This is a genomic window from Ruegeria sp. BHSB056 (assembly GCF_059613305.1).
Genome location: NZ_JBXWSG010000011.1, coordinates 1 through 53505 on the forward strand (window position 1 = coordinate 1; position 53505 = coordinate 53505).

The 53505-nt window shown below is 56.9% G+C and carries 68 protein-coding genes and 1 tRNA gene; 32 read left to right on the forward strand and 37 right to left on the reverse strand.

What is annotated here, in order from left to right; genetic code table 11:
* Positions 1-75 (forward strand): EF-Tu C-terminal domain-related protein (locus AC2FND_RS04560; protein WP_211198660.1); only part of this gene is annotated, 75 nt, incomplete at its 5' end.
* A gap of 85 nt (positions 76-160) precedes the next feature.
* On the opposite strand, the gene AC2FND_RS04565 is transcribed toward AC2FND_RS04560, so the two are convergent.
* The gene (locus tag AC2FND_RS04565) at positions 161-613 is read right to left on the reverse strand and encodes a hypothetical protein (protein WP_496768194.1); all 453 of its coding nucleotides are present in this window, start codon (positions 611-613) and stop codon (positions 161-163) included.
* 228 nt (positions 614-841) lie between these two features.
* Here AC2FND_RS04565 and rpsJ point away from each other — a divergent pair, with 228 nt between their 5' ends.
* From rpsJ to AC2FND_RS04585, 4 genes are read left to right on the forward strand one after another with little or no spacing between them, the layout of a single operon-like run.
* A complete protein-coding gene (rpsJ, locus tag AC2FND_RS04570) occupies positions 842-1156 on the forward strand; it encodes a 30S ribosomal protein S10 (protein WP_008756422.1) in 315 nt (104 codons plus the stop codon).
* An 18-nt stretch (positions 1157-1174) separates the two neighbouring features.
* Positions 1175-1900: a 50S ribosomal protein L3 gene (gene rplC / locus AC2FND_RS04575; RefSeq protein ID WP_171638102.1), complete on the forward strand. Its 726-nt coding sequence runs from the start codon at positions 1175-1177 to the stop codon at positions 1898-1900.
* Positions 1897-2514 carry a 50S ribosomal protein L4 gene (rplD, locus tag AC2FND_RS04580; protein WP_171638100.1) on the forward strand — a complete coding sequence of 206 codons (618 nt, stop codon included), beginning with the start codon at positions 1897-1899 and terminating at the stop codon, positions 2512-2514. The genes rplC and rplD overlap by 4 nt, the downstream gene beginning before the upstream one ends.
* On the forward strand, positions 2511-2807 hold the full coding sequence (locus AC2FND_RS04585; RefSeq protein ID WP_170609990.1) for a 50S ribosomal protein L23: 297 nt from the start codon (positions 2511-2513) through the stop codon (positions 2805-2807). Before rplD ends, AC2FND_RS04585 begins: the two co-directional genes overlap by 4 nt.
* 282 nt (positions 2808-3089) lie before the next feature.
* On the opposite strand, the gene AC2FND_RS04590 is transcribed toward AC2FND_RS04585, so the two are convergent.
* The 23 genes from AC2FND_RS04590 to AC2FND_RS04700 all read right to left on the reverse strand — a co-directional run bounded on the left by AC2FND_RS04590 (position 3090) and on the right by AC2FND_RS04700 (position 16110).
* On the reverse strand, positions 3090-3302 hold the full coding sequence (locus AC2FND_RS04590; RefSeq protein WP_496768196.1) for a DUF1127 domain-containing protein: 213 nt from the start codon (positions 3300-3302) through the stop codon (positions 3090-3092).
* Positions 3303-3549: 247 nt separating this feature from the next.
* On the reverse strand, positions 3550-4377 hold the full coding sequence (locus AC2FND_RS04595) for a VOC family protein (RefSeq protein WP_496768197.1): 828 nt from the start codon (positions 4375-4377) through the stop codon (positions 3550-3552).
* Positions 4378-4511: 134 nt separating this feature from the next.
* Positions 4512-4700 carry a 50S ribosomal protein L30 gene (gene rpmD / locus AC2FND_RS04600; RefSeq protein WP_170613764.1) on the reverse strand — a complete coding sequence of 63 codons (189 nt, stop codon included), beginning with the start codon at positions 4698-4700 and terminating at the stop codon, positions 4512-4514.
* Between the two features lie 12 nt (positions 4701-4712).
* Positions 4713-5282, reverse strand: coding sequence for a 30S ribosomal protein S5 (rpsE, locus tag AC2FND_RS04605; RefSeq protein ID WP_209505839.1), 570 nt, complete (start codon positions 5280-5282; stop codon positions 4713-4715).
* 186 nt (positions 5283-5468) lie between these two features.
* Positions 5469-5828 carry a 50S ribosomal protein L18 gene (gene rplR, locus AC2FND_RS04610; RefSeq protein WP_010437103.1) on the reverse strand — a complete coding sequence of 120 codons (360 nt, stop codon included), beginning with the start codon at positions 5826-5828 and terminating at the stop codon, positions 5469-5471.
* Positions 5829-5839: 11 nt separating this feature from the next.
* Entirely contained in the window at positions 5840-6373 is a 534-nt protein-coding gene (rplF, locus tag AC2FND_RS04615; protein WP_039523384.1) for a 50S ribosomal protein L6, read from the reverse strand.
* 11 nt (positions 6374-6384) lie between these two features.
* On the reverse strand, positions 6385-6777 hold the full coding sequence (gene rpsH / locus AC2FND_RS04620) for a 30S ribosomal protein S8 (RefSeq protein WP_209505841.1): 393 nt from the start codon (positions 6775-6777) through the stop codon (positions 6385-6387).
* Between the two features lie 13 nt (positions 6778-6790).
* Complete coding sequence (gene rpsN, locus AC2FND_RS04625) at positions 6791-7096, reverse strand: 30S ribosomal protein S14 (RefSeq protein WP_010437098.1); 306 nt, start codon at positions 7094-7096, stop codon at positions 6791-6793.
* A 19-nt stretch (positions 7097-7115) separates the two neighbouring features.
* Entirely contained in the window at positions 7116-7676 is a 561-nt protein-coding gene (rplE, locus tag AC2FND_RS04630) for a 50S ribosomal protein L5 (protein ID WP_209505843.1), read from the reverse strand.
* The gene (rplX, locus tag AC2FND_RS04635) at positions 7669-7980 is read right to left on the reverse strand and encodes a 50S ribosomal protein L24 (protein ID WP_010437096.1); all 312 of its coding nucleotides are present in this window, start codon (positions 7978-7980) and stop codon (positions 7669-7671) included. The genes rplE and rplX overlap by 8 nt, the downstream gene beginning before the upstream one ends.
* A 2-nt stretch (positions 7981-7982) precedes the next feature.
* Entirely contained in the window at positions 7983-8351 is a 369-nt protein-coding gene (rplN, locus tag AC2FND_RS04640) for a 50S ribosomal protein L14 (protein WP_011567679.1), read from the reverse strand.
* Between the two features lie 75 nt (positions 8352-8426).
* Positions 8427-8657 (reverse strand): 30S ribosomal protein S17, encoded by a 231-nt coding sequence (gene rpsQ, locus AC2FND_RS04645; RefSeq protein ID WP_209505845.1) that lies wholly within the window; start codon positions 8655-8657, stop codon positions 8427-8429.
* A 4-nt stretch (positions 8658-8661) separates the two neighbouring features.
* Positions 8662-8868: a 50S ribosomal protein L29 gene (rpmC, locus tag AC2FND_RS04650; protein ID WP_496768200.1), complete on the reverse strand. Its 207-nt coding sequence runs from the start codon at positions 8866-8868 to the stop codon at positions 8662-8664.
* 186 nt (positions 8869-9054) lie between these two features.
* Positions 9055-9438 carry a type II toxin-antitoxin system death-on-curing family toxin gene (locus AC2FND_RS04655; RefSeq protein ID WP_496768264.1) on the reverse strand — a complete coding sequence of 128 codons (384 nt, stop codon included), beginning with the start codon at positions 9436-9438 and terminating at the stop codon, positions 9055-9057.
* Positions 9431-9616 (reverse strand): hypothetical protein, encoded by a 186-nt coding sequence (locus tag AC2FND_RS04660; protein WP_496768201.1) that lies wholly within the window; start codon positions 9614-9616, stop codon positions 9431-9433. The genes AC2FND_RS04655 and AC2FND_RS04660 overlap by 8 nt, the downstream gene beginning before the upstream one ends.
* Positions 9617-9742: 126 nt before the next feature.
* Positions 9743-10363, reverse strand: coding sequence for a 2OG-Fe(II) oxygenase family protein (locus AC2FND_RS04665; protein ID WP_496768203.1), 621 nt, complete (start codon positions 10361-10363; stop codon positions 9743-9745).
* Positions 10364-10599: 236 nt separating this feature from the next.
* Complete coding sequence (gene rplP / locus AC2FND_RS04670) at positions 10600-11013, reverse strand: 50S ribosomal protein L16 (RefSeq protein ID WP_170615802.1); 414 nt, start codon at positions 11011-11013, stop codon at positions 10600-10602.
* 12 nt (positions 11014-11025) lie between these two features.
* The gene (gene rpsC, locus AC2FND_RS04675) at positions 11026-11736 is read right to left on the reverse strand and encodes a 30S ribosomal protein S3 (protein WP_209505853.1); all 711 of its coding nucleotides are present in this window, start codon (positions 11734-11736) and stop codon (positions 11026-11028) included.
* Positions 11736-12116, reverse strand: a complete 381-nt coding sequence (rplV, locus tag AC2FND_RS04680; protein ID WP_209505855.1) for a 50S ribosomal protein L22 — start codon at positions 12114-12116, stop codon at positions 11736-11738. The genes rpsC and rplV overlap by 1 nt, the downstream gene beginning before the upstream one ends.
* 3 nt (positions 12117-12119) lie before the next feature.
* A complete protein-coding gene (gene rpsS / locus AC2FND_RS04685; protein WP_005980699.1) occupies positions 12120-12398 on the reverse strand; it encodes a 30S ribosomal protein S19 in 279 nt (92 codons plus the stop codon).
* A gap of 3 nt (positions 12399-12401) precedes the next feature.
* Positions 12402-13244, reverse strand: coding sequence for a 50S ribosomal protein L2 (gene rplB / locus AC2FND_RS04690; RefSeq protein ID WP_170531634.1), 843 nt, complete (start codon positions 13242-13244; stop codon positions 12402-12404).
* A 216-nt stretch (positions 13245-13460) separates the two neighbouring features.
* Positions 13461-14762 (reverse strand): hypothetical protein, encoded by a 1302-nt coding sequence (locus AC2FND_RS04695; RefSeq protein ID WP_496768206.1) that lies wholly within the window; start codon positions 14760-14762, stop codon positions 13461-13463.
* A gap of 313 nt (positions 14763-15075) precedes the next feature.
* The gene (locus AC2FND_RS04700; RefSeq protein ID WP_496768208.1) at positions 15076-16110 is read right to left on the reverse strand and encodes a fatty acid desaturase; all 1035 of its coding nucleotides are present in this window, start codon (positions 16108-16110) and stop codon (positions 15076-15078) included.
* 320 nt (positions 16111-16430) lie between these two features.
* Here AC2FND_RS04700 and rplO point away from each other — a divergent pair, with 320 nt between their 5' ends.
* The 8 genes from rplO (at position 16431) to rplQ (ending at position 22106) form a co-directional block, all read left to right on the forward strand.
* Entirely contained in the window at positions 16431-16904 is a 474-nt protein-coding gene (gene rplO, locus AC2FND_RS04705) for a 50S ribosomal protein L15 (RefSeq protein WP_480508519.1), read from the forward strand.
* A 110-nt stretch (positions 16905-17014) separates the two neighbouring features.
* Positions 17015-18379, forward strand: a complete 1365-nt coding sequence (gene secY, locus AC2FND_RS04710; protein ID WP_209505860.1) for a preprotein translocase subunit SecY — start codon at positions 17015-17017, stop codon at positions 18377-18379.
* Positions 18376-19020, forward strand: a complete 645-nt coding sequence (locus AC2FND_RS04715) for an adenylate kinase (RefSeq protein WP_267363761.1) — start codon at positions 18376-18378, stop codon at positions 19018-19020. Before secY ends, AC2FND_RS04715 begins: the two co-directional genes overlap by 4 nt.
* Positions 19021-19036: 16 nt before the next feature.
* A complete protein-coding gene (locus tag AC2FND_RS04720; protein WP_480508515.1) occupies positions 19037-19396 on the forward strand; it encodes a hypothetical protein in 360 nt (119 codons plus the stop codon).
* Positions 19397-19660: 264 nt separating this feature from the next.
* Positions 19661-20029 carry a 30S ribosomal protein S13 gene (gene rpsM / locus AC2FND_RS04725; RefSeq protein ID WP_209505862.1) on the forward strand — a complete coding sequence of 123 codons (369 nt, stop codon included), beginning with the start codon at positions 19661-19663 and terminating at the stop codon, positions 20027-20029.
* Between the two features lie 15 nt (positions 20030-20044).
* Positions 20045-20434 (forward strand): 30S ribosomal protein S11, encoded by a 390-nt coding sequence (gene rpsK, locus AC2FND_RS04730; RefSeq protein ID WP_170462414.1) that lies wholly within the window; start codon positions 20045-20047, stop codon positions 20432-20434.
* 114 nt (positions 20435-20548) lie between these two features.
* Entirely contained in the window at positions 20549-21565 is a 1017-nt protein-coding gene (locus AC2FND_RS04735) for a DNA-directed RNA polymerase subunit alpha (RefSeq protein ID WP_480484769.1), read from the forward strand.
* A 118-nt stretch (positions 21566-21683) separates the two neighbouring features.
* Positions 21684-22106, forward strand: coding sequence for a 50S ribosomal protein L17 (rplQ, locus tag AC2FND_RS04740; RefSeq protein ID WP_170687292.1), 423 nt, complete (start codon positions 21684-21686; stop codon positions 22104-22106).
* 80 nt (positions 22107-22186) lie between these two features.
* On the opposite strand, the gene AC2FND_RS04745 is transcribed toward rplQ, so the two are convergent.
* Entirely contained in the window at positions 22187-23131 is a 945-nt protein-coding gene (locus AC2FND_RS04745; protein WP_496768211.1) for a TAXI family TRAP transporter solute-binding subunit, read from the reverse strand.
* A gap of 174 nt (positions 23132-23305) precedes the next feature.
* Between AC2FND_RS04745 and AC2FND_RS04750 the strand changes: the two genes are divergently transcribed.
* From AC2FND_RS04750 to AC2FND_RS04790, 9 genes are all read left to right on the forward strand, one after another.
* Positions 23306-24694 carry a trypsin-like peptidase domain-containing protein gene (locus tag AC2FND_RS04750; RefSeq protein ID WP_496768213.1) on the forward strand — a complete coding sequence of 463 codons (1389 nt, stop codon included), beginning with the start codon at positions 23306-23308 and terminating at the stop codon, positions 24692-24694.
* A 3-nt stretch (positions 24695-24697) separates the two neighbouring features.
* The gene (locus AC2FND_RS04755; RefSeq protein WP_496768215.1) at positions 24698-26008 is read left to right on the forward strand and encodes a replication-associated recombination protein A; all 1311 of its coding nucleotides are present in this window, start codon (positions 24698-24700) and stop codon (positions 26006-26008) included.
* Between the two features lie 186 nt (positions 26009-26194).
* Positions 26195-27238, forward strand: coding sequence for an RluA family pseudouridine synthase (locus AC2FND_RS04760; protein WP_209505873.1), 1044 nt, complete (start codon positions 26195-26197; stop codon positions 27236-27238).
* Positions 27235-27906 (forward strand): HAD-IA family hydrolase, encoded by a 672-nt coding sequence (locus AC2FND_RS04765; protein WP_209505876.1) that lies wholly within the window; start codon positions 27235-27237, stop codon positions 27904-27906. Before AC2FND_RS04760 ends, AC2FND_RS04765 begins: the two co-directional genes overlap by 4 nt.
* A gap of 3 nt (positions 27907-27909) precedes the next feature.
* On the forward strand, positions 27910-28617 hold the full coding sequence (locus AC2FND_RS04770) for an ATP12 family chaperone protein (RefSeq protein WP_496768217.1): 708 nt from the start codon (positions 27910-27912) through the stop codon (positions 28615-28617).
* Positions 28618-28822: 205 nt separating this feature from the next.
* Positions 28823-29839 (forward strand): amino acid ABC transporter substrate-binding protein, encoded by a 1017-nt coding sequence (locus AC2FND_RS04775; RefSeq protein ID WP_209598866.1) that lies wholly within the window; start codon positions 28823-28825, stop codon positions 29837-29839.
* 128 nt (positions 29840-29967) lie between these two features.
* Positions 29968-31236 (forward strand): amino acid ABC transporter permease, encoded by a 1269-nt coding sequence (locus AC2FND_RS04780; RefSeq protein ID WP_209505881.1) that lies wholly within the window; start codon positions 29968-29970, stop codon positions 31234-31236.
* A gap of 1 nt (position 31237) precedes the next feature.
* Positions 31238-32542 carry an amino acid ABC transporter permease gene (locus AC2FND_RS04785; RefSeq protein ID WP_496768219.1) on the forward strand — a complete coding sequence of 435 codons (1305 nt, stop codon included), beginning with the start codon at positions 31238-31240 and terminating at the stop codon, positions 32540-32542.
* 12 nt (positions 32543-32554) lie between these two features.
* Positions 32555-33346 carry an amino acid ABC transporter ATP-binding protein gene (locus tag AC2FND_RS04790; protein ID WP_280922443.1) on the forward strand — a complete coding sequence of 264 codons (792 nt, stop codon included), beginning with the start codon at positions 32555-32557 and terminating at the stop codon, positions 33344-33346.
* Positions 33347-33351: 5 nt separating this feature from the next.
* Here AC2FND_RS04790 and AC2FND_RS04795 read toward each other — a convergent pair whose 3' ends face one another.
* The 8 genes from AC2FND_RS04795 to ttcA form a co-directional block, all read right to left on the reverse strand.
* Positions 33352-33888: a SixA phosphatase family protein gene (locus AC2FND_RS04795; protein WP_496768222.1), complete on the reverse strand. Its 537-nt coding sequence runs from the start codon at positions 33886-33888 to the stop codon at positions 33352-33354.
* Positions 33885-34571 (reverse strand): ferredoxin, encoded by a 687-nt coding sequence (locus tag AC2FND_RS04800; protein ID WP_496768224.1) that lies wholly within the window; start codon positions 34569-34571, stop codon positions 33885-33887. Before AC2FND_RS04800 ends, AC2FND_RS04795 begins: the two co-directional genes overlap by 4 nt.
* A gap of 22 nt (positions 34572-34593) precedes the next feature.
* Positions 34594-35457, reverse strand: a complete 864-nt coding sequence (gene argB, locus AC2FND_RS04805; protein WP_496768226.1) for an acetylglutamate kinase — start codon at positions 35455-35457, stop codon at positions 34594-34596.
* 60 nt (positions 35458-35517) lie between these two features.
* Positions 35518-36171, reverse strand: coding sequence for a ribosome biogenesis GTP-binding protein YihA/YsxC (gene yihA, locus AC2FND_RS04810; protein ID WP_480547311.1), 654 nt, complete (start codon positions 36169-36171; stop codon positions 35518-35520).
* Positions 36168-36905, reverse strand: coding sequence for an MOSC domain-containing protein (locus AC2FND_RS04815; protein WP_496768227.1), 738 nt, complete (start codon positions 36903-36905; stop codon positions 36168-36170). The genes yihA and AC2FND_RS04815 overlap by 4 nt, the downstream gene beginning before the upstream one ends.
* Complete coding sequence (gene yidC, locus AC2FND_RS04820) at positions 36902-38731, reverse strand: membrane protein insertase YidC (RefSeq protein ID WP_496768229.1); 1830 nt, start codon at positions 38729-38731, stop codon at positions 36902-36904. The genes AC2FND_RS04815 and yidC overlap by 4 nt, the downstream gene beginning before the upstream one ends.
* 126 nt (positions 38732-38857) lie before the next feature.
* Positions 38858-40414: a putative bifunctional diguanylate cyclase/phosphodiesterase gene (locus AC2FND_RS04825; protein WP_496768231.1), complete on the reverse strand. Its 1557-nt coding sequence runs from the start codon at positions 40412-40414 to the stop codon at positions 38858-38860.
* A gap of 44 nt (positions 40415-40458) precedes the next feature.
* Positions 40459-41352: a tRNA 2-thiocytidine(32) synthetase TtcA gene (ttcA, locus tag AC2FND_RS04830; RefSeq protein ID WP_496768232.1), complete on the reverse strand. Its 894-nt coding sequence runs from the start codon at positions 41350-41352 to the stop codon at positions 40459-40461.
* A 114-nt stretch (positions 41353-41466) separates the two neighbouring features.
* Here ttcA and AC2FND_RS04835 point away from each other — a divergent pair, with 114 nt between their 5' ends.
* A complete protein-coding gene (locus tag AC2FND_RS04835) occupies positions 41467-42402 on the forward strand; it encodes an alpha/beta fold hydrolase (protein WP_496768234.1) in 936 nt (311 codons plus the stop codon).
* Here the strand turns inward: AC2FND_RS04835 and yidD are convergent.
* The 3 genes from yidD to rpmH are packed head-to-tail and all read right to left on the reverse strand — an operon-like array spanning position 42399 to position 43215.
* Positions 42399-42632, reverse strand: a complete 234-nt coding sequence (gene yidD, locus AC2FND_RS04840; RefSeq protein ID WP_209598859.1) for a membrane protein insertion efficiency factor YidD — start codon at positions 42630-42632, stop codon at positions 42399-42401. The two genes, AC2FND_RS04835 and yidD, sit on opposite strands and share 4 nt — an antisense overlap.
* The gene (gene rnpA, locus AC2FND_RS04845) at positions 42629-43054 is read right to left on the reverse strand and encodes a ribonuclease P protein component (protein ID WP_209598858.1); all 426 of its coding nucleotides are present in this window, start codon (positions 43052-43054) and stop codon (positions 42629-42631) included. Before rnpA ends, yidD begins: the two co-directional genes overlap by 4 nt.
* A 26-nt stretch (positions 43055-43080) precedes the next feature.
* A complete protein-coding gene (gene rpmH / locus AC2FND_RS04850) occupies positions 43081-43215 on the reverse strand; it encodes a 50S ribosomal protein L34 (RefSeq protein ID WP_005980833.1) in 135 nt (44 codons plus the stop codon).
* Between the two features lie 296 nt (positions 43216-43511).
* On the opposite strand from rpmH, the gene AC2FND_RS04855 reads away from it, so the two are divergent.
* From AC2FND_RS04855 to AC2FND_RS04875, 5 genes are all read left to right on the forward strand, one after another.
* Positions 43512-44243, forward strand: coding sequence for a TVP38/TMEM64 family protein (locus tag AC2FND_RS04855; protein WP_496768236.1), 732 nt, complete (start codon positions 43512-43514; stop codon positions 44241-44243).
* Positions 44244-44246: 3 nt separating this feature from the next.
* A complete protein-coding gene (locus tag AC2FND_RS04860; RefSeq protein WP_496768237.1) occupies positions 44247-45665 on the forward strand; it encodes a dihydrolipoyl dehydrogenase family protein in 1419 nt (472 codons plus the stop codon).
* A gap of 18 nt (positions 45666-45683) precedes the next feature.
* Positions 45684-47066: an ATP-binding protein gene (locus AC2FND_RS04865; protein ID WP_245222668.1), complete on the forward strand. Its 1383-nt coding sequence runs from the start codon at positions 45684-45686 to the stop codon at positions 47064-47066.
* Between the two features lie 65 nt (positions 47067-47131).
* Positions 47132-47208, forward strand: a tRNA-Arg gene (locus AC2FND_RS04870).
* A gap of 643 nt (positions 47209-47851) precedes the next feature.
* Complete coding sequence (locus tag AC2FND_RS04875) at positions 47852-48208, forward strand: hypothetical protein (protein ID WP_496768239.1); 357 nt, start codon at positions 47852-47854, stop codon at positions 48206-48208.
* A 387-nt stretch (positions 48209-48595) separates the two neighbouring features.
* Here the strand turns inward: AC2FND_RS04875 and uxuA are convergent, their stop codons facing one another.
* On the reverse strand, positions 48596-49792 hold the full coding sequence (gene uxuA / locus AC2FND_RS04880; protein WP_496768241.1) for a mannonate dehydratase: 1197 nt from the start codon (positions 49790-49792) through the stop codon (positions 48596-48598).
* Between the two features lie 128 nt (positions 49793-49920).
* Here uxuA and AC2FND_RS04885 point away from each other — a divergent pair, with 128 nt between their 5' ends.
* The 4 genes from AC2FND_RS04885 to AC2FND_RS04900 all read left to right on the forward strand — a co-directional run bounded on the left by AC2FND_RS04885 (position 49921) and on the right by AC2FND_RS04900 (position 53496).
* The gene (locus AC2FND_RS04885; RefSeq protein ID WP_424944974.1) at positions 49921-50622 is read left to right on the forward strand and encodes a GntR family transcriptional regulator; all 702 of its coding nucleotides are present in this window, start codon (positions 49921-49923) and stop codon (positions 50620-50622) included.
* A 39-nt stretch (positions 50623-50661) separates the two neighbouring features.
* Positions 50662-51639, forward strand: coding sequence for a TRAP transporter substrate-binding protein (locus AC2FND_RS04890; protein WP_424944973.1), 978 nt, complete (start codon positions 50662-50664; stop codon positions 51637-51639).
* Positions 51640-51773: 134 nt separating this feature from the next.
* The gene (locus AC2FND_RS04895) at positions 51774-52217 is read left to right on the forward strand and encodes a TRAP transporter small permease (RefSeq protein WP_496768244.1); all 444 of its coding nucleotides are present in this window, start codon (positions 51774-51776) and stop codon (positions 52215-52217) included.
* 1 nt (position 52218) lies between these two features.
* Complete coding sequence (locus tag AC2FND_RS04900) at positions 52219-53496, forward strand: TRAP transporter large permease (protein ID WP_496768246.1); 1278 nt, start codon at positions 52219-52221, stop codon at positions 53494-53496.
* Positions 53497-53505: the final 9 nt, after the last annotated feature.

The following is a 53505-nucleotide window of genomic DNA, read 5'->3' on the forward strand; positions in this document are numbered from 1 at the left end:
AACGGCCTGCGCTTCGCCATCCGCGAAGGCGGCCGCACCGTCGGCGCCGGCGTCGTGTCGAAAATCGTAGAATAATCCGTAGGCCGGGCTTCAGCCCGGCACATCGGTGAAACAAAGAAGGCCGCTCCATAAGGGGCGGCCTTTTGCTTATTGTAGTTCTTCAACTGAGATTTCGCCAAAAAACAATTAAACTGATAGTACTTGGAAACATGACCCAGAATATAACCGCTGCCGCCAAGGCTGGCGCAAAAAGGAAAATTATGATCATCCAACCGGGTGCTTGCATTAGGCCAAACCATGCTCCTGACAGCGCAAAGAACAGGAAGGTCAAAACCAATACAGCTCCTCCAATTTTCTTTGCACAGTTAAAAACTTCTTGGGTGCCTGCCTTTGCTTCGTATCGTTTGAAATAGAATTTTGCTGCCAAAGCCGCTCCGATCGCAAAAGGTAGCAACAACAGTGAAATCTGGGCAGTGGACCCGATAATACCAAAGCGTCCGAAAGGCACTCCACGGGGTATACCCATTAAATCATGGGAAAAAATGGAAATGAGATGAGATACCGCGATGCTAGGTATCAAGAATAGCCAAAACTGCCAGAATGCTTTGGTCAATGCTGAATCTCGCTTTATTCATTTCACCGGTTTAGACAATGCTCGTTTTGTGGTTTTGAGAAAAGGCGGGTAATACCCCCTTGCCAAATCCCGCCAACCCCACTAATACGCGCGAGTTCTCAACAAGAACGTCAAGGCGGGGTGATTCCCGCCTTTTGGGTTCGATGAGGGTTGGCGATGCGCGTCTGTCCTCCTCTCAACCCCAACGCCTGATAAAAGGCTGTTATTATGCAAAGCCAAAATATCCGTATTCGGCTGAAGGCATTTGACTATCGCGTTCTGGATGCCAGCACGCAAGAGATCGTCAACACTGCCAAGCGGACCGGCGCGAACGTGCGCGGCCCGATCCCGCTGCCGAACAAGATCGAGAAGTTCACGGTTCTCCGTGGCCCTCACGTTGACAAGAAATCCCGCGACCAGTTCGAGATCCGCACGCACAAGCGTCTGCTCGACATCGTTGATCCGACCCCCCAGACCGTGGATGCGCTGATGAAGCTCGACCTGGCTGCTGGTGTGGACGTCGAGATCAAGCTGCAGTCGTAAGATCGGAGGGTATAGATTATGCGCTCTGGTATTATCGCAAAAAAAGTTGGCATGACCCGCCTGTTCATGGAAGACGGCAAGCAGATCCCTGTGACCGTTCTTCACCTGGACAACCTGCAGGTTGTTGCACAGCGGACCGCTGAAAAAGACGGCTACACCGCCGTTCAGCTGGGCGCTGGTGCTGCCAAGGCAAAACGCACCTCGAAGGCCATGCGCGGCCACTACGCCGCTGCCAAGGTCGAGCCCAAGCGCAAGCTGGCCGAGTTCCGCGTCTCCGAAGATGGCCTGATCGAAGTGGGCGCCGAAATCTCGGCAGAGCACTTCCTGGCCGGTCAGAAGGTTGACGTTTCGGGCACCTCGATCGGTAAAGGCTTTGCCGGTGCGATGAAGCGCCACAACTTCGGTGGTCTGCGCGCCTCGCACGGTGTGTCGATCAGCCACCGTTCGCACGGCTCGACCGGTCAGTGTCAGGATCCGGGCAAGGTGTTCAAAGGCAAGAAGATGGCCGGTCACATGGGTGCTGCCCGTGTTACCACCCAGAACCTCGAGGTTGTCAAAACCGACGCCGACCGTGGTCTGGTCTTCATCAAAGGCGCCGTTCCCGGACCGAAATCGGGCTGGGTCACCGTCAAGGACGCCGTGAAGAAGAAAGCACCGGAAGGCCTGCCTTTCCCGGCTGCTGTGAAATCGGCTGCAACCGAAGCACCTGCGGAAGAAGTATCCGCGGAAGGTGGTGAAGCATGAAACTTGATGTAATCAAACTGGACGGCGGCAAGGCCGGCGACATCGAGCTGGATGCAGACCTGTTCGGCCTCGAGCCGCGCGCGGACATCCTGCACCGTGTGGTCCGTTGGCAGCGTAACAACGCGCAGGCCGGCACCCACAAGGTCAAGACCCGCTCGGAAACCAGCTACTCGACCAAGAAGATCTACCGCCAAAAGGGCACCGGTGGCGCACGCCATGGTGACCGTAACGCGCCAATCTTCCGCAAGGGTGGTATCTACAAGGGCCCGACCCCACGTTCGCACGGCCACGACCTGCCGAAGAAGTTCCGCAAGCTTGGCCTGCGCCACGCTCTGTCGGCCAAAGCCAAAGCAGGTGAACTGGTTGTGATCGAGAACGCCGAAGCCGAAGGCAAGACCGCCGCACTGGCCAAACAGGTTGCAAACCTGGGCTGGAAACGCGCTCTGGTCATCGACGGCGCGACCGTGAACGAAGGGTTCCTGAAGGCGTCGCGCAACATCGAAGGTCTGGATATCCTGCCGTCGATGGGTGCAAACGTTTATGACATCCTCAAGCGTGACACCCTGGTGCTCACCAAAGCGGCTGTCGAAGCACTGGAGGCTCGTCTGAAATGAGCGCGAAGGCAGAACACTACGACGTGATCCGCAAGCCGATCATCACCGAAAAGTCGACCATGGCGTCCGAAAATGGCGCGGTTGTCTTTGAAGTGGCGATCGAAAGCAACAAGCCGCAGATCAAAGAGGCCGTTGAGGCGCTGTTTGGTGTGAAGGTCAAAGCGGTGAACACCACCGTGACCAAAGGCAAGGTCAAGCGGTTCCGCGGCCAGTTGGGCCGTCGGAAAGACGTCAAGAAAGCATATGTGACCCTGGAAGAGGGTAACACAATCGACGTAAGCACCGGTCTCTGATCCAACGCTTACAGCGACATTTTTCGGCCCCGGTGGATCACTCCTCCGGGGCCGATTTCGTTTCAGGCGTCAAAGCTTTGGGTTTGCGCGTCAGGGCAGGGCGGTCACACGTCCTCCAGTGGCCGCTCAGGGGGATTCTGGCGTCAACAGCACATTGGGCCGCATCAACAGCCATCGCACCCTCTGACGGCCGCTGAGCGGCCTGCTCGCGGGGTAGGGCCTGCGCTGAACATAGAAAAGGCGCCCTAAGGCGCCTTTGGGTCGTTTCAATAGTGTGAATGGTTACGAGCAATATACGTGCCGGTGCGCGATATCTGCGATGTCGCAGCGGCGGATGCCGATATCGTCCAGCTCACGGTTGCTCAGACGCTGCAACTCGGTATAGGTGCGCTGATACTCAGCAGCACGTGCGTGGGCTGTTTTGATCCGTGTGATCATGTCAGCGATCCGGGTGCCGAAGTTGAAGCCGGTATGGGTCAGTGTCGCAGTTGTCATCTCTGTATTCCTTTCTCGTATCAGGGCGTATTCCCTGACGTTTCCTTTTGAGTTCCTTCATTGGACAAGGCAGAGATAGGAGCGTTTGCTATCGCTAACAACGCAGATTTTGGTCTAGCCGGTATGCATGCGGCGAATAACATTCGCGGGTTGGCTTGTTCGTAGCCTGGTTCCCATTCCTATTGGCATGGATTTTGCAGTTGACCTGCAAATCGACGCGATGGCCATCTGCGGTTTGCAGCGACCTTTAGTTTGTTCCTAAAACCGGACCCACCTGCTGAAATGCAAAATAAAGCCCCGTCGGATCGCGAAATACACGCGGTGCATGCTGCGCGCTATTCCGTGATCGAACACGCACTTCGGACGCTCCAAGCGTCAAAGCATCACGTACCGCATTCTCGATAGCAGTGACCTTGATTCCAGGTAGCCAGGCGCATCTTTCACGTATCTTTTTATCTGGTGAAGCAACCACAGGAATATGTGAAAGCCACTGACCTGGCCCGGCCGCGCCCGTGCCATCCGTCTTCGAAGATGTTCGGTCAAACAACGATTGGTAGAATTCGACTGGAAACTCCGGGCCTTCGCTCAGATAAACCTCTGTTGTGAACTGTTGTGTAGGTATCGGGTAATCATGTTGTGAAACGGAAATGCCAAACCTGGCCCCTAATGGGTCCAACAATAGGCAGTTTCGCCCGACGCCGGGCACATCAAAGGGGCGTCGAATGATGTGCGCGCCCAGCTTCTCGGCACGCTTTGAATACTTATCAACATCGGGAACTTCGAAATAGGGAAGCCAGCCGGCATCAAAACCCGCTGGAGTTATGGTCAATCCACTTCCGGCTTCCCCATTCAGAAGAGCAAGAGTGAATTCCCCTTTTCCCCGACCCCAGACATAGTCTTCGGTGCTTTCCTTAATGAAATCCCACAACGCTACACGGCCATAGAAAGCCTTGGAAGCGTTCAGATCAGGCGTAAAGAGGTCATGCCATACGATCCGTCCTGTCTTATCCGCACTCACTTCAAGAACCTCCTGCGTGGAACACGCTGGGTAGTTCATCACAACCCAATTGGTCATTGATACAGATCAATCAGAACACGCCGCTCCTGAGATCCGGGTTGGAAAAAGGAATCCCCAAGATACTAAAGTGCCAACAAAAAACGCCCCCGATTTGACCGGAGGCGTTTTTGTTCTTTCCGATGAAGACGGGCTTAGCCGCGCTCTTCGACGATCTCAACCAGATGCGGGATCTTGCGGATCATGCCGCGCACCGAAGGGGTATCCTCCAGCTCACGGGTTTTGTGCATCTTGTTCAGGCCCAGGCCGATCAGGGTTGCGCGCTGTTCGGCGGGGCGACGGATCGGCGAGCCGACCTGTTTGACGACGATGGTTTTTGCCATGACGTGCTCTCCTTATGCTTCTGCTTCAGCAGCAGCCGGTGCGTCGTCCCGCTTGGGCAGGATGTCAGCAACCTTTTTGCCACGACGTGCGGCAACCGAACGCGGGCTCTGCTCTTTCTGCAGGCCGTCGATTGTGGCGCGGATCATGTTGTAGGGGTTCTGCGAGCCCAGCGACTTGGAGACAACGTCCTTGACACCCAGCATTTCGAACACGGCACGCATCGGACCACCGGCGATGATACCGGTACCTTCAGGCGCAGCGCGCATAACCACTTTACCGGCGCCGTGACGGCCCTCGATGTCGTGGTGCAGGGTCCGACCTTCGCGCAGCTGTACGCGGATCATCTGACGCTTGGCTTGCTCAGTCGCCTTGCGGATGGCTTCAGGTACTTCTTTCGCTTTACCCTTGCCAAAGCCGACGCGGCCTTTCTGATCGCCGACAACCACCAGAGCGGCGAAGCCAAAGCGCTTACCACCTTTTACGGTTTTCGACACGCGGTTGATTGCGACCAGGCGATCTGCAAATTCCGGTGTTTCTTCACGGTCGCGGCCACGGCCTCGACGGTTTTCACGTTCTGCCATTTGGCATCCCTTTTCCTCTAGAGGCGCTCGCGGCGCCAATTACTCAATCGAAGTGAACCCGCGAATGACATTCCGGGGCTCCCCGATCATCGAGGCGGGCGGACCCGCCTTCAAAGTGCCGGTGCCGGGCTGAAGCCCGGCCTACGGCGTCGTTTCCGGTAGGCCGGGCTTCAGCCCGGCACACCATCAGATCTTCAGACCACCTTCACGCGCAGCGTCGGCGACAGCCTTCACTTTGCCGTGGAACAGGAAGCCGCCACGATCGAAATAGGCCTCTTCGACGCCTGCCTTCTTGGCACGCTCGGCGATGGCCGCGCCGACTTTCGTCGCCGCTTCGACGTTGTTCTTGCCAACAACACCCAGATCTTTTTCCAGGGTCGAGGCCGAGGCCAGGGTCACGCCACGTACGTCGTCGATCAGCTGAACAGAGATGTTCTTGTTCGAACGGTGTACGGACAGGCGCGGACGACCCGCGTTGACCTTGCGAAGTTTGTTCCGAACGCGCAGGCGGCGCTTCAGAAACAGGGTTCTTTTGCTGTTTGCCATTGTCTGCGTCCTTACTTCTTCTTGCCTTCTTTGCGGAAGATGAACTCGCCCTTATAGCGGATGCCCTTGCCTTTGTACGGCTCGGGGCGGCGCCACTCGCGGATCTTGGCCGCGGTTTCGCCCACCAGCTGCTGGTCGATACCTTCCACAACGATCTCGGTCTGCTTCGGTGCGGTGATGGTGACACCTTCCGGAGCTGTGAAATCTACATCGTGGCTATAGCCCAGGTTCAGCTTCAGGGTGTTGCCCTGCATCTGCGCCCGGTAACCCACACCCTGAATCTCCAGCTCTTTTTTGAAGCCTTCGGTCACACCAGTTACCAGGTTGGCAACCATGGTGCGGCTCATGCCCCACTGCTGGCGGGCACGCTTGGACATGCCGCGAGGGTCGATCTTGACCACGTTGTCTTCAACCGACAGCGTCACGTCGTCGGTGGCGGTGAAGCTGCGGGTGCCTTTCGGACCTTTGACTTCGATGGTCTGACCCGACACAGAGGCGGTAACGCCGCTGGGCAGCTCGACCGGTTTTTTACCAATACGAGACATTGCAGACCTCCTTAGAAGACGGTGCAGAGCACTTCGCCGCCAACATTGTTGGAGCGAGCGTTTGCGTCCGACATCACACCTTTCGGAGTGCTGACAATCGACACGCCCAGACCCTGACGGACCTGCGGGATGTCATTGACGCCCATGTATACGCGGCGACCGGGTTTCGAAACCCGCTTCAGTTCGCGAATGACAGGGGTGCCTTCGTAGTATTTCAGGCTGATTTCGATGGCCGGATGACCGTTTTCACCGGTCGTCTTTTCATAGCCACGGATGTAACCTTCGTCCGCCAGCACGTCCAGAACCCAAACACGCAGCTTTGACGCCGGAGTGGATACGGTGGACTTGCCGCGCATTTGCGCGTTGCGGATACGGGTGAGCATATCGCCGATAGGATCATTCATATCTATGTCTCCCTTACCAGCTCGATTTCACCATGCCGGGGATCTGACCAGCAGAACCCAGCTCGCGCAGCGCGATACGGCTGACCTTCAGCTTACGATAGTAAGCGTGGGGACGACCGGTCAGCTGACAACGGTTGTGCAGACGGGTAGCCGAGCTGTTGCGCGGCAGTTTCGCCAGTTTCAGACGCGCCTTGAAGCGCTCTTCCATCGGCTTGCTCTCGTCATTCGCGATTTCTTTAAGCTCGGCACGCTTTGCGGCATATTTGGCCACCAGGCGTTCGCGCTTCTTCTCGCGTTCGATCATTGCTTTTTTAGCCATGTCTCAATCCTCCCGGCGCTTACGCGTTGAACGGCATGTTGAATGCTTTCAACAGTGCCTTTGCTTCAGCGTCGGTTTTCGCTGTGGTGGCAATTACGATATCCAGGCCCCAGACCTCGTCGACCTTGTCGAAGTCGATTTCCGGGAACACGATGTGCTCTTTCATGCCCATGGCAAAGTTGCCACGACCGTCGAAAGAGGGCTTAACACCGCGGAAGTCACGAATACGCGGCATCGCGATCGTGATCAGACGATCCAGGAATTCGTACATCCGGTCACCGCGCAGGGTCACTTTCGCACCCAGCGGCATGTCTTCCCGGACGCGGAAACCCGCGATCGATTTCTTCGCCTTGGTTGCAACGGCCTGTTGACCGGCAATCGCAGTCAGATCCTCGACAGCAGCTTTCGCTTTCTTCGAGTCTTTGACGGCCTCAGCACCACAACCGATGTTCAGAACGATTTTTTCCAGCTTGGGCAGCTGCATGTCGTTCTTGTAGCCGAACTCTTCTTTCAGAGCGGCACGGATGGTCTCGGCGTACTGCGCTTTCAGGCGCGGGGTGTAGGTTGCGTTATCAAGCATCGATCACGTCCCCTGTGGTCTTGGCAAACCGCACCTTCTTGTCACCTTCCATACGGAAGCCAACGCGGGTTGCTTTGCCGTTCTTATCCAGCAGTGCCAGGTTCGACAGCTCGATCGGGTTTGCCTGAGGCAGGCGACCACCTTGCGAGGTTTGCGACTGGCGGGTGTGGCGGATGGCGATGTTGATACCATCGACAACAGCTTTACCGGCTTTGGGGTCAACCGAGGTGATAGTCCCCTCTTTGCCCTTGTCCTTGCCGGCCAGCACGACGACCTTGTCGCCTTTGCGGAGTTTAGCAGCCATGATTACAGCACCTCCGGAGCCAGCGAGATGATTTTCATGAAGTTCTTCGCGCGCAGTTCACGAACAACGGGGCCAAAGATACGGGTACCAATGGGCTCGTTGTTGTTGTTCAGGATGACGGCGGCGTTGCGATCGAAACGGATCGCGGTGCCGTCTTCGCGACGGACTTCTTTGGCGGTGCGTACGACGACGGCCTTGCGGACGTCACCTTTCTTTACGCGGCCGCGCGGGATGGCTTCCTTCACCGAGACGACAATGATGTCGCCGACGGAGGCGTATTTACGCTTGGAACCACCCAGGACCTTGATGCACTGAACTCGGCGTGCGCCAGAGTTGTCAGCGACATCCAGATTGGTCTGCATCTGGATCATGTGGTTTCTCCCGACCTGTGGGGGCTGGTCTGATTAAATCCCCCAGGGTTTCGACAAATGAAAAATCCCGGAAGCTTACGCTTCCAGAACTTCCCAACGTTTCGTCTTCGATTTCGGCGCGCATTCGATGATGCGTACAGAGTCGCCGACCTTGAAGGCGTTCTTTTCGTCATGAGCCCGGTATTTCTTGGACTTACGAACGGTTTTGTGCAGCAGCGGGTGCTTGAAACGGCGCTCGACCAGCACGGTGATGGTCTGTTCGTTGGCGTCGCTGGTCACGGTGCCTTGCAGGATACGCTTGGGCATCTGATTACTCCTCGGATGCCGCGGCAACGGCCTTTTCGTTCAGGATGGTTTTGACGCGGGCAGCGTTGCGGCGGGCCGCTTTGATGCCAGCAGTGTTTTCCAGCTGACCGGTTGCCTGTTGAAAGCGCAGGTTAAAGCTTTCTTTCTTCAGGTTGACCAGTTCCTCGCGGAGCTGATCAGGGGTCTTGTCACGCAGTTCTTGGGCGTTCATCGCCTTTTTCCTTTGCTCAAAACACCAGAAGGCCCCGTACACGGGTCACCTTTGACCTGGTGGATGAATGATAGACATACGAATCGCCCGACAACGCCGGGAGACCGCAAGATGCCGCTCTATAGGGGTTTGGGGAGTGGGTGGCAAGAGGAAGTTTAGAGACCGAACTTTAAAGATCAAACATCCTCAAGAAGTTCTTGCCAATCTCGTTTTGAACCAAGCATGCAAGTTGTCGAAGTCCAATTCACCTGCAGCCACAGAAACGACCAGATCATCGATTGGTTCTTCGTCGTCTATCTCTAATTTGTAGCCACTGCGGTCGATCAGAATTTCAACCATCAACCATGCTGTTCGCTTGTTGCCATCCACGAAACCATGGTTGCCAACCAAACTTTGCAATAGCGCCGCTGCTTTACGAGAAATGGAACGATGATAACCGGAATAAGGTCGCCCCAACGCTGATTCGATGAGGTCTAGACTTGTAACGCCGTCGCGACCGCCATAGGTTAGCGCTTCATCATGGGCAGTGATGGCATCCGCAAGCGTTACCCTGTAGTGGGATTTACCGATTAGCCAAACGCTTCAACGCAGACTTGCGTTTCTCCGAAGCCTCCTTCACGACAGAAACAGTTTTTACTCCGGGTTTTTTCAGACCTGAAGAAGACTTCACTTCCATGAAGCGTCCTGTTTTTGTGTCACGCGCAATGTACCCGCCTTTTACCGTCGTTTTTCTGGCTGTCGTAGTCATAACCTACTCCTCAGTACACTCATAATATGGCGATAGCCTGTGACCATAGCAAGCCTATTAGCTCTATCATACAGTTCCTTAAGCGACAGTTCACAAACCGTCCACAAATGCAAATCTCACAAACGGTCAGTCCCACTTATAGTTGAAACTCACCGAAATCCGCTCTTCCTCGGCCATGTTCATCGGCACCTCGTGGCGCAGCCAGCTTTCCCATAGCAGGACATCGCCCACCTGCGGCTTCATATAGATGAAGGGCTGCAAATCGCGTCGCCCGCCTTTCAGCCGCGTCGGCGCGGCCATCATGCGGCCCGAACGCGGGTCTTCCAGCTTTAGCGCGCTCGCGCCTTCAGGCATCGCCACATAGGTGGTGCCGGAAATCACACTGTGCGGGTGCAGATGGCTGGAATGCATGCCACCCTCGGGCAGGATGTTGATCCACAGATCTTCCAGCTTCAGCTTACCCTCACCCAGATCAAACTCCAGATCCTTGGCAAAAGCCGCCACATGGCTGTCCAGCGCCTTGACCAAATCGGCGAATATCGGAAACCGCCAGGGCAGGTCGGTCAGCGAGGCATAGCTGGTGTAACCGGGATAGCCGTTTTCTTCGCACCAGTCCTGACCGGCCTCGTCATCCTCGGCGACGACAAGGCACGAGTTTTCCAACTCTTCCGCATCGATCGGGGGACCGAATTCGGACAAAGAGGCACGATAGAGGCGGGTGACGAAGAGTGATTCAATCTGTGGCATGGCGCCGTCTTAACCCAGCCGCGTGGCGAAGGCGATGGCTGTTTTGCGAGGCTCTGCCTCGCGCTCCGGGATATTTGCGGCCAGATGAAGAACGGATCCCCTGCTTCATCTGGCTGCAAATATCCCGGGGGAGGCGCGCGGCACGCGCGACGGGGGCAGAGCCCCCTATGGAAAAACCCCCGCCGGTGTTCCGACGGGGGTCAATCTTGTCACGAGCGGGGGTGCCCCCGGATCGCTTACCAGTCTTCGCGAACCACGACGCGGGTCTTTATCGGCAGCTTCATCGCAGCCAGGCGCAGGGCCTCGCGGGCGATGTCGTCATTGACGCCGTCGATCTCGAACATCACGCGACCGGGCTTAACCTTGCAAACCCAACGGTCGACCGAACCCTTACCTTTACCCATACGAACTTCGATCGGCTTTGCCGTAACCGGAGTGTCGGGGAAGATGCGGATCCAGACACGGCCCTGACGCTTCATGTGACGCGTCATGGCACGACGTGCAGCTTCGATCTGGCGTGCGGTTACACGCTCAGGCTCAATCGCTTTCAGGCCGTAGGTGCCAAAGTTCAGATCAGAGCCGCCCTTGGCTTCGCCCTTGATCCGGCCTTTGTGCATCTTGCGGAATTTTGTACGCTTTGGTTGAAGCATATCTTTCCCTCCTTAGCGACGACCGCCACCAGCACCACGAGGTGCAGGGCCGTCCTGGAGTTCCTGTGCTTTACGGTCACGTGCCTGCGGATCGTGCTCCATGATCTCCCCTTTGAAGATCCAGACCTTGATCCCGATGATCCCGTAGGGGGTCATCGCTTCGGCATGTGCGTAATCGATGTCGGCGCGCAGAGTGTGCAGCGGCACACGGCCTTCGCGGTACCATTCGGTCCGTGCGATTTCGGCACCACCCAGACGGCCAGCGACGTTCACCCGGATACCCAGGGCGCCCATGCGCATGGCGTTCTGTACGGCACGCTTCATCGCGCGGCGGAACGAAACACGGCGTTCCAGCTGCTGAGCGATCGACTCGGCAACCAGCTGACCGTCAAGCTCGGGCTTGCGCACTTCGACGATGTTCAGGTGCAGTTCGCTGTCGGTCATCGCAGCCAGCTTCTTGCGCAGAACTTCGATGTCCGCACCTTTCTTGCCGATGATGACACCCGGACGTGCGGTGTGGATCGTAACGCGGCACTTCTTATGCGGACGTTCGATGATCACACGGGCAACACCGGCCTGCTTGCACTCTTTCTGGATGAACTCACGGATCTTGAGGTCTTCCAGAAGAAGATCACCGTAGTCCTTGGTATCTGCGTACCAGCGGCTGTCCCAGGTGCGGTTGACCTGAAGGCGCATGCCGATCGGATTGACTTTATGTCCCATTAGGCTTGCTCCTCAACTTGACGCACCTTGATGGTGATCTCCGAGAACGGCTTCATGATCTTGCCGAAACGGCCACGGGCCCGCGGGCGACCGCGCTTCATGACCAGGTTCTTGCCAACCCAGGCTTCGGCGACGATCAGCTCGTCAACGTCCAGGTTGTGGTTGTTTTCGGCATTCGCGATTGCGGACTGCAGGCACTTCTTGACGTCCTGCGCGACACGCTTGTTCGAGAAAGTCAGGTCGGTCAGGGCCTTCTCGACTTTCTTGCCGCGGATCATAGCTGCTACCAGGTTCAGTTTCTGCGGGCTGGTGCGAAGCATGCGCGTTTTCGCCATTGCTTCGTTTTCAGCCACGCGGCGGGGGTTCTTTTCCTTGCCCATGACTTACTTCCGCTTCGCTTTTTTGTCTGCGGCGTGGCCATAATAGGTCCGTGTCGGCGAATATTCACCGAACTTCTGACCGATCATGTCTTCCGAGACGTTTACCGGGATATGCTTCTGGCCGTTGTACACACCAAAGGTCAGACCCACGAACTGGGGCAGAATGGTGGAACGACGCGACCAGATTTTGATGACTTCGTTGCGGCCCGACTCGCGCGCTGCTTCGGCTTTTTTCAGCACGTAAGCATCGACGAAAGGACCCTTCCAAACAGAGCGAGACATGGATTAACGTCCCTTCTTCTTGGCGTGCCGCGAGCGGATGATCAGCTTCTGGGACGCTTTGTTCTTGTTGCGGGTACGCTTACCCTTGGTGTCCTTACCCCACGGCGTAACCGGTGTACGGCCACCCGAGGTACGACCCTCACCACCACCATGCGGGTGATCGATCGGGTTCATTGCAACACCACGAACCGACGGACGAACGCCCTTGTGGCGCATACGACCGGCTTTACCGAGGTTCTGGTTGCTGTTGTCGGGGTTGGACACGGCACCGATGGTGGCCATGCATTCCTGACGGACCATGCGCAGCTCGCCCGAGCTCAGACGGATCTGAGCGTAACCGCCATCGCGGCCCACGAATTGCGCGTAAGTACCGGCCGCACGTGCGATCTGACCGCCTTTGCCAGGCTTCATCTCGATGTTGTGGACGATGGTACCGATGGGCATGCCCGAGAACGGCATTGCGTTGCCCGGCTTGATATCGGCCTTTGCCGACGCGATGACCTTGTCACCAACAGCCAGACGCTGCGGAGCCAGGATATACGCCTGCTCGCCGTCTTCGTATTTTACCAGTGCGATGAACGCGGTCCGGTTCGGGTCATATTCGATCCGCTCGACGGTTGCCGCGACATCAAATTTGTTCCGTTTGAAGTCAACGATCCGGTAGAGACGCTTTGCGCCACCGCCGCGGCGGCGTGAAGTGATCCGTCCGGTGTTGTTCCGGCCGCCCGATTTGGTCAAACCCTCTGTAAGAGACTTGACCGGACGTCCTTTCCAAAGCTCCGAACGGTCGATCAGCACCAGCCCGCGCTGGCCCGGCGTCGTCGGCTTGTACGACTTGAGTGCCATGCTTTCTGTCTTCCGTTTAGCAAGTGCAGGGGAGGTCCCCCGCTATGTGATAGGCCCCCGTAGGTGCCAAAGGTATAGGGCCCCGAAGGTCCCCGGTTGCAAAATATCTAAGGCCCCGGAACGAATCCGAGGCCGCAAGATTGGGAGCGTTTAGCAGTGTTGGCGGTGGGTGGCAAGGGGGGAGAACCGTTAAGTTAATGCGTCGAGCAAAACCTCCTAGCTTTTATCTAGAGCTTTTGAGATCGCTTGCGAAACAATAGTGGAAAACCTGTCCGCTATCGATTGCAAAGTGCCATCATCAATCCTACTTGCCCCACCCGACACTTGGTTGTGTTGTTGACCAAACATTCGCCCAATCAGTTCAGCCTTGATCCTCCTTTGATCGGATTCTTCTAAGCTAGCCATGAAAGGGTCTAGAGCCTTAGTTTCCAGAGCAAATGATCGCATTTGCTTCTCATTGTCACGATGCAGCTTTGATTGCCTAGAGGCGTAGCCGGCAGTAACAAGTAAGATAGCCGTAAGCGATGCCGCAGTAGTAATGTTAGCCCAGTTTAGTGCGCCATTTTCGTTCTGCTCAAATCCCATCCAGTATCTAAACCCCAGCCAAATAACCGCGGCAGCAAGCGCCCCCATTGATATCCAGCGCCATAAGTCAGCCTCTTTCTTCTCTTCTCCAGCACTACTTTGATATCCCCCCGCGACACTATCTCTTCCAACCAATTTGTGAATCTCCAAAACGGCTTGGTGTTTCTCCCTGACGTCTTCTAGAGTAGCTTCTCCTTGCTGCTTGAATGACTTCAGTAGAGCCGTGAGCTTGTCTATTTGAGCTTTGCCAATTGCCTCGTGCTGACTATCAACTTTCGTTCGCCAATCAGATAGTAACTCCTCGAACTTTGCTTCGCGCTCGATTTGAGCTCCTGAGTACTCCTCGGCCCTAGCCGTTTGCTTCTCTGTGAAATCAGATTGCCACTCTGACAGCCTTGCTTCCGTGTCCGTCGAAAGGCTTTCTAGCCTATGGCTTAATTCGTTTGACTTATTTTTGAGTTCTGTGTTTTGTGCGTCGGTTTCTTCGAGTTTCTTGCGTGTGTCTCGCAAAAATTCATCCATGGATGACGAGAGTGATTTAAAAGCATCTTCGGAATGTCGAATTACTTCCTGAGACTCTGGGAGCCGCGACATTGCTGCCAAATGATAAATTTGCGGAGCATATTGTGTGATATGATTGTTGGCGGATTGCAGGGCACCCAATTGAGGCGTTGCAGCGTTATTCTGGACCTGTTGAAAAAAATTTGGGTTCCTCAAGTGTTGATTGATTTGGTCCAACCAAGCTTGCGGTACAAATTCAGCGTCCAAACCAGTTACTATCTCGCGCAGGTTTTCGACGACTTTCTTCAAACGTCTCAACTCGTCCTGATGATCGGTTTCCAGTGCTTTCGTATCAACGTCTAATAACTCTGCTGTTTGACGCAGCGTTTCATGCAACGGGTGATTGTCAAAATCGTTCGACCAGCGAGACAACTTACATTCCTTCCAAATCAATATCTGCACACTTTATGCATGCAAAACACCAAGTGCTAGAGGTTGCAGGAAAGCCTAAGACAAAAAATCTCCGTTTTCGCGAAGGCATTTTCTCTGTCAAAAAGCCCGCCGCGTCATCGACTGCCCGTCCCGGCGGGCTGGCGCTTTGGGGACGTTTGCGTCTCGCTAGGAATTCGGATGTATCTGGCACCATAAAGCGCACTGATCAGGCGTGACAGCGCCATCCCACGGGCAGTTGCTGGCGCGGCTCATCGCTCCGCTGGAACAGTCAGGATCAGGGACGGGTTGCCCCTCACCCATACAAAGCGCGGGCCTCGGCGAAGGACAGCAGTCGACGGCTTTGCTCATCCCACAGGTGCAGGCGCGCGTTGGCGAGGCTTTCGCGGATGGTCATTCGGTTGCTGTTGGCCAACTCATCATGGTCGCGCAGCACTTCGGTCAGGCGATAGAACGGAATGCGGCTGTACAAATGATGCACGTGGTGGATGCCGATATTGGCGGTGAACCACTGCAACACGGACGGCAATATATAATGAGAGCTTCCGTGCAGCGCCGCTTCGTGCAACTGCCAGTCTTCATCGGCGTCCCAATGCGTGTCCTCGAACTGGTGTTGTACATAGAACAGCCATACCCCGGCGGTGGCGGCAATCAGGGTCGAGGGCAGGAAGATCAACACCATCGGCATCAGCCCGCCAAAATAGTAAATGGCCACAAGCGCAACCAGAATGGCAAGATTGGTGGCCATCGCGCTGACCCAGAACCGGACGCTGTCGGTCAGTCCCAGTGGAAGGCGGTTCTGAAACAGGAACAGATAACCGGGGCCAAAGACAAACAGGGTGATCGGGTTTCGATACACACGATACCAGAACCGGTTCATCGGGGTTTTCGCCTGATATTCGGCCACGGTCAGGGTGTGGATATCGCCCATACCGCGCTTGCCCAGATTGCCGGAACTGTTGTGATGTGTGGAATGCGTGCGGCGCCAGACATCATAAGGTGTCAGCGTCAGAACTCCGATCGCGCGTCCAACCCAGTCGCTGACCGTCCGGTTCTTGAAGAACGCGCCGTGCCCGCAATCATGCTGGATGGCAAACAGGCGCAACAGAAAGGCCGCGTTGAGAACGGAAATCGCAAAAGCCAGCCAATAGCTGACCGACAGCGACATCCAGGACAAAGCCCAGAGCGCGAAGAAGGGGATGATACTGACGCCCAGTTCAAACGCGCTGCGCAGCTGATCGGGTTCGCGATATTTGGCAAGCGTTGTGACCCAGTCACATGCAGCGGTAGCCCCAGGCTGTGTCCGGGTCGGAAGAGTGGTTTCAGTCATGCGCCTGCCAAGTTCTTGTTTGTGGCAATCCGGATAGACTACCGCCCGGTCATGGCAAGCGATATTTGCCAAAATCGCCATATTTCGTGCTCAATTTTCGGTCAGACCCCGGTGAAGGTGTCCTTTTGGGTTCACCTTGCGGGGCTGGTCCCGGGGCTTTGGCCGGTCAGGCCGAGCGGCTGGCGATCTACAGGCTTGCCAAGGGGGATCATCGGGCCTATACGCCTGCGGTGGCTTTTTGGCCGCGAGAATCAAAACCAAGAAATGCCGTGTTTGGCCCATCACGCTTCGGGGGTCATATCCGGCTTAGGAGAAGCGAAATGAAACTGAACGAATTGCGCGACAATCCTGGCGCCGCCCCAAAACGCACCCGCGTTGGCCGTGGTCCGGGTTCCGGCAAAGGTAAAATGGGTGGCCGTGGTATCAAAGGCCAGAAATCCCGCTCGGGTGTGGCCATCAATGGCTATGAAGGCGGTCAGATGCCCTTGTACCAGCGTCTTCCCAAGCGTGGCTTCAACAAGCCCAACCGCAAGGAATTCGCCGTCATCAACCTGGGCCTGATCCAGAAATTCGTCGAAGCCGGCAAGCTGGACGCCAAGGCTGCGATCACCGAAGACGCTCTGGTTGCGTCCGGTCTGGTCCGCCGCAAGCTGGACGGTATCCGCGTTCTGGCCAAAGGCGAGATCAGTGCCAAGGTGAATCTGGAAGTGACCGGTGCGTCGAAAGCTGCTGTCGAGGCAGTTGAAAAAGCGGGCGGTTCACTGAAAGTCACAAAAGCCGCTGCGGCAGAGTAAGCGCTTGTGAGCGGGCAAAGACCCGCTTACATAGACTTCAGAGTTTTCCAAGACGCCGTCCGAGCCGGAAAACGGTTCCGGGCGGCGTTTGCATAAGAGAGACCGACTTTATGGTATCAGCAGCAGAACAAATGGCAGCCAACACAAGCTGGGCTGCCCTTGGCAAGGCCACCGATCTGCGCAACCGCATCCTGTTCACGCTGGGTTTGCTGATCGTCTATCGTCTGGGCACCTTCATTCCGGTGCCGGGGATCGACGGAGCAGCATTGCGCGAGTTCATGGAGCAGGCGGGGCAGGGCATCGGCGGCATGGTTTCGATGTTTACGGGCGGGGCGCTTGGCCGAATGGGCATCTTTGCCCTTGGCATCATGCCCTATATCTCGGCCTCGATCATCGTGCAGCTGCTGACATCGATGGTTCCCGCGCTCGAACAGCTCAAGAAAGAGGGCGAGCAGGGCCGCAAGAAGATCAACCAATACACCCGTTTCGGCACCGTGGCACTGGCCACCGTGCAGGCCTACGGTCTGGCTGTGTCGCTGGAATCGGGCGATCTGGCGACCGATCCGGGCCTCTTCTTCCGCATGTCGACCATGATCACGCTGGTTGGTGGCACCATGTTCCTGATGTGGCTGGGTGAGCAGATCACCGCGCGCGGCATCGGCAACGGTATCTCTCTGATCATTTTCGTCGGCATCATCGCCGAGGTTCCCGCCGCCCTGGCGCAGTTCTTCGCGTCGGGCCGTTCGGGCGCAATCAGCCCCGCTGTGATTGTTGGCGTGATCGTGATGGTGATTGCCGTCATCATGTTCGTGGTCTTCATGGAACGGGCGCTGCGAAAGATCCATATTCAGTACCCGCGCCGTCAGGCCGGGATGAAAATCTATGAAGGCGGCTCCAGCCACCTGCCGGTCAAGGTCAACCCCGCGGGCGTGATCCCGGCGATCTTTGCCAGCTCGCTGCTGCTGCTGCCGGTGACGATCTCGACCTTCTCGTCGGGCGCTGCAAACGGGCCGGTCATGTCGTGGCTGCTGGCCAATTTCGGCCCCGGACAGCCGCTGTATCTGCTGTTCTTCGCGTCGATGATCGTGTTCTTTGCGTATTTCTACACGTTCAACGTGTCGTTCAAGCCGGATGATGTGGCGGACAACCTGAAAAAGCAGAACGGGTTCGTGCCCGGTATCCGCCCCGGCAAGAAAACCGCCGAGTATCTGGAATACGTGGTCAACCGCGTACTGGTGCTGGGTTCGGCCTATCTGGCCGCCGTCTGTCTGCTGCCTGAAATCCTGCGGGGCCAATTTGCCATCCCGTTCTATTTCGGCGGCACCTCGGTTCTGATTATCGTCTCCGTGACCATGGATACGATCCAGCAGGTTCAGAGCCATCTTCTGGCGCACCAATACGAAGGGCTTATCGAAAAGTCTCAACTGCGCGGCAAAAGCAAGAAACGCGGCAGGAAGGGACCCTCTCGTCGATGAATATCATTCTGTTGGGCCCCCCGGGGGCAGGGAAAGGAACGCAGGCGCGTCATCTGGTTGAAACACGCGGCATGGTGCAGCTCAGCACGGGCGACATGCTGCGCGAAGCCAAGACCTCGGGCACCGAGATGGGCCGCAAGGTTGCGGCGATCATGGACGCGGGCAAGTTGGTCACCGATGAAATCGTGATCGGCCTGATCGAAGAGAAACTGACCACCGAAACAGGCGCCGGTTTCATCTTTGACGGCTTTCCCCGCACGCTGGCGCAGGCCGATGCTCTGGCCGCTTTGCTGGCCAAGCTGGGCCAGTCGCTGCACACCGTGATCGAGATGCGCGTTGATGACGACGCGCTGGTGGGCCGGATCACCGCACGCTCAACCTGCGGCGGGTGTGGCGAGGTCTATAACGACAACACCAAGCCGATCCCGGCAGATGGCAAATGCACCAATTGCGGCAAGGAAAATGATTTCCAGCGCCGCGCCGATGACAATGAAGACAGCCTGCGCACGCGCCTGATGGAATACTACAAGAAGACGTCTCCGCTGATTGGCTATTACTACGCCAAGGGCGATCTGCGCCCCGTGAACGGGCTGGCGGATATCAAGGAAGTGACGGCGTCGATCGAGGCGATACTGGGTTAGTCCGCCGGGACTTCGTATGATTTATCGAAACGCAGCTGTGCCTCCTGAATTGGAGCCAAAGATTGATCTTTATAGAGATCTTTTGGAAGAGGGGCGCAGCCTTTTCTTAAAGTCTACGAAGCGATGGTTTTTGCTTGGATTACCCATCGTTGCATTGTGGCTGTTCTTGGCAGAGTACATTTTGCAGTATATCAGCGTTTCTCTGTTCTACCTCTTCACTGTATTTGGTTTACCTGCTTTGATCACGTGGGATATCCGCCGTAAGCGGGATGCTTTGCAAAACCAGATTTTCGCTATTCAGTATGAGTTTCAACGAAAGGGATTGAGCATCGCTCACGATCCAGGGTCAAACATCAGCGTTGATAAGTGGTCTTAACTGCTCCAAAGTTCGCGATATCTAGGCTTTTGAGTTCTCTGTAATTACCTTCGAGATTGACGGTCCTCGTTTCGGACTTGACGCCAGCGCCAAAAGCCCATATCGACCCCCATCCCTAAAGGGAATCAAGACCGCATGCGGGATTCGTCCCAATTGCCCCGACCACCTCGAATAATACTGGACCCTCTGGCGTCACTGCCACGGTAAAGTGTTGTGAAAAAAGGTTCCGGAGTTACGGAACCGCAACAAAAAGGAAAGTGACACGTGGCACGTATTGCCGGCGTAAACATCCCGACTGCAAAGCGGGTTCCAATCGCCCTCACATATATCACCGGTATCGGCAACACCTCGGCCAACGCAATCTGCGAAGCCGTGGGCATTGAAGCGCACCGCCGCGTCAATGAACTGTCGGATGCCGAAGTTCTGGCCATCCGTGAACATATCGACGCCAACTACACCGTCGAAGGTGACCTGCGTCGCGAAGTTCAGATGAACGTCAAGCGTCTGATGGACCTGGGCTGCTATCGCGGTCTGCGTCACCGCCGCAACCTGCCGGTTCGCGGTCAGCGTACCCACACCAACGCTCGTACTCGCAAAGGCCCCGCAAAGGCCATTGCCGGTAAGAAGAAATAAGAGGGGGTCTGACCGATGGCACGCGATAAGACTCGCATCAAGCGCAAAGAGCGCAAGAACATCGCATCGGGCGTTGCCCATGTGAACTCGACCTTCAACAACACCAAGATCCTGATCTCGGACGTACAGGGCAACGCCATCTCGTGGTCGTCTGCCGGTACCATGGGCTTCAAGGGATCGCGGAAATCTACTCCGTATGCCGCGCAGATGGCTGCGGAAGACGCAGGCAAGAAAGCGCAGGAACATGGCGTCAAGACGCTGGAAGTCGAAGTTCAGGGCCCCGGTTCGGGTCGTGAATCGGCTCTGCGCGCACTGGCTGCCGTGGGCTTCAACATCACGTCGATCCGCGACGTGACACCGATTGCTCACAACGGCTGCCGTCCGCCGAAGCGTCGTCGCGTCTAAGCGATCTGGAATTAAGCTGGGGCTGTGTGTTTACACGGCCCCAGCACGTCATTTTGAACCTCGGGCGTCTGCACCTTGTTGGTCATGGGGCGCGGGCAGGAATGGAGGGATTACATGATCCACAAGAATTGGGCAGAATTGATCAAGCCGACCCAGCTGGAAGCCAAGCCGGGCAACGACCCTGCGCGTCAGGCGACACTGGTTGCCGAACCGCTGGAACGTGGTTTTGGTCTGACCCTGGGCAACGCCCTGCGTCGCGTCCTGATGAGCTCGCTGCAAGGCGCGGCCATCACCAGCGTCCAGATCGACAACGTCCTGCACGAGTTCTCGAGCGTGGCGGGTGTGCGTGAAGACGTCACCGACATCATCCTGAACCTCAAGCAGGTTTCCCTGCGCATGGAAGTCGAAGGCCCCAAGCGCCTGTCGATCAATGCCAAAGGTCCGGCAATCGTTACGGCTGGTGACATCAGCGAAAGCGCAGGTATCGAGGTTCTGAACCGCGATCACGTCATCTGTCACCTGGATGACGGCGCCGACCTGTTCATGGAGCTGACCGTCAACACCGGCAAGGGTTACGTTTCGGCTGAAAAGAACAAGCCGGAAGATGCGCCCATCGGTCTGATCCCGATCGACGCGATCTATTCGCCGGTCAAGAAAGTCGCCTATGACGTGCAGCCGACCCGCGAAGGTCAGGTTCTGGACTATGACAAGCTGACCCTGAAGATCGACACCGACGGTTCGATCACCCCCGATGACGCACTGGCCTATGCCGCGCGCATCCTGCAGGATCAGCTGTCGATCTTCGTCAACTTCGACGAGCCGGAATCGGCAAACCGTCAGGACGAAGACGATGGTCTGGAGTTCAACCCGCTGCTGCTTAAGAAAGTGGACGAGCTGGAACTGTCGGTCCGTTCGGCAAACTGCCTGAAGAACGACAACATCGTCTATATCGGCGACCTGATCCAGAAGACCGAAGCCGAGATGCTGCGCACCCCGAACTTCGGCCGCAAGTCGCTGAACGAGATCAAAGAAGTGCTGTCCGGCATGGGTCTGCACCTCGGCATGGATGTCGAGGACTGGCCGCCCGACAACATCGAAGATCTGGCGAAGAAATTCGAAGACGCGTTCTAAGCGCGTCTTCCCAAATGCCCGGGATACCGGGGAATGCACGGGCAATCATGCCCCAAGGAGAGCCCCTGACACGCATCGGGGGCCAGACAAAGCAAAACGCGAAAGAAGGAACTAGAAAATGCGTCACGCACGTGGTTACCGCCGCCTGAACCGTACACATGAGCACCGCAAGGCGCTGTTTGCGAACATGGCTGGCTCGCTCATCGAACATGAGCAGATCAAGACAACTCTGCCCAAGGCAAAAGAACTGCGCCCGATCGTTGAAAAACTGATCACCCTGGGCAAGCGCGGCGACCTGCACGCCCGTCGTCAGGCCGCAGCACAGCTGAAAGAAGACAAAGACGTCGCCAAGCTGTTCGAAGTTCTGGGCCCCCGCTATGCCGAGCGTCAGGGCGGTTATGTCCGCATCCTGAAGGCCGGCTTCCGCTATGGCGACATGGCCCCGATGGCGATTATCGAATTCGTGGATCGTGACGTCGACGCCAAAGGCGCGGCCGACAAAGCCCGCGTTGCCGCCGAAGAGGCCGCAGACGAAGAATAAGAAAGCCCTGCTTTCATGTAAAAAAACCCCCGTGTCCCGGACGCGGGGGTTTTTCTTTTGGCAAGTGCCGAACAACAAATCTATTTCAACCAGCCCTGTTCCCGGTAGTACCGGGCCGCACCCGGATGCAACGGTGCCGGTAAGCTACCCTTGATCATGTCGGATGGCTGCAACCCGTTCAGGGCCGGGTGTTTGCCTGCCAACTGAGGCAGGTTCTCAAACGTGAATTTGACGAAAGCATAAACATCCTCATCAGAAACGCCGGCATTGCTCAGCAATGTGGCCTTATAGCCAAACGTTCTGGTCGCGGATGCCACACCTTTATAAGTGTTCGCGGGAATCGTCACTTTGCTGAGTGTATCGGATTTGGAAACCAGACGGTTGATTTCGCTTCCGGAAACCTCAACCAGTTGAATCGGACAGGTCTGCGCTGTCTTTTGAATCGAAGCTGACGGATGGCCGACCACGTTGGCAATGGCGTCGATGTCTCCGGAACAAAGAGCCTTTCGTAGCTGCGTCACCTCGCGCGCTTTGACGGTACGAAATGCCGAGACATCCCAGGTCTGTTCATAGGGGAGTTGCCGAGCAAGGTAGGACGCAGAGCCCCCCAGCCGGACACGTTTTCCATCCAGGTCTTTGATGGAACTAATCCCGGAGCCCTTGCGCGCCACAATGGTCATGGGTTCGCTGTGGATCGCAAACAATGAGCGCAGAGATGGGTCCGGGCCTTTGTTTTCGAAATAGCCTGCCCCCGCCAGCGCGTCCTTGGCCCAGTCGGACCGCACCACGACGATGTCGAACTTGCCACGTCGCAGCTTGGGCAGATTTTCTTTCGGACCATCTGTAGGCCGCGCGCTGCATTTGTAACCACTCGTGCCTTGGGCAAATGACTTGCACAGCAGATTGCCAACACTGAAGTAGTAACCGCTTTTACCGCCTGTCCCCATGGTCAGTTTGGTATCCGCTTGTGCCATTGATGCAGTCAGCCCAAGGCTTGCGGCGAGGATCAGGGTTAATATTTGCAATTTCTTTGGCCGTTTCAGGCAAATTCTCTTGGGCACAATCTGTCCGTTCTTCTTGGTGATTTCGGGCGGACAATTCCAACCCGACCATCCCAAGTCAACGCGCAAGTGGCCGCATCGCGCTTGCAATCCTGCCTGATGCCTCGCATATCCGATGGGCGGGTAATCGACGGAAAGATGATGCGGAAAATCTTGTGCTCTTTGCTGTTGGCCACTCTGGCCGTTTCAGCACATGCCGAAACCAAAGTTCCCACATCGCAGGCCGAAATCAGCCTTGGGTTTGCGCCGGTGGTGAAACAGGCCTCACCGGCGGTGGTGAATATCTATGCCAAGATCGTGCGGCAGGGGCGGGCGAACCCGTTTTTCTCGGACCCGTTTTTTGAGGACTTCTTTGGCCGCGGTTTTAACGAACCGCGCCAACGGGTGCAGAACTCGCTGGGTTCGGGCGTGATCCTGTCTGAGGACGGCTATGTGGTGTCCAACTATCATGTGGTCGGCATGGCAACCGAAATCCGGGTGGTGACGACGGATCGGCGTGAGTTTTCAGCTCAGGTGGTGCTGGGCGACAAGGAAAGCGACATTGCTATCCTGCGGCTGGAACAGGCGCAAGACCTGCCCTACCTGACCCTGCGCGATTCCGATCAGGTCGAGGTTGGCGAACTGACCCTTGCCATCGGCAACCCGTTCGGGGTGGGGCAGACGGTGTCCTCTGGTATCATTTCGGGCTTGGCGCGCACAGGTACGGCGACAGGCAATGCACGCGGGTATTTCATTCAGACGGATGCGGCCATCAACCCGGGCAACTCTGGCGGTGCGTTGATTGATGTGAACGGGGACCTGATCGGGATCAACACGTCTATTCTGACACGCTCCGGCGGGTCGAATGGCATTGGTTTTGCCATCCCCGCAAATCTTGTGGCCGAGTTTCTGAAACAGGCGCAGCAGGGCAATGACAGTTTTGTCAGCCCCTGGGCAGGCATGACCGGTCAGCATATGAGCGCGGACATTGCTGAATCCCTTGGTCTTGACATTCCGCTGGGCGTTGTCATCTCGGACCTGCATGACCTTAGCCCTCTGCGCGAGGCGGGGCTCAAGGTGGGGGACGTCGTGACCCATGTGGACGGGGACGAAGTGAACTCACCCGCCGAGATGAAGTTTCGCATGTCCGTTGCAGGGGTGGGGGGAACCTCGGTTCTGACACGGCTGCGCGGCACCCAGAGCGAAGAGGTTGAGGTGGCGCTGATCAAAGCGCCCGAAGTCCCGGCAGCTGAAAAGACGACATTGGATGAAGACACTGTCCTGCCGGGGCTGGTGGTGTCCCGCGTCAACCCTGCGGTGATCTCCGATATGGGCTTGCCACTGTCCCAGACAGGTGTCGTTGTTGTTGATCCCGGCCCCTATGGTGGACGCGCGGGTTTGCGATCGGGGGATATTCTTGAAAGCATCAATTCCAATGACATCGAACGTCCTGGGGATGTGGAGAATGCGCTGACAGATCCGGGTCGTCGTGTGCAGATGGGTCTTCTGCGCGGTGGCCGGTCAGTCTCATTGCGGTTCCGGCTGTAACCCGTGAGCGATCTGTTCGATACCGGGCCAACGGAACCCACCGCTGCGCCACACCGTCCCCTGGCGGACCGGTTGCGCCCGCAGTCACTGACCGAGGTCATCGGTCAGGAACAGGTTCTTGGCCCGGATGCGCCGCTGGGGGTCATGCTGGCGTCAGGCAGTCTGTCCAGCCTGATCTTCTGGGGGCCGCCCGGTGTCGGCAAGACGACGATCGCACGGTTGCTGGCGCAGGAAACCGATCTGCATTTCGTTCAGATCAGTGCGATTTTCACCGGTGTGCCGGATTTGAAGAAGGTTTTCGAAGCGGCCAAGATCAGGCGTCAGAACGGGCAGGGGACCTTGCTGTTCGTGGACGAGATCCACCGTTTCAACAAGGCGCAGCAGGACGGTTTTCTGCCGCATATGGAGGACGGCACGATCCTTCTGGTCGGGGCCACGACCGAGAACCCGTCCTTTGAGCTGAACGCTGCGGTTCTCAGCCGGTCGCAGGTTCTGGTGCTGGAACGGCTTGGTCTTTCCGATCTTGAACGCCTGACCCAGCGTGCCGAAAAAGAGCTGGACCGCGCGTTGCCGTTGACACCCGCAGCCCGCGATGCGTTGCAGGAAATGGCCGATGGTGACGGGCGGGCGTTGCTGAACCTGATCGAACAGGTCTCGGCCTGGAAGGTGGATGCGCCACTGGACACGGACGCGCTGTCGACGCGGCTGATGCGGCGGGCGGCGAAATATGACAAGTCGGGCGATGAACATTACAACTTGATTTCAGCCCTGCACAAATCGGTACGCGGGTCCGACCCGGACGCGGCGCTGTACTGGTTCGCGCGAATGCTGACAGGGGGCGAAGACCCGCGCTATCTGGCGCGTCGGATCACACGGATGGCGGTTGAGGATATCGGCCTGGCCGACCCGCAGGCACAGGCCATCTGCCTGCAATCCTGGGAAACGTATGAGCGGCTCGGCTCCCCCGAAGGTGAGCTGGCGCTGGCGCAGGCGTTGGTCTATCTGGCCCTGGCCCCGAAATCCAACGGTGCTTATGTCGGCTATAAGGCAGCGATGCGGCTGGCCAGGCAATCGGGCAGCGAGCCACCGCCCAAACATATCCTGAATGCCCCTACATCAATGATGAAGGATCAGGGATATGGTGCCGGCTATGCGTATGACCATGACGCCGAAGACGGGTTTTCCGGTCAGAACTATTTCCCTGAAACGATGAAACGCCCGGTTCTGTATCAACCGGTCGAGCGTGGGTTCGAGCGTGAGCTGAAAAAGCGCCTCGATTACTTCGCCAAGCTTCGGACCCAGCGCAACAGCTAGGCTGGCTGGGAATGTATTGATCGTGCCGAGAAGTGGCGGGCGGTGCTGAGCCCCCTCGAACGCCAAAGGTTCCTGTCTGATACCTTGACTCTTGCCGCATTGCGCGCGAGAGACCCCCATGATTTCTGGGACACGGACAAAGACACAATCCGGGCGGATCACCCGCGCGGCGCAAGGGGCAATGGCATGAGTGGCGTACAGATGATTACAGTCGCTGAAGGGGACGGCGATCAGCGTGTGGACCGCTGGTTGCGCCGCCTGTTCCCGCATGTCAGCCAGGGCCGCATCGAAAAGATGTGCCGCAAGGGAGAACTGCGTGTGGATGGCAGCCGGGCCAAGGCCTCGACCCGATTGGAGGTCGGTCAGGTGGTTCGTGTGCCGCCGTTGCCGGGGCCTGATCACAAACCGGTTGAGGTCAAGCATCGTATCTCGGATGCGGATGCCAAGATGATCCAGTCCTGCGTGATCTACCGTGATGATCACATTCTGGCCCTGAACAAACCGCAGGGCCTGCCGGTACAGGGCGGCAGCGGGCAGACCCGGCATGTCGACAGCCTGTCCGAGGCGTTGCGGTTTGGGTATGACGAAAACCCGCGTCTGGTTCACCGCCTGGACAAGGACACGTCAGGAGTTCTGCTGCTGGCCCGCACGCGCGAAGCGGCAAAGGGGCTGACAGCCGCTTTCCGTCACCGCGATACACGCAAGATTTACTGGGCGCTGGTTGCAGGTGTTCCCACGCCATATCTGGGTGAAATCAAGACGGGACTTGTGAAAGCAGCTGGTCATGGCGCGCATGGCGAGGGTGAAAAGATGATCCCCGTCCATATGAACGAGATCGACAGCACCCCCGGTGCGAAACGGGCGCATACACATTATGCGACCCTCTACCGGGTGGCCGGGCGCGCCGCTTGGGTGGCGATGGAGCCAATCACGGGCCGCACCCACCAACTGCGCGCGCATATGGCAGCGATCGGGCATCCGATCATCGGCGACGGCAAATACGGTGGCTCGGGGCAGGAAAACCTGGGTGATGGCTGGGGCGCGCAACTGGGTGGGATCATCAGCAAAAAGCTGCATTTGCACGCGCGGCGACTGTCATTCCTGCATCCGATAACGCGCAAACCTGTGACCGTGACCGCGCCCTTGCCGGAACATATGAAACACAGCTGGGACACCTTCGGCTGGACCGAAGATCTGGCCGCAGACGACCCGTTTGAGGCGCTGCAATGAGCGCACCCCTGCGGCTGGTTCTGTTTGATGTCGATGGCACTCTGGTCGACAGTCAGGGCAGTATCGTTCACGCCATGACCACCAGCTTTCAGGCGGCGTCGGTACCTGTACCGACGCGAGAGGTGATCCTGTCCATTGTCGGGCTGTCCCTGCCACATGCCATCGCACGATTGGTTCCGGACCAACCTTCCTCGGTCCAGAACGATCTCGTTGAAGGGTACAAGGAAGCTTATCACGCGCATCGCTTGGATTTGGGCGCTGCCAGCTCTCCGCTCTATCCCGGCGCGCGAGAGGCAATTGAAGCCTTGCACGCCGTACCCGAAGTGCTTCTTGGGGTGGCAACCGGCAAATCCCAGCGCGGGCTTGATGCGTTGATCGAAGTGCATGGGCTTGAGCGCTACTTCGTCACCCGGCAGGTCGCCGACCACCATCCGTCGAAGCCGCATCCGTCCATGGTGCAGGCCGCGTTGGCCGAGACCGGTGTCGAACCCGACTGCGCGGTGATGGTCGGCGATACAAGCTATGACATGGACATGGCCGCCGCTGCCGGGGTGCGCGGCATCGGCGTGGCATGGGGATACCATGATCGGTCTGCTTTGACCTCGGCCACCTGCATGATTGAGACCTTTGACCAGTTGCCCACTGCGCTGGCCGGGATATGGAACTGAAACATGAGTGACTGGAAACCGAAACGCTTCTGGAAAGAAAGCCGGACCATCGATGTTGAAGGTGGGTTTACGGTTGAACTGGATGGCCGCCGCGTCAAGACCCCTGCCAAAGCAGCGTTGATCCTGCCGACCCGCGCCATGGCCGAAGCGGTTACAGCGGAATGGGATGCCCAGCAGAGTGAGGTAGATCCGACGACGATGCCATGCACCCGATCGGCGAATGCGGCAATCGACAAGGTTCGGTCCCAGCATGGGGAAGTTGCCGACATGCTTGCGGATTACGGCGATTCCGACCTGCTATGTTATCGGGCGACACACCCGTCAGAGTTGCAGGAACGTCAAAGCACCGAATGGGACCCGGTACTGGATTGGGCCGAGGTCGCACTGTCTGCTCGCTTGCGGCCAGTTATCGGTGTGCTGCACAAGCCGCAATCTGACGCAGCCCTGTCGGCGCTGCGTGCTCGCGTCCATGCGCTGGACGCGTTCCAACTGGCGGCGTTCCACGATCTGGTCAGCTTGTCGGGGTCATTGATTCTCGGGTTTGCAGCTGCCATGGATTGGCGCGAACCAGCCGAAATTTGGCGCATTTCGCGCCTGGACGAAACCTGGCAGGTCGAACAATGGGGTCACGATGACGAGGCCCATGCGGTTGCCGAAACGAAGAAAGCCGCATTTCTGCATGCTAAACGCTTCTTTGATATGTCGGTTTGATCCTTATTTTCCGATTTTTGGCCAAATGTTCAAATTGGTTGGGGTCTGATCCATCGTTTTCGATGATCCGACCCTTGACGTTTGTTTATGAATACGCCCAAACTCAGTGCCACTAAAGGGGAGACACCTTTGGAGTAACCTATCCGGCATCCACTTGCCGGGCAGAGCCGCCTCTGATGGGGCGGGAAATCAGGAAGAGGTAAAAATGAAAAAATCCGTAATCTTGGGCGCGGCAACGATTGCCGGTCTTGCTGCTGGCGCAGCCGTGGCAGGGACCGTTGACGACGTTAAAGCGCGCGGCAAGCTGAACTGTGGTGTGACCACCGGTCTGGTTGGCTTTGCTGCTCCTGACGCCAACGGCGAATGGCAGGGCTTTGACGTATCGCTGTGCCGCGCTGTCGCCGCAGCCGTTCTGGGCGACGCAAGCGCGGTAGAATTCGTTCCGACCACCGGTAAGACGCGTTTTACCGCTCTGGCCTCGGGCGAGATCGACATGCTGGCGCGTAACACCACCTGGACCTTCAGCCGCGACGTCGACCTGAAGTTCGAATTCACCGGTGTGAACTACTATGACGGTCAGGGCTTTATGGTTCCCAAGGCACTGGGCGTAAGCTCGGCCAAGGAACTGGACGGCGCAACCGTTTGTATCCAGACCGGTACCACAACCGAGCTGAACCTGGCGGACTTCTTCCGTTCGAACAACATCAGCTACGAACCGGTTCCGATCGAAACCAACGCCGAAGCACAGCAGCAGTATCTGGCTGGCGCATGTGACGTTTACACCACCGACGCTTCGGGTCTGGCGGCAACACGCGCCACATTCGAAAACCCCGGTGATCACATCCTGCTGCCCGAAATCATCTCGAAAGAGCCGCTGGGCCCGCTGGTCCGCCACGGCGACCACGAGTGGGGCGACGTTGTGCGCTGGACTCTGAACGCGCTGATCTCGGCTGAAGAGCTGGGCGTAACCTCGGCCAATATCGACGAACTGGCCGCTGGAACTGATAACCCGGAAATCAACCGCCTGCTGGGTACCGAAGGCACCCTGGGTGAAATGCTGGGTCTGGACGCTGACTGGGCAGCCAAGGCGATCAAAGCCGGTGGCAACTATGGCGAAGTGTTCGCCAAGAACATCGGTGAAGAAACCCCGATTGGTCTGGCACGCGGCCTGAACGCACAGTGGACCGAAGGCGGCCTGCTGTACTCGCCGCCGTTCCGCTAATATCGACGGAGAAGGGCGCAGGGCAACCTGCGCCCTTTTTCCATCCATAAGAATCACGCCCGTACGGTTTTGAGCAGGGATCAACTCTGCCGACATATTTACGGGATGCACGGGGATATACATAGGTCATGACGACTCTCACTGACCCGCCGAAGGAGCAGTTCCGGCTGTCCATGCTCCTTTATGATACGCGGTACCGATCTGCGACCATTCAGGTTATCGCAATGATTGGTTTTATGCTTCTGGCAGCCTGGATCATTTCCAATACCATCCAAAACCTCGAAGCCCTTGGGAAACCGGTTGAGTTCGGCTTTTTCGCAGAACCGGCCAGTTACGATATCAACCAACGCTTGCTTGAATACGATTCGCGCGACAGTCACTTGCGCGCCGCCTTTATCGGCTTGCTGAACACGCTGGTTGTGGCGGTTCTTGGTTGTATCACAGCAACTATAGTCGGTGTTTTGGTTGGTGTTCTGCGCCTGTCCAACAACTGGCTGGTTGCGCGGATCATGACCGTCTATGTCGAGATGTTCCGCAACGTACCTGTGTTGCTGTGGATCGTTCTGGCCATGGCCATTCTGATCGAAAGCCTGCCAGCACCAAGGGCGTTCCGCGGAGAAAACCCAGAAGCCACGATGAATCTGTTCGATTCGGTCGCGGTGACCAATCGCGGGATTTATGTCCCGGAATTCCTGTTTTCGCGCAGCCTGGGTGATATCCATATATTCGGGACTTCGAGCTTACGGTTCGATATCTCGCTGGACCTGATCGCCATTCTGATCGTGCTCGGCGGCAGCATCTTTGCGATGCGCAAGGTTTCCGCCTGGGCACAAGCCAAGCAAGAGGCATCCGGTGATCGTCCGACCATCTGGCACATCCAGCTGGGTATTCTGTTTGTGCCGATGATCGTCCTTCTCACCATCCTGGGGTTCCACCTTGGTTTCCCTGAGCTGAAAGGCTTCAACTTTACCGGCGGCACACATTTGCGTAACTCGCTGATCGCGCTGTGGCTGGCCTTGTCGCTTTACACGGCGGCCTTCATCGCCGAGATCGTTCGTGCGGGTATCCTGGCCATCTCGAAAGGCCAAACCGAAGCCGCATCGGCGCTGGGTCTGCGCCCGGGCCGGACCATGCGCCTTGTGATCCTGCCGCAGGCATTGCGGGTGATCATTCCGCCCATGATATCGAATTATCTGAACCTGACCAAGAACTCGTCACTGGCGATTGCGGTCGGATATATGGACATCACGGGGACCCTTGGCGGCATCACCATGAACCAAACCGGGCGCGAGCTGGAATGTGTTCTGCTGCTGATGCTGGTCTATCTGTCCATCTCGCTGAGTATCTCGGCGGTGATGAACTGGTACAACAACCGTGTAAAACTGGTGGAGCGGTAATATGAGTGATGTTTCATTTGTCCGCACGGAAATGCTGCCCGAGCAGGCACCGCCTGCTTCCGAGGTCGGTGCGCTGGGATGGGTCAAGCACAACCTGTTCTCAAGTTGGTTCAACACGATCCTGACGGTGGTTTCGCTCTACGCGATCTACTACGTGTTGTCAGGTGTTCTGCCATGGATTTTCCAGTCCGTGTGGAATGCAGACTCTCTCAACGAGTGCCGCGAGATCATGATGGCCACCTGGGGATCGACCCATGGGCACGCCTGCTGGGCGGTTATCAATGACCGCTGGTTACAGTTGCTGTTTGGCTTCTATCCAAGCCATCTGTACTGGAGACCGATCCTTGCGCTGGTTCTGTTGCTGGTCGCATTGGCGCCGGTTCTGTATTCGGATCGCGTCCCAACCAAGATGCTGATCTTTTCAGCAATCTATCCGTTCCTGATGCCTTTCCTGATGTGGGGCGGAACCATCTGGGGGCCAATCTCGGCCGCGCTTGGGTTTGTCGCCGGTTGGTTCGTATACTCGTTTCTCAGCAAACAGGTGAGCGAACTGGTGGGTATGATCGGTGCGGTTGTTGCCGCAGTGATCTGGTGGCTGGTGCTGTCCAGCTACTTCACGGTCGCGATGAGCTCGGTTCTGCCGATTGGCATCGAAGCGGTTGAAAGCCGTCAGTTCGGTGGTTTCATGCTGGCGATCCTGCTGGGCGTTGTGGCCATTGGTGTCTCACTTCCGATCGGAATCGTTCTGGCGCTGGGGCGTCAGTCCGACCTGCTGATCGTCAAATACCTGTGCGTGGGCTTTATCGAGTTCATTCGCGGTGTGCCGCTGATCACTTTGCTGTTCGTGGCGTCGCTGCTTCTGAACCTGTTCCTGCCACCGGGCACCAACTTTGACATCATCCTGCGGGTGATGATCATGATGACCCTGTTCTCGGCGGCCTACATGGCCGAGGTGATCCGGGGTGGTCTGGCTGCCCTGCCACGAGGTCAGTACGAAGGCGCCGACAGTTTGGGCCTGAACTACTGGCAGGCGCAGAGGCTGATCATCATGCCGCAAGCCCTGAAGATCTCAATTCCGGGCATCGTGAGCACATTCATCGGGATCTTCAAGGATACGACGCTGGTGTCGATTATCGGGTTGTTCGACGTGATCGGATTGGCTTCTGCTATCCGCGCCGACACGGCCTGGAACGGCATCTATTGGGAACTGTTCGCGTTCATCGCGTTCCTGTTCTTCATCGTCTGCTTCTCTATGTCCCGTTATTCCATGTATCTGGAGCGCAAGCTTCAGACTGGCCACCGTTAAGGAGTTCAACACATGTCTGAACTTGCAATTGACCGCGAAATCGACCGTTCCAAAATGCAGGTGAGCGACGAGGTCGCCATCGAAATCACCAACATGAACAAGTGGTACGGGTCCTTTCACGTGCTGCGCGACATCAATCTGACCGTCAATCAGGGCGAGCGGATTGTTATCGCGGGTCCGTCCGGGTCAGGGAAATCTACCCTGATCCGCTGCCTGAACGCGTTGGAGGAACACCAACAGGGCACGATCATCGTGGATGGGACCGAGCTGTCGAATGACCTCAAGAACATCGACAAGATCCGGTCCGAGGTTGGGATGGTGTTCCAGCACTTCAACCTGTTCCCGCACCTGACCATTCTGGAGAACTGCACGCTGGCCCCGATCTGGGTGCGCAAGACGCCCAAGAAAGAGGCCGAAGAGCGCGCGATGCATTTCCTGGAAAAGGTGAAAATCCCGGATCAGGCGCTGAAATACCCCGGACAGCTGTCCGGTGGTCAGCAGCAGCGTGTGGCGATCGCCCGCTCGCTGTGCATGATGCCGCGGATTATGTTGTTCGATGAACCGACATCGGCGTTGGACCCCGAGATGATCAAAGAGGTGCTCGACACCATGATCGAGCTTGCCGAGGAAGGCATGACCATGCTGTGCGTGACGCACGAGATGGGCTTTGCCCGTCAGGTCGCCAACCGCGTGATCTTTATGGATGCGGGCCAGATCGTGGAACAGAACGAACCGGAAGAGTTCTTCAATAATCCGAAAAGTGAGCGGACCAAACTGTTCCTCAGCCAGATTCTGGGACACTGAACGTATCAAGATGGTGGAAAGGCGGGGTTTTGCCCCGCCTTTTTCTGTTCCAGCAACTCACGCGCAGTGGTGAAGCCCAGCACGGTGCCCTTATGCCAGCGCACGTCTGACCAGCTGTCGGCGTCGAATTTCAGCACAGTGGTTGCACAAGTCGGATAGTCGAAAAAGCGCATGTGATCCGGCGGCCGTTGCACAAGGCGGTTGGCGAATTCGGCGATTCCGGGATTATGGCCCAACATCAACACAGTCGGTTCCGTGGCGCTTGCTAACTCGCGCAACTTGCCGTCCGCGTCGGCGTGGTAGAGCGATTTGTGAAAGCGGACCTTATCGGCCTTTAACCCCATCCGGGCCCATGTCTCGCGGGTGCGGGTTGACGTCGAGCTTAGCACTTCTTCCGGCAGCCAGCCGTTATCGCGCAGCCATGCACCAATGGCGGGGGCAGACCTGCGCCCACGCTTGTTCAGGGGGCGTTCATGGTCGCCAAGTCCCGGATTGTCCCAGCTGGATTTGGCGTGACGCGTCAGGATCAGGGTGCGGGTCATGACGGGTGAAAAGCCATCATATGATGGGCTGATTGTTCGGGATCGCGCCCTGCGCCAGCGCTGAGCGGGCAAGCGAGGCGGGCCAGACAGCCGCCCGTCATGCAGGACTGCCCCTTAGCGGTATCAAGATGGTTGTGGCAGGCTGCGATGTCATAGAAGTTTTGCGCGTTCAGCGCGCCGACAGGGCAGGCCGTCGTGCACGGCGCGGCGCAGGTGTCACAGGGGGAAACGCCGGACGCCTCGGGGATGGCAAGCTCATGGGCGAAATGCAGTGCGCCGCGATATGAGATCATCATGCCGACCGTGTCATGTGCCAAGGCCCCCACCGGGCTGCTGAAAGTGCGTCCCGATTTCAGGGCCCAGTCGATGAATGGCGCATAGGGCGGACCACCAAAGGGGAAATAGGCCTGTGCACCGAACGCATGCGCCATCTGGCCGACGGTTCTGGTTGACCAGCGGTCTACTGGATCAGGCCCCCGCCATTCCGGCGAGGCTTTCAGAGCAGGCCAGAAATCAGGACCCGCGCCCAGCAAGATCAGAGTGCCAGTGTCAAGTTGCCGGGCTGCCACGCGATGAGGATGCAGCGCGCCCATGACAATCAACCCCGCCTGACGCGCCGCATGTTCTACGCGGCCATAGATTTCCGCATCTGGAACTGAGGAAGGTTGCGCAAGGTCTGTCATCTTCCCTCGGCTGTTGCTGCGATCAGTCTGGCCGTATCAGCGACCCGGCGCCATGTTCCGTGAACAGTTCAAGCAGAACCGCATTTGGCGCGCGCCCGTCAAGTATCACGACGGCCCGAACGCCGCTGTGCAGGGCATCGAGGGCAGTTTCGGTCTTGGGGATCATACCGCCCGCGATGGTGCCTTCGCGGGTCATCTCGCGGATCTGGCCGGCTTTCAGCTCGGTCACCACATCGCCCGCCGCGTTCTTGACGCCCGAGACATCAGTCAGCAACAAAAGGCGGTCTGCTTTCAAGGCCGAGGCTATCGCCCCGGCAGCCGTATCGCCGTTCACGTTGAACGTTTCACCCTCACGGCCCGCGCCCAGAGGCGCGATAACCGGGATCACATCATGTGAGAACAAATCATGCAGGATTTTCGGGTTCATGTCGGAAGGGGTGCCGACATAACCCAGCGACACATCCGTCTGGTCGCAGATCATCAGGTTTGCATCCTTGCCCGACAAACCCACGGCCGAGCCGCCCTGACCATTGATCGCCTGAACGATCCGCTTGTTCACCAGGCCAGACAGAACCATCTCGACAACTTCGACGGTTGCCGTGTCGGTCACGCGCTTGCCGTTCACAAAGTCGGACTGGATATCCAGCTTGTCCAGCATCGCGTTGATCATTGGACCACCGCCATGCACAACAACCGGGTTCACGCCGACCTGCCGCATCAAGACGACATCGCGGGCAAAGCTCTCCATCGCCTCGTCACTGCCCATGGCATGCCCGCCCAGCTTTATGACGACGATGGCCCCATCATAGCGCTGCAGATAGGGCAATGCGCTGTTCAGGGTTGCTGCGGTGGCGATCCAGTCCCGGTTCATGTCACGTGTCTTCATTGCTAAGGTCCCTCTGACCGTCCGTGTTAGGGCCTTTGCACCGCGCTGCCAAGGGCGAAGCTATTCCAGATGCGCAATGATCGAGCGCAGGGTCGGAATCCCGTCGCCTTTTTCGGACGAGGTCAGGACGATTTCCGGGAATGCTGCGGGATGTTTGGACAAAGCCGCACGGGTTTGTTCCAGAACCTTCTCGCGCTCGTTGGCCTTGACCTTGTCGGCCTTGGTGAGAACGCATTGAAAGGTCACGGCACTGGTATCCAGCAACTTCATGATTTCAGCGTCGACCGGTTTAACCCCGTGGCGCGCATCAATCAGGACAAAGGCACGGCGCAGCGTCTGACGACCGCTCAGGTATTGCTTGAGAAGCTTCTGCCATTTTTCCACCACGTTAACCGGTGCATTGGCATACCCATAGCCCGGCAGGTCCACCAGATAGAGGTCTGGGCCTTGCGTGAAGAAGTTGATTTCTTGCGTACGGCCCGGTGTGTTCGAGGCACGCGCCAGCCCCTTTGTTCCGGTTAGCGCATTGATCAGGCTGGATTTGCCGACATTCGAGCGCCCGGCAAAGCAAACCTCCAGCCGGTCAGGGGCGGGCAGACCGGTCATGGCGACCACGCCTTTGACAAATTCAGACGGGCCGGCAAACAGCTTGCGACCGCGTTCTTTGGCGAAGTCATCCGGCTCTTCGGCCAGCGGAAACGGAAGCGTGGTCATAGCACCTCCAGCGTATCATTCAGGCGGATTTCACCACCCTGAATGACTTCTGCATAGACACCGAAATCCTGATGATCCCAGCTGTTCAGCGCGCCCAGAGTATCCGCGTCGCGTTCGCCGGTTTCCGGATTTGCGGTGGTGGCCAGACAGCGTACGATACGCTCGCGCACCCGGAGCACGGTTTCGCCAATGTGAAGGTCTCGGCCCAGCCAGTTGAATTCATCCCACTCAGGCAGGCCTTCGAACCAGATGTTCCCGCGCCATCGCGCCGCAGACAAAGACTGGCCCAGCTTTTGTTCAACAGCGCGATGAGACGCCATGTTGCACAGGCTGATTGACGGGAAATCGGTATCGGTCATACCGCGCCCGGGCACCCGGACAATTCGGGTGGACGCAGCGCGATCCGAGGGCATAAGCGGCTTTACCCAATCCAGGAAAACCGATTGCTCCGTGTCGGGGTGAAAGCTCAGGTCCGGGCGGTCCGGATGGCGCAAAGTGACCTGCTCGCCGTCCAGTTTCGCCCAGATCGCCATCAGCTTGGGGGCTTTTGAACCGCGGCTGAAATTCACACACGGGGCCCATTCCGTCCCGTCGGTCTTGGCCGCTTCATGGGCAACCGCCCAAACGCGATCCCCGGGCATGGTCTGCCCGGGGTTGAGGGTAATCAGGCTCAGGGCTTCACGCCCATGGCTTTTGATCGGGTGACGCCAAAGGCCTGAAACTGTTCCGCTCATTTCTTGTCCGTGTTCGGCAATCGCTTAAAGCCGGATTTGATGTTTCCGAACACATCCGGCGTATAGCCCTGACTGCGCATGATCAGATATTGCTGCGTAAAGGTAATCGTGTTGTTCGCAATCCAGTACACGACCAGACCGCTCGCAAAGCCGCCCAGCATGAACATGAAGACCCAGGGCATCCACGCGAAGATCATCGCTTGTGTGGCATCGGTTGGTGCCGGGTTCAGTTTCTGTTGCAGCCACATCGAGATCCCCAGCAGCAACGGCAGAATACCGATAAAGATCAGCGCCATCAGGGTGTCCGGCTGCGGGCCAGCCCAGGGCAGCAAGCCAAAGAGGTTCATGATCGAGGTCGGGTCAGGTGCGCTCAGGTCCTTGAACGGGCCAAACCACGGTGCCTGACGCAGTTCGATTGTTACGAAGATCACCTTGTACAGTGAAAAGAAGATCGGGATCTGCAACAGGATCGGCAAACAACCGGCAGCGGGGTTCACCTTTTCCTTCTTGTACAGCTCCATCATGCCCTGCTGCATCTTTTGGCGGTCGTCGCCTGCAGCTTCCTTCAGAGCTTCCATCTGCGGTTGCAGTTCCTTCATCTTCGCCATCGAGACGTAGGACTTGAAGGCCAGCGGGAACAGTATTGCCTTGATGATCAGTGTCAGGCCGATAATGGACCAACCCATATTGCCGATCAGCGCATGAATGTTGTGTAGCAGCCAGAAAATCGGCTTGGTCAGGAAAAAGAACCAGCCCCAGTCGATGCTGTCGATGAATTTCTGCACACCGTCAGCCTGGTATTCGCGGATGGTCTCCCACTCTTTTGCACCGGCAAACAGCTGGGTTGTCACCTGCTCGGTCGCACCCGGTGCTACAGTCAGCGTCGGCAACACCGTTTCTGTCTGGTAAATCTTACGACGCGAGTCGTATTTAGCTGCCGCCTTGAACGCAGAACCGGGTTCCGGAATCAGGGTGGTCATCCAGAAGTGATCGGTGAAACCGATCCAGCCGTTGTCCTTGACCTGGTATACCTCGGCCTGCGCGCGCTCGTCCGCATCGATATCAAAATCACGAACGTCGCCATAATCCACTTCGGTCAGAGTGCCATCGGCCATACCGATCACACCCTCGTGCAGAATGAAGAAGTTTTTCAGGCCGGGCAGGTCACCGTCTTCGCCGATGCCGTGGCGCGCAAGAATGCCGTAAGGGGCCAATCCAACTTCAGTTCCGGTCGCGTTTTCGACAGATTGCGTGACCGTGAACATGTAGTTGTCGTCCACCGCGATGGTGCGGCGGAACGTCAGTCCGTTGCCGTTTTCCCAGACCAATGTCACAGGTGTGTCAACACCCAGGGTTCCGCCCTGCTCAAGCGCCCAAATCGTATTTGGTCCGGGAACATCGGTACCGGTCAGGCCCGCGCCAGGGGCCCAGCCATAGAGGGCGTAATAGGCGGATTGCGATCCGACTGGCGACAACAACTCGACAATCGGAGAATCCTCGGCCAGCGAGACCTTGTAGTCTTTCAATGACAGCTCGTCGATCCGACCGCCAGCAAGGGACAGGCTGCCGGTCAGGCGGGGCGTGTCGATATTGATGCGGGGCGCCTCGGCATCGGGTTCAGCTTCGGTGGCGGCCGCAGTTGCCTCTCCGACAGTGCTTGTGTCCGCTGCGCTGGGCGTCTGAACCTCACTGCCTTCGACGCTGGTTATTTCAGCCTGATCCGGCGTTGTCGTCTGTTCCGGAGGGGGGAACAGCACGAACCAGACCAGGATCACGAGAAAGCTGAGCGCGGTTGCGAGGATAAGGTTCTTGTTCTGATCGTCCATCGGGGACAGCCACCTTGAGCAGTGAAAGACACCCGCAGGGTTCAACAGAGTGCAGACCCAAAGGTCAAGCGGAATCGCCCGTCATTTCGTCACGGAGGGGTCTTCTTTGTCACGATTTCCGGTTCCCTACTGCGTTTGTCGCCCGATTTTGGGAACACCGTCGACCTTGTTGCGGTAAGACGTGATCCAATCCTTGGTTTTTTCGAATGGCATGGGTTTGCCAATGCCAAACCCCTGAACATGATCGCAACCCAGTTGGGCCATCAGCGCGTGCTCACCCGGCGTTTCGACACCTTCGGCCAGAGTTTCCAGATGCAAACGTTCTGCCATCATCAGAATGGCGCTGGCAAGCTGTTGCTGGCTTGGGTCCAGATCTGCTTTGGCAACAAATGACCTGTCGATCTTGATGCGCGATACGTTGAACCGTTTGATAGAGCCGATCGAGGCATGTCCTGTCCCGAAATCGTCCAGATCAATACAGCACCCCATTGCCGCAAGCCCGGTAACATTGCGGGTGATGACATCGTCGGGCCGTCTGGAGAACACGGTTTCCAACACCTCGACCGCCAGCCTGTCGGGGGTCAGATCGAATTGATCCAGTTCCCATTTCAGACGGTCGATCAGGCCCGGATTACGCAGTTCGTCAGATGAAAAGTTTATCCCAATGCGCGGCACAGACAGCATGGACCGATCCCAATCGCGCATTGCAGAGAAGGAATGATGCCGCATGGCCTGCCCCAGCCGGTCCATCAGTTCGGCCTGTTCGGCAAAGGGCAGGAACACATTGGGGGCAAGAACCCCTTTCTTCGGATGTTCCCAGCGGGCCAGAGCCTCAAACCCGCTGATACGCCCGGTATCGGTTGAGATCTGGGGTTGAAACCACGGGCGGATCTCACCGCTGTCCAGCGCCGCTTCGAATTCTTTGCGCAAGTTGATCCTGACCTGCGCCCGTCTGCGCGTCTGTGAGGAAAAAGCGCGAATCGTGGATGGCCCGTTTTGTTGTGCCTCCAAAAGGGCGTTGTTTGCGGCTTCCTGCCAATCGACCGCAGAGCCGTCAGTGATACTGCTGCTCAAGCAAAAGCCAATCGAACAGGACATATACACGCCGGTGCCGTTCAACATGATGGGGTCTTCAACGGCGTTTTGCATACGGCCCGACATCTGAATACAAGCTTCAAGATCCAGTTGCCGTGCCGGGTGCAGAACAACCATCATCCTGTTTCCGCCCATCCGGGTTGCGCAATCATTGGAGCGGATCATGTACAAAACGCGTGAGCAGAACTGCTGTGCAACGTGGTTCGCCGCCGCCTGTCCGTGCAGATCAAGCAATTGCGTAAAGTCATCCAGAACCACCGCGAAGCAGGCCGAGTTTTCCCCCTTCAGGCGGGCATCCGCAAATACCTCTTCCAAAACTGTTTCGAACTGGTCCTTTGACAGCAGACCGCCGGGACGCCAAAGCCCTTTACGCGACGGATTGGCTGCGAACGCATTGATGCCTGCGACGATCAGAGGCAAGCACAGGGCCAGTACGACCAGGGCCTGCTCGCCCCCAATCCAGAATGCACTCAGGCAAAGCGCCGGAACAAAGGCCAGCGTGGCTGGGCCGCCCAGAACGGTTTTCAACGAATGGACAAAACGGTCGGTAAGGGGATGGTTCCGCATCAGCTTTCTGGCCTTGGGCATGATCTGCACAAGGCAAAGCCTATGAAACCAGTCTGAGTCAGTCGTTAACGCAGAAGCGGAATCTTATCCAAATCTCCGGATTTTCCGTCGGAGTTTAGTGAAAGGTTAATGAAATCAAACAGCTTTCCATCCAGAAGGTGCGATGGCCGCGCATTTGTTAACGCTCGGAACATAACCTGTCTCCGACCCGGGCTGTTCTTTTCCCATTGATCCAGAATCTGTTTGACCTGCTGGCGCTGCAACCCATCCTGACTGCCGCACAGGTCACAGGGAATGATCGGGTATTGCATTGCCTTGGCAAATTTCTCGCAATCGGCTTCGGCGACATGGGCGAGCGGGCGGAATACGAAAAGATCGCCTTCTTCGTTCACCAGTTTCGGCGGCATCGTGGCCAGGCGGCCGCCGTGGAACAGGTTCATGAAAAACGTCTCAAGGATATCGTCGCGGTGGTGCCCCAGGACGACCGCCGAGCATCCCTCCTCGCGCGCGATGCGATAGAGGTTGCCACGGCGCAAACGGGAACACAGGGCGCAATAGGTCCGGCCCTGTGGGATTTTGTCCATCACAACGGAATATGTGTCCTGATATTCGATCCGATGCGGTACGTCCATTCGACCCAGAAACTCGGGCAGGACCGTGGCCGGAAAGCCCGGCTGGCCCTGATCCAGATTGCAGGCCAGCAGATCGACAGGCAACAGGCCCCGCCACTTGAGCTCGTAGAGAACGGCCAGCAATGTATAGCTGTCCTTGCCGCCAGAAAGACAGACCAGCCAGCGAGGTGGCTTGCCATCCTTGTCGTGGGCGGACGGATCCACCATCCCGTATTGCTCGATCGCTTCACGGGTCTGGCGCACAATACGTTTACGCAGCTTCTTGAACTCGGTTGTCGAGGGCGCGCCGGCAAACAGCGGGTGGATATCGTCTGCATCATCAAACATGCGCCGTGGTTACAGCGGACCGAAGGCCCGGGCAAGGCGTAGAAGCAGGATCAACCGCATTTGGAGAGTAGTTACACCCGTGTTACCCTGCGCGTATTTTTCAGGAGGTATTTTATGGACTATTTCTTTTCCGTCCGCGCCCGCAGCGGCGATCACTATTCAAACAAGATGGGCGCCGCGCGATATCTGGCTATTCCAGGAAATGTCGGGCAACCGGCGCGGCAGCATGAAATACCGCAATCTCAATGGATAAGCCGGATTCAGGCCGAAGCCGGGGCGACGGCTACCGAGAACGGGCATTTTGTCGTCTTCGTGCACGGGTTCAATACCGAGCAATACCAGATGCTGGAACGTCACCGCAAAATACGCACCGGTCTTGAGGCGCATGGTTTTAACGGTGTGGTCATCAGTTATGACTGGCCAAGCGATGGATCGGTTCTGGGCTACAATGTTGACCGGGCTGACGCGCGGCGTGCGGCAGAGAAATTGTTCAGTCACGGGATCACGCGGCTGTCCCGGATGCAGACCACGGATTGCCGGTACAACGTCCATGTTCTGGCGCATTCCATGGGCACGTTCTTGGTGCGCGAAGCCATGGATTATGCAGATGACGACCACGAAACCGCGCAACACAGCTGGATGACCAGCCAGATCGCGTTTGTCGCGGCGGATGTGTCCGCGAAATCGTTCCGTGACGGCAGTTCCAAGACGTCCTCTCTGATGCGACGTTGTACAAGGCTGACATGCTATTACAGCCCCTTTGACGAGGTATTGTCGATTTCAGAGGTCAAGCGTGTCGGGGTATCGCGCCGACTGGGCCGTGTCGGAATGCCAAACGACCGGCCTGAGAAAGCGGTTAATCTGTATTGCGGGTCTTATTTTAAAAATACCCGCGATGAATATGGGGATGGGCCATCGGCGACACACAACTGGTATTTCGATTCGCCCCGGTTTTTCGAAGACCTGCACCATACGTTGATGGGGAAACTGGACCGAGAGGTCATTCCGACCCGCAGCTTCACCGACCGCGGCAACCTGGCGTTGACTTAAGGGTCGGCATTGTCGGGCACCGGATCGTAACCGTCACCGCCCCAGGGGTGGCACCGGCAAATCCGGTGCGCAGCCAGCCACGATCCCCGGATCGCGCCATGTTTTTCCAATGCTTCCAGTGCATAGGCCGAGCATGTGGGCTGATAGCGGCAGTTGAAACCAACCCAGGGGCTGAAAATCAGCCGGTACGCGCGAACGGGCAGGGCGACGATATGGGACAGAAAGGTCATTTGCGATCCGCATGCACTTTGCGAAGCGCATACCGCAAGTCGCTCAGCAGGACGTCATAAGGAAGATCGGCGGTTACATCAGCCCGCCCGATCAGCACATAGTCCCAACCTTCAAGACCATACACAGGCAAGACGGCCCGTGCGACTTCTCTCAGGCGGCGCTTGGCACGATTGCGGGCCACGGCGTTGCCGACTTTCTTTGAGCAGGTAAAGCCAACGCGCAGCCCCACCGCTTCATCCGGAGCGCGTCTGCGGGCCTGCACCATCATCGAAGACGTTCCCTGCCTGCGCGCGCGGGCGGCTTTCAGGAAATCGGCTCTTTTTTTCAGGATCGTCAGGGATGTGGGTAGACAAACAGAAGCCGCCGGGGGCGTATTCCCGGGGTGGTTCTTACCATCCTCAGGGGCCTCCGGCGGCGTCATGTTCATACCCTGATCGGTGGGCGGTTTTACGCGCTCAGCGATTTGCGGCCGCGGGCGCGGCGTGCGTTCAGGATCTTGCGGCCGGCTTTGGTGGCCATGCGCGCGCGGAAACCGTGGCGGCGTTTGCGAACCAGGTTCGAAGGCTGATAGGTGCGTTTCATCGCTCCGTCTCCAATCTATAGCGGTCGGGTGCGGCGCGGATTCGCCTGGCCCTAGTGTTCGAAGCCCGTCCTCTACTGCCAAGCGAAGTGTAAGTCAAACCCCAACGGTCCGGTTTTCGCGGCTTTTGCAACAATTCTGTAAACCGGATGCAGAAAAGATTTCAAATCGGTCGATTATCGTCTGAAACTGTCACGTTCGCGGCCACATAGATCAAGGCCCCGTGAACCCCCTGTTGCCAAAAGCGCAAGCAGCGCATGTTGGGCGTAAGATGAAGCAAGAAGAACCGGAAGGCCAGATGTCCGAAACAAGCCACGCTCCACGAAACGGGTTGGCGCGTCATATCCCGTTGCTGGTGATTCTCGGTGTCGCTGCGGTGGGGTTTTTCACGCTGGGTGATTACCTGACTTTCGAAACCCTGCGCGACAACCGCGAAGCGTTGCTGGCGTGGCGGGACGCCAACTATTGGGCCATGGTGGCCGGGTTCGTTGCCGTCTATATCGTAATCGTCGCGTTTTCGCTGCCCGGTGCTGCTGTCGCCTCGATGACCGGCGGGTTCCTGTTTGGACTGTTTGCCGGAACGGTGTTCAATGTATTTTCGGCCACTATTGGCGCATCGGCCATCTTTTTGGCCGCCCGCTGGGGGTTGGGCAATGCTTTGACGGCCCGGCTGGATGCTTCAAAGGGGACGATTGGGAAGCTGAAAGACAAGTTGCGCGAGAACGAAATCTCGGTGCTGTTCCTGCTGCGGCTTGTTCCGGTTGTGCCGTTCTTTGTGGCCAATCTGGTGCCTGCTCTGGTGGGCGTCAAATTTCGCAATTTTCTGATCACGACGGCGCTGGGCATTGTTCCGGGGGGTATCGTTTACACCTGGATCGGTGTTGGGCTGGGCGGTGTGTTCGACCGTGGCGAAACACCGGACGTTTCTTTGTTGTGGGAACCCTTCGTCATTGGCCCCATTGTCGGCTTGTGTGTGCTGGCTGCTTTGCCGATTGTCATCAAGTCCCTGCGTGGCGGAAAGGACGCCTGATCCATGCAACACCACAAGACAGATATCCTGGTCATTGGGGCCGGGTCCGGTGGGTTATCGGTTGCGGCCGGTGCCAGCCAGATGGGTGCGAAGGTGATCCTTCTGGAAGGGCACAAGATGGGCGGCGACTGTCTGAACTTCGGTTGTGTCCCGTCGAAAGCGCTGATTGCAAGTGGCAAAGCGGCCTTTGGTCAGGCGCATTCCGCCGCGTTTGGTGTGGCCGATGTAAACCCTCAGATCGACTATGCCGCTGCGAAGGATCATGTGCGGGATGTGATTTCCCAGATCGAACCGATGGACAGCCAGGAACGCTTCGAAGCTTTGGGTGTCATGGTGATCCGTGAATATGGCAGCTTTATCACCCCGACCAAGGTGCAGGCCGGAGATCATGTCATCACCGCACGCCGGATCGTGATTGCCACCGGGTCGTCGCCATTGGTTCCGCCAATCCCTGGTCTGGACACAGTGCACTATCAAACAAACGAAACCATCTTCGACCTGCGCGAGCGTCCGGAGCATCTGCTGATCATTGGCGGTGGTCCGGTTGGCATGGAAATGGCGCAGGCTCATGTCCGGTTGGGCAGCAAGGTGACAGTCGTTGAAGGGCAGAAGGCTTTGGGCAAAGACGATCCCGAGGCGGCGTCCGTGGTGCTGGAGGCTTTGCGCAGTGAAGGTGTTGATATCCACGAAAATGCCGTGGTGGCCCAGGTTCGCGGAAGAGAAGGTGTTGTGGAAATCGTGACCGAGAACGGTGATATTCACCGGGGCTCTCACCTTTTGATAGCCGCAGGGCGCAAAGCCAATATTGAGCGTCTGAACCTGGCCGCAGCGGGAATTGACCGCACCCGAACCGGAATCAAGACGGATGACAGCTTACGAACGTCAAACCGCCGGGTCTATGCGATTGGCGATGTCGTGGGGGGGCTGCAATTCACCCATGTTGCCGGGTATCATGCGGGTATCATCATTCGATCCGCCTTGTTCGGCCTGCCCTCCAGGGCGAAAACGGCGCATATCCCATGGGCAACGTTCACCGATCCTGAACTGGCGCAGGTTGGTCTGACCGAAGCTCAGGCCCGCGACCGGCATGGCGACAGGGTGGAGGTTGCGCGCTTTGATTATCACCACAATGACCGCGCTTTGGCCGAGCGCAAAACCAAAGGGTTCATCAAGGTCATGGTGGTGAAGGGCAGGCCCGTTGGTGCCACGATTGTGGGCCATCAGGCGGGCGAGTTGATCAACACGTGGTCACTGGCCTTGGCCAATAACCTGAAGATGGGGCAGATCGCTGCTATGGTTTCACCTTATCCAACGATCGGAGAGCTTAACAAACGCGTTGCCGGCGCTTATTTCTCTCCAAGGCTGTTTGAGAATCAGACAGTTAAACGTGTGGTCAGGTTCGTTCAGCGCTGGATTCCCTGACCTGTAGAGGAGCGTAAATTGAACTCGCTGTCGGGCCGATTTCTGATCCTGACGACGGTCTTCGTCATGTTGGCCGAAGTCCTGATCTTTGTCCCGTCGATTGCCCGGTTCCGCGAGGATTTCCTGCTGAACCGTTTGGAACGCGCCCAGATCGCATCGCTGGCGTTGCTGGCTGACGATATGCTGGCCGAAGATCTTGAGGCTGAATTGCTGGCGAATGCCGGTGTCTACAACGTTGTGTTGCGTCGGGATGAAGTCCGCCAACTCATGCTGTCGTCACCGATTCCCGAGGCAGTCACCAAAACATTTGATCTACGGGATGCCGGTCCATGGATTTTGATCCGGGATGCGGTGAGCCGGATTTTCATACCTGAAAACGAAATCATCCGTATCATTGGCGAGCCGGTCAAGGGTGCAGGGTTGCTGATCGAGGTCACGATCGACAGCGCGCCCTTACGTATGGCGATGGTTGATTACGGCCTGCGCATTCTGGGACTTTCCTTTGTCATCTCGATCATCACAGCGTCTTTACTGTTCCTGGCGGTGCGCGTGGTTCTTGTCCGGCCCATCAAAAGCGTTGTTGGATATATGCAGCGCTATGCCAGCGCACCCGAGGACGCGCGCGGCATCATCTCGCCGAATTCCAGAGTGACGGAATTGCGCGAGGCTGAAGAAGCGCTGAAGATGCTGCAAACGGAACTGACGCAGGCGCTCAAACAGCGCGAGCGGCTGGCGCAACTGGGCGGGGCGGTTGCAAAGGTCAGCCATGACCTGCGCAACATTCTGACATCGGCGCAGCTGTTCACGGACAGGATCGAATCCAGTGATGATCCGCTGGTCCGGCGAATGGCTCCAAAGCTGGTGAATTCGATCACCCGTGCTGTATCGTTGTGTGAAAGCACATTGGCATTCGGCCGTGCAGAAGAACCTGCGCCCACCTTGACGATGGTGCCCCTACGGACAATTGCGGCTGACGTCGCCACCAGCGAGCAGTTGGCAGTAACGGAGGGCAGCGTCGAGATCATGAACGAAGTGCCCGAAGACCTGATCGCCCGCGCCGACCCCGAGCAGTTGTTTCGCGTCATCATGAATCTTGTGCGCAACGCAAGACAGGCGTTGGAAGCCTCGGGTAAGCCGGGTCAAATCACCATCGTCGGGTGTGAATATCAGGATGCCTGGTGTCTTGAAATTCGCGACACCGGGCCGGGTCTTCCGCCAAAAGCACGTGAAAACCTGTTCACACCGTTTCAGGGTGGGGTCCGCAAAGGAGGCTCTGGCCTGGGTCTTGCAATCTCTCAGGAACTGGTGCGCGGGCATGGCGGTAACCTGACACTGAAAGAGACCGGACCCGAAGGAACGATCTTTGAAATCAGGCTTCCGCGCGGTGACATGACTTTTTGATTTTTTTTTTGAAGAATCGGCTTGCACGTCTTTGACCACAGGTCTAAACAGCGCCTCACCAACGCGGACCGATAGCTCAGCTGGATAGAGTACTTGACTACGAATCAAGGGGTCGGGGGTTCGAATCCTCCTCGGTCCGCCACTGGTTTCCTGTTGAACGTCACATGAACCTGACCCAACCTTCATAGTTGGACCAGAAAAGCAGCGAACGTTCGACATCAGAAGGCGCCCCCAACGTTGGACATCAGTTGAATTTGACCTTTGTGTCATCAGCTAACACGCTGCCGCCATTTCGTATTCCCGCAGATAGTGTGGTTTGATCTGACTTCCCTTTCGGAAAATCAGAGCTGATTTGTAGGTCAGACAGCGAAGCTGCCTGTTCCTGCTAATCTGCCACGTGGCGAACGCGGGAGGGGGCGAGGCAATGCTATTGGACAGGGGTGGTGCGGCCCGCTGGCGCAGCCGAGGACACGGCTCTGTCTAATGGGGTTGCCCGAGGGGGAGGGCTGCGCCCTCACCCTGACGGCCAGGGCGTTTGGCTTGTCCAAATCCCGCTGGCCCACGAAAGGAAAGTGGTGAGGTAGAGGGCCTGCCGCCATTTGCGATTGAGCCCTTCTGTCAAAATTCAAAAAGTAATAGACGGCCACCATGAGGTTACCGGAGAGGCTCTTTAGCCAGGGCGGTCTACAGGCATCGGATCGTTACAAGTATTTAATAAGCGTAGGCCGCTGTCGGTTTCCTAAAGGCCAACTACAAGCAATTGCTAAACTGCGAGGTGAAGAGACATGACGGATGGTCGAAATGATCTTTTTGAACGGCTCAATCCAATTTGGGAGGCCGTGGTTAAGTTGGGCGAGAACGCCCCCGAACTCAGTAAGAAGGCCTATCTCAATGAGATGAGGGGTGAAGTGGACAAAGCACGGACCGCTTCATTTGGGACTGAAAATAGTGCGGATCGGTGTGACGAAAAAGTAGCGGAGGATCCTGAGGCTCAGTTCAAGATGATTGCAGTCGCCTATGCCACCGGAGACATGGATGAGGTCGATCAGGTGATAAACTACCTTGCTTTTATACGTCGTATGAAAAAACAGGGTATTTATGAATTGGGGCACTGGAGTGATGAGGACCCAGATGGGCGATGATACAATCTGAGATCGCTTCACATAACACCCGTTCAATGATGTTCGCATTTTGTTATGACGTTGCCAATCAGCCGGTGGTTGCAGAAAACTGCCATTCGAGACGCGGTCCGAAGACGACCGCAGTGCGGACATTGCCAGCATTGAGTTTTGTGTCTTCGCTGATGCAGCAAGTCTTTGCACGCGCAGCGCGTCTAGCGCTGCGCGTGCAATTCAGGTCACCAAGCTGGTCACTGCATGCCGTCGTCTGGCAGCGATTTCAGGTACCTTTTCGTCGCAGTCATGGTCCGGGATTAATGCCTGTGTCTGATTTGACGAGAGTTCCGGTTCTTATCTGTAGTTCTTTCGATCAGCTCTCGGAAACTACAAAGCCCTCGGAACGGATGACTATTAACTAGAAAGCGCCTCTATGATGCCTCTGAGCTCGGCCAAACCCTTCATACGCCCCACGGCTGGATAACCTGGTTGGGAATCGGCTTGCAGATCGCTCATGATATCTTGTCCGTGATCTGGTCGGAATGGGATAGTGGCATCAGATCGACCTTCTTCGTGTCTGCGATGTTCCTCCTTGAGCAGGGCTCTAACCACGGCAACCATATCTGTATTACCTTCAAGGTGAGCTGCTTCATGGAAGCTGCATGGGAGTTCGGCACTTTCGCGGGTTACGTTTCTCAAATGTGCAAAGTGGATTTTTGATCCCAAACGTTCGACCATGCCGGCTAAGTCGTTGTCTGATCGGGCGCCGAGTGATCCGGTGCACAGAGTGATTCCGTTCGAATGAGAATCAATTTCGGTCACGAGTGACTCATAGTCTTGCTCTGTCGACATGATGCGTGGCAGGCCTAGTAGGGGGAAAGGCGGGTCGTCAGGGTGACAACACATCCGTATGCCGTATTTCTCGGCAGTCGGAATGACCTCTGACAAGAAGTCGATCTGATTCGCACGAAGGCGTTCATCATTGATCTCGTGATAGAGTGCCAAGTGTTCACGCAGAGACGCTATGGAATAACCCTCCTCAGCGCCTGGAAGGCCACATATCACATTTGCGACCAAGCGGTCTCGGTCTCCTGCATCCATGGATGAAAAGCGGATCTGCGCTTCCTGAGTGACGTTCGAAGAGTAACTTGCGGTGGCATCTTTGCGATTGAGGATAAAGAGATCAAATGCCGCGAAATCTATTGCGTCAAACCGCATACACCTCGCGCCATTGCCCAGCTCAAACCGTAAATCGGTGCGTGTCCAGTCCAGAACTGGCATGAAATTGTAGCAAACCACTGAGATCCCACTCGCAGCAATATTCGCAAGGCTCTTCTTGTAACTTGCAACGTGGGTTTTCCAGTCGCCGGTCTGGCGCTTGATGTCTTCTGTGACTGGAAGACTCTCTACGACTGACCACTCTAGGGAAACTTCTGTACGCCGTGCCCCTTGTGCAATCTCATCTTGACGTCTTTTTATTTCCTCTTTGCTCCAAACTACACCGTTTGGAAGGTGATGCAGTGCCGTGACGATACCCGTGGCACCAGCCTGCTGCACGTCCTGAAGCGAGACCTTATCTTCAGGCCCAAACCACCTCCAAGTTTGCTTCATTGCGCCTTCTCCCTCAAATAAGCGTCGTGTCGGTTGCTGTGCTTCAGCTACCAAATTCGGAGAAACCATAACAGAGTGTTGACTTGTATGGAAGTATGGATGTATGCATTTGACCAAGGGAGAACAGAATGTCGCTAGTTTTGGGGAATCTTGAGGATTGGAGGCTCGACCCTTTGCAGGCCGTAGCCCCGCAGCTTCGCTTGATTCTGAGAAGCCGTATTATCCGGAATGACTTGCAGCCAATGAGCCGGCTGTCAGAGCCGGAGCTTGCCAAGGAATATGGCGTTAGTCGCCAGCCGGTGCGCGAGGCCTTCATCACACTTGTGTACGAGGGGCTTCTGGAAATTCGCCCGCAACGCGGCACCTTCGTCAAGAGGATCGACTACAAGTCTGTTCTAAATGGCAGATTTGTACGCGAAGCCGTCGAGGCCGATATTGTGCGCAAACTGGCATCTGATCCTGATCCAGTGCTCGTTCGCGATCTTCGAGCGCAGATCAAAGAGCAAAGCAATGTAAGCGAAGGAAACGCGAATGCCTTCATCGAACTTGATGAACGTTTTCATCGCACTCTTGCCCGAGCAGCAGAGGTCGCTGAGTCATGGGAATACCTCGACACTATCAAATCTCAGATGGACCGCGTTCGTTTCATTACGCAGGAAGAGTTCCCGCTAGCGACGTTGATTCAGCAACATGAGCGTGTCGTTGACATGATTGAGGGCGGGAATGTCGCCTCCGCTGAAGAGGCCATGCGTACTCACCTAGGAGAAATCCTGAAGTCACTTCCAAAAATCCAATCGATGTACCCGCAGTACTTCGAAGGGGCTCCGTGACCAGGAACAATTGCAAGCCTTACCAATGGAGGAGAAATCATGAGGCTCTTTACGACTGTTAAAACACTAGCTGCAGCGACCGCTGTAGCCACAATCGTCGGCACATCGGCGTTCGCGCAAGACATGACCTTGAAACTCGGTCACCTCGCCAACGAAGACAACGCCTGGCATTTGGCGGCGGTGAAGTTTGGCGAGGAGCTATCGTCGCTCACAGACGGCCGAATTGCTGTTGAAGTGTTCCCAAATGAATCCCTAGGCAAGGAAATTGACCTTATCAACGGTATGCAGCTTGGCACCGTCGACATGACGATCACTGGCGAAAGCCTTCAAAACTGGGCTCCGATGGCCGCGCTTCTTGCGGTGCCCTATGGATACACCTCTTTGGAGCACATGGATGAAGTTGCGTCCGGCGATATTGGTCAGCAGATTATCGATCAGATTGTCGCAAAAGCACAGATCCGCCCGATCGCCTACTTCGCACGTGGTCCTCGCAACCTGACCTCTCAACGCCCCATCGCGTCGCCTGCAGACCTGGACGGAATGAAGATGCGCGTTCCCAATGTTCCTCTCTTTGTTGACGTGTGGAGCGCCCTGGGTGCGGCACCAACTCCGATGGCATTTTCCGAAGTCTTTACCTCGCTGCAAAGTGGCGTGATCGAAGGTCAGGAGAATCCGCTGGCGCTGATCCGTTCTGCGAACTTCAACGAAGTGCAGGGCTATGTGAACCAAACCGAGCACGTGCGGTCCTGGATTTATCTGACCATAGCAGAAAGCACATGGGCGAAACTGTCTGCTGACGATCAAGCAGCAGTCATGAAAGCAGCTGCGATGGCGCAGGAATACGAGCGTGGCTTGTTGCTCGATAGCCTCGCTGCGGATCGTGAATACCTTGAGAAGAACGGTATGGAGTTCGTCGAGGTTGACGGCGCAGCTTTCCAGGCAGCCGCAAAGGACGCAGTTCTCGCAAATGTAAGCGATGAAATCCGTCCGATCGTTGAGGGTTTGTTCTCCAACTAAGCTTGAGAGCTAGTCACTCCCTGGAAGGCCGCTGGGCTGTTATGGTCTTGCGGTCTTCAATCTCCGAAGAATGCGGAAAAACGATGCAACGTATTGAAAAAATCATAGTCGCCGTCTGCAGCACAGGGGTCGCAATGTCGTTCCTGGTCCTGATCGCTGCTGTGTTGACCCAGGTCCTGGGCCGCACACTCGGATCCTCGCCCGTATGGACCGAAGAGCTGACTAGATTTGCGATGCTTTACACAGTGACTTTTGGGGCCGGGCTTTCGCTCCGCTCTGGCGATCTGGTGAACGTGGATGTGGTTTGTGAATCCTTGCCGGGGACGTGGCCCCGCCGACTGCGCCTTCTTTCTGCTGTTGCGACCTTTGCTCTTTGCACATTTCTCATCGCGCCTGCCTGGAAGTACGTTTCCATCGGGGCGCTCCAAACATCTCCCGCGCTTGGTGTGCGGATGGACTACATACATTTCTCGGTGTTCGCCCTTCTGATCGGAATTGCGCTCTTCGCGCTGATGCGGATTTTGGCGATGGTGTTCCATGCCGACCAAGGCCAACCCGAAAACCAACTGGAAATCTAAGATGGGTCTTCTTATCCTCGTCACGGTCTTCGTCATCGGTCTTGTCGTTGGCATACCTGTTGCGATCACTCTTGGGCTGAGTTCTCTCAGCTACCTGCTCGTGATGGGCATCCCCGCGGTTGTCATGCCGCAAAAAATGTACGCTGGCATGGATGTCTTCGTTCTGCTCAGCATTCCGGGCTTTATCCTTGCCGGAAACCTGATGAATCAGGGCGGGATCACCGAACGCATCATTCGCTTTGCAAATGGCCTCGTCGGCTGGATCCGTGGTGGGCTTGGCCTCACTAACGTTGGCGCGTCCATGCTTTTTGGAGGTATCACCGGGACGGCGGTCGCGGATGCAGCCTCGATCGGTGGCGTTATGATTCCGGGCATGAAAAAGGCGGGATACCCCGCTGATTTCTCCGCCGCAGTTACGGCGGCATCATCAACTGTCGGGCCGATTATTCCACCCAGTGTTCCCATGATCATCGTCGGGGCATTGTCAGGTATCTCGGTCGGGAAAATGTTTCTCGCCGGCGCAATTCCCGGCATTTTGATGGGTGTGGCCATGATGGTGACAACCTATCTGATTGCCCGGAGGAAGAATTTTCCAAAACAGGAGTGGAAAGGTTTCGCTGAGATCGGTCGTTCTTTCGCCGGGGCCTTTTGGGCATTGGCAATGACGGGTCTCATTCTCTACGGGCTGCTGAGCGGAATTGCCACGCCGACAGAAACCGCAGTCGTTGCAAGTATCTATGCAATGGTCATCGGGCTTTTTGTCTACAAGGAACTGCCACTGCGGAAAATTCCAAAGATCGTCGTTGAAAGCGCGGTGGCCGCGTCCGGCATCCTTGTGCTTGTGGGATTTGCCAATGTATTCGGCTGGATTCTGGTGTCTGAACGCATTCCGCAGATGATTGCGACGGCCGTTTTGTCATTCACGGATAACAAATTCGTCGTGATCCTGATTATCAACATCCTGCTTCTGATAGTGGGCATGTTCATGGAAACGATCGCGGCGTTGATCATCCTGTTTGTACCGCTCCTTACGCTTGCGACATCTGTGGGAATCGACCCGTTGCACTTTGCAACCTTCGCCGTGCTAAACCTTATGATTGGCCTCACCACACCGCCACTTGGGGTCTGCCTCTTCGTTTGTGCGGGTATTGCGCGCCTGCCGCTCACGCCTGTCGTGATTGCCATTCTTCCCTTCATCGCCACCAATATCATCGTGTTGTTGCTGGTGTCTTATATCCCACCGATTGCAACATGGTTGCCGTCGGTCATTCTGCCATAGGAGTTTTCA

Excerpts from the sequence above, each read along its gene's own strand:
- rpsJ (WP_008756422.1), top strand. The coding sequence starts at position 842 with ATGCAAAGCCAAAATATCCGTATTCGGCTGAAGGCATTTGACTATCGC.
- rplC (WP_171638102.1), top strand. The coding sequence starts at position 1,175 with ATGCGCTCTGGTATTATCGCAAAAAAAGTTGGCATGACCCGCCTGTTC.
- rplD (WP_171638100.1), top strand. The coding sequence starts at position 1,897 with ATGAAACTTGATGTAATCAAACTGGACGGCGGCAAGGCCGGCGACATC.
- AC2FND_RS04585 (WP_170609990.1), top strand. The coding sequence starts at position 2,511 with ATGAGCGCGAAGGCAGAACACTACGACGTGATCCGCAAGCCGATCATC.
- AC2FND_RS04590 (WP_496768196.1), bottom strand. The coding sequence starts at position 3,302 with ATGACAACTGCGACACTGACCCATACCGGCTTCAACTTCGGCACCCGG.
- AC2FND_RS04595 (WP_496768197.1), bottom strand. The coding sequence starts at position 4,377 with ATGACCAATTGGGTTGTGATGAACTACCCAGCGTGTTCCACGCAGGAG.
- rpmD (WP_170613764.1), bottom strand. The coding sequence starts at position 4,700 with ATGGCAAAAACCATCGTCGTCAAACAGGTCGGCTCGCCGATCCGTCGC.
- rpsE (WP_209505839.1), bottom strand. The coding sequence starts at position 5,282 with ATGGCAGAACGTGAAAACCGTCGAGGCCGTGGCCGCGACCGTGAAGAA.
- rplR (WP_010437103.1), bottom strand. The coding sequence starts at position 5,828 with ATGGCAAACAGCAAAAGAACCCTGTTTCTGAAGCGCCGCCTGCGCGTT.
- rplF (WP_039523384.1), bottom strand. The coding sequence starts at position 6,373 with ATGTCTCGTATTGGTAAAAAACCGGTCGAGCTGCCCAGCGGCGTTACC.
- rpsH (WP_209505841.1), bottom strand. The coding sequence starts at position 6,777 with ATGAATGATCCTATCGGCGATATGCTCACCCGTATCCGCAACGCGCAA.
- rpsN (WP_010437098.1), bottom strand. The coding sequence starts at position 7,096 with ATGGCTAAAAAAGCAATGATCGAACGCGAGAAGAAGCGCGAACGCCTG.
- rplE (WP_209505843.1), bottom strand. The coding sequence starts at position 7,676 with ATGCTTGATAACGCAACCTACACCCCGCGCCTGAAAGCGCAGTACGCC.
- rplX (WP_010437096.1), bottom strand. The coding sequence starts at position 7,980 with ATGGCTGCTAAACTCCGCAAAGGCGACAAGGTCGTCGTGCTGGCCGGC.
- rplN (WP_011567679.1), bottom strand. The coding sequence starts at position 8,351 with ATGATCCAGATGCAGACCAATCTGGATGTCGCTGACAACTCTGGCGCA.
- rpsQ (WP_209505845.1), bottom strand. The coding sequence starts at position 8,657 with ATGCCCAAGCGTATCCTGCAAGGCACCGTGACCAGCGACGCCAACGAA.
- rpmC (WP_496768200.1), bottom strand. The coding sequence starts at position 8,868 with ATGAACGCCCAAGAACTGCGTGACAAGACCCCTGATCAGCTCCGCGAG.
- AC2FND_RS04660 (WP_496768201.1), bottom strand. The coding sequence starts at position 9,616 with ATGACTACGACAGCCAGAAAAACGACGGTAAAAGGCGGGTACATTGCG.
- AC2FND_RS04665 (WP_496768203.1), bottom strand. The coding sequence starts at position 10,363 with ATGCCACAGATTGAATCACTCTTCGTCACCCGCCTCTATCGTGCCTCT.
- rplP (WP_170615802.1), bottom strand. The coding sequence starts at position 11,013 with ATGCTTCAACCAAAGCGTACAAAATTCCGCAAGATGCACAAAGGCCGG.
- rpsC (WP_209505853.1), bottom strand. The coding sequence starts at position 11,736 with ATGGGACATAAAGTCAATCCGATCGGCATGCGCCTTCAGGTCAACCGC.
- rplV (WP_209505855.1), bottom strand. The coding sequence starts at position 12,116 with ATGGGCAAGGAAAAGAACCCCCGCCGCGTGGCTGAAAACGAAGCAATG.
- rpsS (WP_005980699.1), bottom strand. The coding sequence starts at position 12,398 with ATGTCTCGCTCTGTTTGGAAGGGTCCTTTCGTCGATGCTTACGTGCTG.
- rplB (WP_170531634.1), bottom strand. The coding sequence starts at position 13,244 with ATGGCACTCAAGTCGTACAAGCCGACGACGCCGGGCCAGCGCGGGCTG.
- AC2FND_RS04700 (WP_496768208.1), bottom strand. The coding sequence starts at position 16,110 with ATGACTGAAACCACTCTTCCGACCCGGACACAGCCTGGGGCTACCGCT.
- rplO (WP_480508519.1), top strand. The coding sequence starts at position 16,431 with ATGAAACTGAACGAATTGCGCGACAATCCTGGCGCCGCCCCAAAACGC.
- secY (WP_209505860.1), top strand. The coding sequence starts at position 17,015 with ATGGTATCAGCAGCAGAACAAATGGCAGCCAACACAAGCTGGGCTGCC.
- AC2FND_RS04715 (WP_267363761.1), top strand. The coding sequence starts at position 18,376 with ATGAATATCATTCTGTTGGGCCCCCCGGGGGCAGGGAAAGGAACGCAG.
- AC2FND_RS04720 (WP_480508515.1), top strand. The coding sequence starts at position 19,037 with ATGATTTATCGAAACGCAGCTGTGCCTCCTGAATTGGAGCCAAAGATT.
- rpsK (WP_170462414.1), top strand. The coding sequence starts at position 20,045 with ATGGCACGCGATAAGACTCGCATCAAGCGCAAAGAGCGCAAGAACATC.
- AC2FND_RS04735 (WP_480484769.1), top strand. The coding sequence starts at position 20,549 with ATGATCCACAAGAATTGGGCAGAATTGATCAAGCCGACCCAGCTGGAA.
- rplQ (WP_170687292.1), top strand. The coding sequence starts at position 21,684 with ATGCGTCACGCACGTGGTTACCGCCGCCTGAACCGTACACATGAGCAC.
- AC2FND_RS04750 (WP_496768213.1), top strand. The coding sequence starts at position 23,306 with ATGATGCGGAAAATCTTGTGCTCTTTGCTGTTGGCCACTCTGGCCGTT.
- AC2FND_RS04760 (WP_209505873.1), top strand. The coding sequence starts at position 26,195 with ATGAGTGGCGTACAGATGATTACAGTCGCTGAAGGGGACGGCGATCAG.
- AC2FND_RS04765 (WP_209505876.1), top strand. The coding sequence starts at position 27,235 with ATGAGCGCACCCCTGCGGCTGGTTCTGTTTGATGTCGATGGCACTCTG.
- AC2FND_RS04770 (WP_496768217.1), top strand. The coding sequence starts at position 27,910 with ATGAGTGACTGGAAACCGAAACGCTTCTGGAAAGAAAGCCGGACCATC.
- AC2FND_RS04775 (WP_209598866.1), top strand. The coding sequence starts at position 28,823 with ATGAAAAAATCCGTAATCTTGGGCGCGGCAACGATTGCCGGTCTTGCT.
- AC2FND_RS04780 (WP_209505881.1), top strand. The coding sequence starts at position 29,968 with ATGACGACTCTCACTGACCCGCCGAAGGAGCAGTTCCGGCTGTCCATG.
- AC2FND_RS04785 (WP_496768219.1), top strand. The coding sequence starts at position 31,238 with ATGAGTGATGTTTCATTTGTCCGCACGGAAATGCTGCCCGAGCAGGCA.
- AC2FND_RS04790 (WP_280922443.1), top strand. The coding sequence starts at position 32,555 with ATGTCTGAACTTGCAATTGACCGCGAAATCGACCGTTCCAAAATGCAG.
- AC2FND_RS04795 (WP_496768222.1), bottom strand. The coding sequence starts at position 33,888 with ATGACCCGCACCCTGATCCTGACGCGTCACGCCAAATCCAGCTGGGAC.
- AC2FND_RS04800 (WP_496768224.1), bottom strand. The coding sequence starts at position 34,571 with ATGACAGACCTTGCGCAACCTTCCTCAGTTCCAGATGCGGAAATCTAT.
- argB (WP_496768226.1), bottom strand. The coding sequence starts at position 35,457 with ATGAAGACACGTGACATGAACCGGGACTGGATCGCCACCGCAGCAACC.
- yihA (WP_480547311.1), bottom strand. The coding sequence starts at position 36,171 with ATGACCACGCTTCCGTTTCCGCTGGCCGAAGAGCCGGATGACTTCGCC.
- AC2FND_RS04815 (WP_496768227.1), bottom strand. The coding sequence starts at position 36,905 with ATGAGCGGAACAGTTTCAGGCCTTTGGCGTCACCCGATCAAAAGCCAT.
- yidC (WP_496768229.1), bottom strand. The coding sequence starts at position 38,731 with ATGGACGATCAGAACAAGAACCTTATCCTCGCAACCGCGCTCAGCTTT.
- AC2FND_RS04825 (WP_496768231.1), bottom strand. The coding sequence starts at position 40,414 with ATGCCCAAGGCCAGAAAGCTGATGCGGAACCATCCCCTTACCGACCGT.
- ttcA (WP_496768232.1), bottom strand. The coding sequence starts at position 41,352 with ATGTTTGATGATGCAGACGATATCCACCCGCTGTTTGCCGGCGCGCCC.
- AC2FND_RS04835 (WP_496768234.1), top strand. The coding sequence starts at position 41,467 with ATGGACTATTTCTTTTCCGTCCGCGCCCGCAGCGGCGATCACTATTCA.
- yidD (WP_209598859.1), bottom strand. The coding sequence starts at position 42,632 with ATGACCTTTCTGTCCCATATCGTCGCCCTGCCCGTTCGCGCGTACCGG.
- rnpA (WP_209598858.1), bottom strand. The coding sequence starts at position 43,054 with ATGACGCCGCCGGAGGCCCCTGAGGATGGTAAGAACCACCCCGGGAAT.
- rpmH (WP_005980833.1), bottom strand. The coding sequence starts at position 43,215 with ATGAAACGCACCTATCAGCCTTCGAACCTGGTTCGCAAACGCCGCCAC.
- AC2FND_RS04855 (WP_496768236.1), top strand. The coding sequence starts at position 43,512 with ATGTCCGAAACAAGCCACGCTCCACGAAACGGGTTGGCGCGTCATATC.
- AC2FND_RS04860 (WP_496768237.1), top strand. The coding sequence starts at position 44,247 with ATGCAACACCACAAGACAGATATCCTGGTCATTGGGGCCGGGTCCGGT.
- AC2FND_RS04875 (WP_496768239.1), top strand. The coding sequence starts at position 47,852 with ATGACGGATGGTCGAAATGATCTTTTTGAACGGCTCAATCCAATTTGG.
- uxuA (WP_496768241.1), bottom strand. The coding sequence starts at position 49,792 with ATGAAGCAAACTTGGAGGTGGTTTGGGCCTGAAGATAAGGTCTCGCTT.
- AC2FND_RS04885 (WP_424944974.1), top strand. The coding sequence starts at position 49,921 with ATGTCGCTAGTTTTGGGGAATCTTGAGGATTGGAGGCTCGACCCTTTG.
- AC2FND_RS04890 (WP_424944973.1), top strand. The coding sequence starts at position 50,662 with ATGAGGCTCTTTACGACTGTTAAAACACTAGCTGCAGCGACCGCTGTA.
- AC2FND_RS04895 (WP_496768244.1), top strand. The coding sequence starts at position 51,774 with ATGTCGTTCCTGGTCCTGATCGCTGCTGTGTTGACCCAGGTCCTGGGC.
- AC2FND_RS04900 (WP_496768246.1), top strand. The coding sequence starts at position 52,219 with ATGGGTCTTCTTATCCTCGTCACGGTCTTCGTCATCGGTCTTGTCGTT.